Source organism: Streptomyces sp. CT34 (assembly GCF_000805335.1).
Classification (GTDB): Bacteria; Actinomycetota; Actinomycetes; order Streptomycetales; family Streptomycetaceae; genus Streptomyces.
Genome location: NZ_KN708638.1, coordinates 7,747,256 through 7,804,926 on the forward strand (window position 1 = coordinate 7,747,256; position 57,671 = coordinate 7,804,926).

29 protein-coding genes and 2 pseudogenes (1 of these 31 cut by a window edge) are annotated in these 57,671 nt (G+C 72.2%); 14 read left to right on the forward strand and 17 right to left on the reverse strand.

Going from position 1 to position 57,671, the window contains the following annotated elements; translation table 11 throughout:
• Positions 1–384 (forward strand): annotated as a pseudogene (locus RZ84_RS42155) (alpha/beta hydrolase); the annotation flags it as partial.
• Between the two features lie 263 nt (positions 385–647).
• On the opposite strand, the gene RZ84_RS33640 reads toward RZ84_RS42155, so the two are convergent.
• On the reverse strand, positions 648–1,223 hold the full coding sequence (locus RZ84_RS33640) for a CGNR zinc finger domain-containing protein (protein ID WP_043268347.1): 576 nt from the start codon (positions 1,221–1,223) through the stop codon (positions 648–650).
• Between the two features lie 82 nt (positions 1,224–1,305).
• Here RZ84_RS33640 and RZ84_RS33645 point away from each other — a divergent pair, with 82 nt between their 5' ends.
• Positions 1,306–2,478, forward strand: a complete 1,173-nt coding sequence (locus RZ84_RS33645; protein ID WP_043268349.1) for an epoxide hydrolase family protein — start codon at positions 1,306–1,308, stop codon at positions 2,476–2,478.
• A 559-nt stretch (positions 2,479–3,037) separates the two neighbouring features.
• On the opposite strand, the gene RZ84_RS33655 is transcribed toward RZ84_RS33645, so the two are convergent.
• The 4 genes and pseudogenes from RZ84_RS33655 to RZ84_RS42160 form a co-directional block, all read right to left on the reverse strand.
• On the reverse strand, positions 3,038–3,484 hold the full coding sequence (locus tag RZ84_RS33655) for an Lrp/AsnC family transcriptional regulator (protein WP_043268353.1): 447 nt from the start codon (positions 3,482–3,484) through the stop codon (positions 3,038–3,040).
• Between the two features lie 247 nt (positions 3,485–3,731).
• Positions 3,732–5,426, reverse strand: a complete 1,695-nt coding sequence (locus RZ84_RS33660; protein WP_198540098.1) for a DUF885 domain-containing protein — start codon at positions 5,424–5,426, stop codon at positions 3,732–3,734.
• A 175-nt stretch (positions 5,427–5,601) separates the two neighbouring features.
• Positions 5,602–6,996 carry a GNAT family N-acetyltransferase gene (locus RZ84_RS33665; protein WP_043268358.1) on the reverse strand — a complete coding sequence of 465 codons (1,395 nt, stop codon included), beginning with the start codon at positions 6,994–6,996 and terminating at the stop codon, positions 5,602–5,604.
• Between the two features lie 83 nt (positions 6,997–7,079).
• Positions 7,080–7,665: pseudogene (locus RZ84_RS42160) on the reverse strand (alkaline phosphatase D family protein); the annotation flags it as partial.
• A gap of 342 nt (positions 7,666–8,007) precedes the next feature.
• On the opposite strand from RZ84_RS42160, the gene RZ84_RS33670 reads away from it, so the two are divergent.
• Positions 8,008–8,421, forward strand: a complete 414-nt coding sequence (locus RZ84_RS33670; protein WP_043268360.1) for a VOC family protein — start codon at positions 8,008–8,010, stop codon at positions 8,419–8,421.
• Between the two features lie 108 nt (positions 8,422–8,529).
• Here the strand turns inward: RZ84_RS33670 and RZ84_RS33675 are convergent, their stop codons facing one another.
• Entirely contained in the window at positions 8,530–8,727 is a 198-nt protein-coding gene (locus RZ84_RS33675; protein WP_043268362.1) for a DUF397 domain-containing protein, read from the reverse strand.
• Positions 8,724–9,560: a helix-turn-helix domain-containing protein gene (locus tag RZ84_RS33680; protein WP_043268364.1), complete on the reverse strand. Its 837-nt coding sequence runs from the start codon at positions 9,558–9,560 to the stop codon at positions 8,724–8,726. Before RZ84_RS33680 ends, RZ84_RS33675 begins: the two co-directional genes overlap by 4 nt.
• 553 nt (positions 9,561–10,113) lie before the next feature.
• On the opposite strand from RZ84_RS33680, the gene RZ84_RS33685 reads away from it, so the two are divergent.
• Both RZ84_RS33685 and sigJ read left to right on the forward strand, forming a co-directional pair.
• Positions 10,114–10,419, forward strand: coding sequence for a hypothetical protein (locus tag RZ84_RS33685; protein ID WP_043268366.1), 306 nt, complete (start codon positions 10,114–10,116; stop codon positions 10,417–10,419).
• Positions 10,420–10,697: 278 nt separating this feature from the next.
• Positions 10,698–11,597, forward strand: a complete 900-nt coding sequence (sigJ, locus tag RZ84_RS33690) for an RNA polymerase sigma factor SigJ (protein ID WP_043268368.1) — start codon at positions 10,698–10,700, stop codon at positions 11,595–11,597.
• Positions 11,598–11,699: 102 nt separating this feature from the next.
• Here sigJ and RZ84_RS33695 read toward each other — a convergent pair whose 3' ends face one another.
• Together RZ84_RS33695 and RZ84_RS33700 are read right to left on the reverse strand one after the other, a co-directional pair.
• On the reverse strand, positions 11,700–12,239 hold the full coding sequence (locus RZ84_RS33695; RefSeq protein WP_157878981.1) for a DUF4142 domain-containing protein: 540 nt from the start codon (positions 12,237–12,239) through the stop codon (positions 11,700–11,702).
• Between the two features lie 318 nt (positions 12,240–12,557).
• On the reverse strand, positions 12,558–13,328 hold the full coding sequence (locus RZ84_RS33700) for an aspartate/glutamate racemase family protein (RefSeq protein WP_052230619.1): 771 nt from the start codon (positions 13,326–13,328) through the stop codon (positions 12,558–12,560).
• 187 nt (positions 13,329–13,515) lie between these two features.
• Between RZ84_RS33700 and RZ84_RS33705 the strand changes: the two genes are divergently transcribed.
• Positions 13,516–14,256 (forward strand): GntR family transcriptional regulator, encoded by a 741-nt coding sequence (locus RZ84_RS33705; protein ID WP_043268371.1) that lies wholly within the window; start codon positions 13,516–13,518, stop codon positions 14,254–14,256.
• 65 nt (positions 14,257–14,321) lie between these two features.
• Here the strand turns inward: RZ84_RS33705 and RZ84_RS33710 are convergent, their stop codons facing one another.
• A complete protein-coding gene (locus RZ84_RS33710) occupies positions 14,322–15,479 on the reverse strand; it encodes an ROK family protein (RefSeq protein WP_043268373.1) in 1,158 nt (385 codons plus the stop codon).
• Positions 15,480–15,639: 160 nt separating this feature from the next.
• Here RZ84_RS33710 and RZ84_RS33715 point away from each other — a divergent pair, with 160 nt between their 5' ends.
• Positions 15,640–16,164 (forward strand): hypothetical protein, encoded by a 525-nt coding sequence (locus RZ84_RS33715; protein ID WP_078894465.1) that lies wholly within the window; start codon positions 15,640–15,642, stop codon positions 16,162–16,164.
• A gap of 65 nt (positions 16,165–16,229) precedes the next feature.
• Here RZ84_RS33715 and RZ84_RS33720 read toward each other — a convergent pair whose 3' ends face one another.
• The 7 genes from RZ84_RS33720 to RZ84_RS33750 all read right to left on the reverse strand — a co-directional run bounded on the left by RZ84_RS33720 (position 16,230) and on the right by RZ84_RS33750 (position 24,884).
• Positions 16,230–16,748 (reverse strand): mismatch-specific DNA-glycosylase, encoded by a 519-nt coding sequence (locus tag RZ84_RS33720; protein WP_052230620.1) that lies wholly within the window; start codon positions 16,746–16,748, stop codon positions 16,230–16,232.
• Between the two features lie 658 nt (positions 16,749–17,406).
• Positions 17,407–18,915, reverse strand: coding sequence for an MFS transporter (locus RZ84_RS33725; RefSeq protein ID WP_052230355.1), 1,509 nt, complete (start codon positions 18,913–18,915; stop codon positions 17,407–17,409).
• Between the two features lies 1 nt (position 18,916).
• Positions 18,917–19,372, reverse strand: coding sequence for a MarR family winged helix-turn-helix transcriptional regulator (locus RZ84_RS35405; RefSeq protein WP_052230356.1), 456 nt, complete (start codon positions 19,370–19,372; stop codon positions 18,917–18,919).
• A gap of 69 nt (positions 19,373–19,441) precedes the next feature.
• Positions 19,442–20,170 (reverse strand): 4'-phosphopantetheinyl transferase family protein, encoded by a 729-nt coding sequence (locus RZ84_RS33735; protein ID WP_043271626.1) that lies wholly within the window; start codon positions 20,168–20,170, stop codon positions 19,442–19,444.
• Positions 20,167–22,959: a helix-turn-helix transcriptional regulator gene (locus RZ84_RS33740; protein WP_043268379.1), complete on the reverse strand. Its 2,793-nt coding sequence runs from the start codon at positions 22,957–22,959 to the stop codon at positions 20,167–20,169. The genes RZ84_RS33735 and RZ84_RS33740 overlap by 4 nt, the downstream gene beginning before the upstream one ends.
• Positions 22,960–23,301: 342 nt before the next feature.
• On the reverse strand, positions 23,302–24,690 hold the full coding sequence (locus RZ84_RS33745) for an amidase (RefSeq protein WP_052230357.1): 1,389 nt from the start codon (positions 24,688–24,690) through the stop codon (positions 23,302–23,304).
• Entirely contained in the window at positions 24,687–24,884 is a 198-nt protein-coding gene (locus tag RZ84_RS33750; RefSeq protein ID WP_043268381.1) for a hypothetical protein, read from the reverse strand. Before RZ84_RS33750 ends, RZ84_RS33745 begins: the two co-directional genes overlap by 4 nt.
• 284 nt (positions 24,885–25,168) lie before the next feature.
• Between RZ84_RS33750 and RZ84_RS33755 the strand changes: the two genes are divergently transcribed.
• The 7 genes from RZ84_RS33755 to RZ84_RS39395 form a co-directional block, all read left to right on the forward strand.
• Entirely contained in the window at positions 25,169–26,200 is a 1,032-nt protein-coding gene (locus RZ84_RS33755) for a methyltransferase (RefSeq protein ID WP_043268383.1), read from the forward strand.
• Positions 26,201–26,204: 4 nt separating this feature from the next.
• Positions 26,205–26,999 (forward strand): hypothetical protein, encoded by a 795-nt coding sequence (locus tag RZ84_RS33760; protein ID WP_043268385.1) that lies wholly within the window; start codon positions 26,205–26,207, stop codon positions 26,997–26,999.
• 94 nt (positions 27,000–27,093) lie between these two features.
• Positions 27,094–30,126: a condensation domain-containing protein gene (locus RZ84_RS33765; RefSeq protein WP_043268388.1), complete on the forward strand. Its 3,033-nt coding sequence runs from the start codon at positions 27,094–27,096 to the stop codon at positions 30,124–30,126.
• 62 nt (positions 30,127–30,188) lie between these two features.
• Positions 30,189–39,692 carry a type I polyketide synthase gene (locus tag RZ84_RS33770; protein ID WP_052230358.1) on the forward strand — a complete coding sequence of 3,168 codons (9,504 nt, stop codon included), beginning with the start codon at positions 30,189–30,191 and terminating at the stop codon, positions 39,690–39,692.
• Positions 39,693–39,711: 19 nt separating this feature from the next.
• Complete coding sequence (locus RZ84_RS33775; protein WP_198540099.1) at positions 39,712–50,136, forward strand: type I polyketide synthase; 10,425 nt, start codon at positions 39,712–39,714, stop codon at positions 50,134–50,136.
• The gene (locus RZ84_RS33780) at positions 50,133–55,736 is read left to right on the forward strand and encodes a type I polyketide synthase (RefSeq protein ID WP_052230361.1); all 5,604 of its coding nucleotides are present in this window, start codon (positions 50,133–50,135) and stop codon (positions 55,734–55,736) included. Before RZ84_RS33775 ends, RZ84_RS33780 begins: the two co-directional genes overlap by 4 nt.
• Positions 55,729–57,671, forward strand: partial view of a type I polyketide synthase gene (locus RZ84_RS39395; protein ID WP_043268390.1) — the 5' portion only. 2,806 nt of this gene lie beyond the right edge of the window; only the first 1,943 of its 4,749 coding nucleotides appear in the window; its start codon is at positions 55,729–55,731; the stop codon falls past the right edge of the window. Before RZ84_RS33780 ends, RZ84_RS39395 begins: the two co-directional genes overlap by 8 nt.

Consider the following 57,671-nt stretch of genomic DNA (forward strand, 5'->3'; position numbering starts at 1 on the left):
GAAAAGTCGGTCCCGGAATGGCAGGCCGCCCTGGACGCCCTCCTGTCGCTGCCCGAGATCGGCGGCCCGGTCGGGTACTCGGGGGGAGTGATCTCCATCGGCATCCGGTTGGCGGTGGTCGAGCCGCGCATTGTGGCCGCCGGCTTCTTCGCCGGGAGTCTCGTGCCCGCCGCCATGTTCGAGGAGGCCCGCCGGATCAGCATTCCGCTGCACGTCCTGCTGCAGTGGGACGACGAAGGGAACGACCGGCAGGCGTCCCTAGACCTGTTCGACGCCTTCGGCTCCAAGGAGAAGACGCTGCACGCCAATATGGGCGGGCACACGGGCGTCCCGCAGTTCGCAGGGGAGGACGCGGCCGGGTTCTTCGCCCGGCATTTGCGCTAGCCGCGGGGCGGCCCCGCCGGCAGGCCGGTAGACGGTAGGCGGTGCCGGCCAGCACGCCACTCATCAAGGACAGGCCCAGGCCCTCCTCGATGTATGGCAACACCAGCTGCACTGTGCCCGGCGCTCAGGTCGATCAACTCCACGATCGCGTCGCCGACTTGGAGCTCTTCCTGGCCCTCGAACGTGCGCATGGGAGGCACCACCACTACGTCGGAGGAGCAGGTCGCAGGAGTGGGGTTCACTTGGAGGTACCGAGGTAACGATCACTCCGCTGATCTGGGGTTTTTGCGCTGGTTGGCATTGAAGCGCGCTTTCTTCTGACGATTCCCGCAGGTGTTCATGTCGCACCATTTGCGGGTGCGACTCTGGCTGGTGTCGAAGAAGGCGGCTTGGCAGGTCGGTGATGCACACAGGGCCAATTTTCCGTCTCGTTCGCCCGCGATGACGCTGATCGCGTCGGCGGCGATCACACTGAGGGCATCTTCCACGCAGGAAGCCGAGCTGAGCCGCCATCGCCGCTTACCCTCGGGCGTCAGGATAGCCGCGGCCCGGCCCTGAGCGCTGCAGTCATTGATGACTTGGACGGCAGATGCAGGGAGAGCGTCCTGGATCGCGGCCGCTGTCGCGGCGGCGTGAATCGACTCCCTCAGTTCCCGAGCAAGTTCGAGCTGGGCAGTGGTGCAGGAGTCCACGGCGAGACCGTTCACTACCAGCCAGTCGATGAGTCGGTGCGGCGTGGGGATGCGCTCCACGGCGTCGCCATGACGCTCCGTCAGAGTCGCCGTGAAGCTGGTCGCTAGCACCTTACCGAGGCGGAAGTCAGGGAACCCGGCACGCATGGAACCACCTTAGCGGGTTGCAGCGCGGCTCGGAGAACTGCTAGAACCGCCTTAGCCGGTTCCGCGATGGCCAGGAGGTCTCATGCCCCGTCCAACCAGCGACGTGCAAGCATTTGAAGCCCACGCAACTGACGGTGACCTCGACGATCTGCGCGCGCGACTAGCCGCGGCGCGGCTACCGGAGGCCGAGACGGTCTATCGCGCCGCGCCCGACCCTCGCCGATGGGAACAGGGCGTTCCTCTCGCCGACCTCGTCGATGTCGTGAACTACTGGCGCACCGGGTACAACTGGCGGTCGTTCGAAGAGCGCCTCAACCGAATCGGCCAGTTCCGCACGACCATTGATGATCTGGGAATCCACTTCCTGCACCGCCGGTCCGCGCGCGCAGATGCCACTCCTCTGCTCTTGACGCACGGGTGGCCAGGCAGCATTGCGGAGTTCATCGATGTAGTAGACGAGCTGGCAGATCCGAAAGATGCGGACACGCCGGCGTTCCACGTCGTGGTTCCCTCGCTGCCAGGCTTTGGTTACAGCGACAAGCCGGCCACCACCGGGTGGGGAACCGAAAAGATCGCGGCCGCATGGGTGGAACTGATGGGAAGGCTCGGCTACAGCAAGTTCGCCGCCCACGGCGGCGACTGGGGAGGTAACATCACCACGGTTCTCGGCGGCAGGTTCCCGGCGCACGTTCTCGGCATCCACACAACGTTCGCGGAGGGACCGCCCGGGTTGGCAACGGACGGGCTGACGGCGGTCGAGCGCAAGTGGACCGAGGAAACCCGCGATTTCTGGCGCCACCGTGCGGCGTACGCGAAGCAGCAGGCGACCCGGCCGCAGACCATCGGTTACTCGCTCGTCGATTCACCGGTCGGGCTTCTTGCCTGGATCCTTGACAAGTTCGCCGAGTGGTCAGACACCGTAGACAGCCCGTTCGAGACGATTTCCCGAGACCGCGTTCTTGACGACGTCACCCTGTACTGGCTGACGCGGACCGGCGCATCGTCGGCCCGCATTTACTACGAAAGCCACAACTCGCTGGACCCCGAACTTCGGGTCGACGTCCCGTCAGCAATCACTGTGTATCCCCGCGACATCGAGAAGTATCCGCGCGCCTGGGCACAGGAGCGGTACCGACAGATCGTCCGATGGAGGTCGCCAGAAATCGGGGGACATTTCCCGTCGCTGGAGATTGCCGAGTATTTCGTCAAGGACCTGCAAGAGGGCCTCGCGGCAGTGCTGGCGGCTAATCGGTGAACGTGGCTGGGTGCCGGCATTCGATCACCGCATGATCCGGCTCAAGGCGTCGCCCGACGGCTTCCAGACCGAGTTCATCGAGACGGCAGAACGTGGTCAGACAGGGCGCGGCGCGGATAGCGTGGAGCATGTCGAGGTCTTTCGGATGGTAGACCTCGACGCCTCCCCGCCAACACCCCCGACCACACCCTCAACTGCGCAGAGCCCGCCAACCGGGAGGCAGCACAGCCGGCCACTATCGCATACGAAGCCGCCTACCACACCTGGAAACAGGCTCCCAGCCCCCGCCCCACAGAACTACGCCAAGCATGGCAGCAGGGCACGCCAAGCCTTGAAAACAGCCCGCGCAAAGCCCCCCAGCACATGGGCCCCGGCTCACAGAAGAAATACCGCGATTACCTCTCCGCCACATTTGGGGAGGCCGTCACCGAGAAGCTCATCACCCAGAACCGGGCCAAACCTGTCGCCCTCGCCAAGTACCAGAGGCCCGCGTCCCTCGTGACGAACGTGTGGCCCGCTGCCCCGCTGACCCGGGCCGGTGCCCGGGGGAGGGGCCGGATCAGCGGCTGACGGGACGCCGGGCGAGCGGCGAGGAGTAGACCACGCTCGTCGTCACCGCGCCCAGCGCACCGATGCGTCCGGACACCTCCTCCAGATGCCGCATCGACCGGGCGGCGACCTTGATCACATAGCGGTCGTCGCCCGTGACGTGATGCGCCTCCAGAATCTCCGGTGTGCTCTCCAGCAGATCGTGGAACGGCTCGCAGTGCCCGCTCGGGTACCGCAGCCGGACGAACGCCAGCACCGGCAGCCCGATCCGCTCCCGGTCGACCACCGCCGCGTACCCCGAGATCACCCCGGCCTCCTCCATCCGCCGGACCCGTTCGGTGACCGCGCTCGCGGACATGTTCACCGCGCGCGCCAGCTCGGCGTGGCCCGCGCGGCCGTGCTGCTGGAGGACGTCGAGGATGCGCCAGTCGGTGGCGTCGGGGGAATAGCCGGTCATCCCCGCTGTCTAGCAGTGGATTCCCCGGCGCAGCAAGGCTCTTGCCCTCTTGCGCTGATCAACCCTTCGGGAGGGGCGTGGGAGAAGAGCGGGGGCGCCGGACAAGAAGTCAGGGGCGGCGGAGAAGCGGAAGAGCGGCCGGTCCGCCGCGGGGTCAACTGCCGTGGCAGCGGACCCCACGGGCGGCTGCGGACGGCCGCAGCCGCCGGGGCGGACGGGCGGCGCGCCGTGCCGGGCGACGGTCCGGTCAGAGCGCGGACAGCTCGCTCAGCAGGTCGTCCAGGCCCAGCGACCCCTGCGACAGCGCCGCCATGTGCCAGGACTTGAGGTCGAAGTCCGCACCGTGGCGGGCGCGGGCGGCCTCACGGCCCTGGAGCCAGACGCGTTCCCCGAGCTTGTAGCCGATCGCCTGGCCCGCCATACCCTGGTAGCGGACGATCTCGCTCTCGACGAAGTCCGCGGGGCGGCTGCAGTGGCCGGCCAGGAACGTGTGCGCCAGCTCTGGGGTCCAGCGCTCGCCCGGGTGGAAGGGTGAGTCGGCCGGGATCTCCAGCTCCAGGTGCATGCCGATGTCGATGATGACGCGGATCGCCCGCATCATCTGCGCGTCCAGATAGCCAAGGCGCCGCTCGGCGTTGGTCAGGAAGCCCAGTTCGTCCATCAGGCGCTCGGCGTACAGCGCCCAGCCCTCCGCGTTGGCGCTGACGATGCCGACGGTCGTCTGGTAGCGCGAGAGCTTGTCCGCCACGTGCACCCACTGCGCCAGCTGGAGGTGATGGCCGGGCACGCCCTCGTGGTACCAGGTGGAGACCAGGTCGTACGCCGGGAAGCGGGTCTCGCCCATCGTCGGGAGCCAGGTGCGGCCGGGGCGGGAGAAGTCCAGCGACGGCTGGGTGTAGTACGGGGCGGCGGCGCTGCCCGGCGGGGCGATCCGCGACTCCACCCGGCGGACCCGCTCGGCGAGTTCGAAGTGGGTGCCGTCCAGCGCGTCGATGGCCTCGTCCATCAGCGACTGGAGCCACTGCCGGGTCTCCTCGACGCCCTCGATCGCCTCGCCGTGCTCATCGAGCCAGGACAGCGCCTCCCAGGGCGTCTTGGCGCCGGGCAGGACCTTTTCGGCCTCGGCCTCCATCTCGGCCAGCAGCCGGTGGAACTCCGACCAGCCGTACGCGTACGCCTCCTCCGGGTCGAGGTCGGCCCCGTTGTAGTAACGGGCGAGCCGGGCGTACCGTTCCCGGCCCACCACGTCCGGGGCGCCCTCGATGGCCGGGGCGTAGCTGTCCCGGAACCAGTCGCGCAGCTCCACCAGGGCGCCGGTGGCCACCTCCGCCGCCGCGGCCAGCTCGGCGCTCAGCGATTCCGGCCCGGGGGCGGTGAACTCGGCGAACCAGCTGCGGTCGGTGCCGATCCACTCGCCCAACTGGCCGATGACGGTGGTGACCTGGAGCGGTCCGGCGGGGAGGTCCCGCCGGAGGCCGGCTTCGAGGGAGGCCCGGTAGCCTGCCAGCGCGGCCGGAACGGCGCGCAGTCGCCGGGCGATCGCCGCCCAGTCTTCGTCGGTCTCGGTGGGGGTGACCGTGAAGACCTCGCGCATGTGGTGCAGCGGCGAGCTGAGGTTGCTGACCGTGCGCAGCCCCTCGCCCGCGTCGTGGACCGCGAGCTCCGCGGTCAGCCGCTCGCGCAGCAGCCGGGCGCAGATCTTCTCGGCGGGGGTGTCCGCGTCCGGCCGGGCCTCGGCCTCGGTGAGCCGCTCCAGCGTCGTACGGGCGAGCTGTGCCACCGCTTCCTGGCCCGCGGGGGAGAAGTCGGGGAGCTTGTCGGAGCTCTCGGCGACGCCGAGGAAGGTGCCGATGATCGGGTCCAGGTCGACGAGGGCGTCGACATAGGCGTCGGCGACCTGGCGGGGCAGCGGACCGCCCGCGGGAGTAGTGGTGTTGGACATGCGGGCCATCCTCGTACGGATGGGGCCGCCGCGTCACCATCATTCCGGTGGACGTTCCTGTCGCGTCCGCTGCCGCGGTCCGCCCGATCCGGCCGGACGTACGGGACCGCCGGGGCGCTGGGGGCACCTCCCAGCGGTAGGCGGGGGCGCCCCGGCGGCCGGTCGGTCGCGCGGATCAGCCGTGCCGGGAGCCGTTCCGGACGCGGAGCGCCTCGCGGGCCTCCCGGTGCGCGGGGACGCCCGCCGGACGGGCGGTGATCACCAGGGTGCCCTCCTCTATCTGGTAGTCGAGGGGCAGGCCCAGCCCGCGCATCGCCGTCACCATGCCGGTGTTGGACGCCTGGGTGATGGCGTAGACGCTCTCGCAGCCGGTCTCGGCGGCCATCGCGACCAGCCGGCGCAGCAGTTCGGCGCCGATGCCGCGCTGCTGCCAGGCGTCCTCGACCAGCAGCGCCACCTCGGTCTCGTCGCCGTCCCACAGGAGGTGGCCCAGCGCCACCAGCCGGCCGGACGCGGTCTCCACGGCCAGGGTGCGGCCGAAGCGCGGGCTGAGCAGATGCTCCAGATAACGGTCGGCGTCGCCGACCGGGCCGTGGTAGCGCAGTGCGAGGGTCTGCGCCGAGCAGCGGTCGTGCATCTCCCGGGCGGCGGCCAGATCGGCGGTGCCGGCGCGGCGGACCGTGATCGCGTTGCCCTCGGGCAGCGTCAGTACCTCGCGCCGCGGCGGCACCCGCTGGCCGAGCCGGGCATCGAGCGCTACCAGCGCGCGTACCCGGGCGAACTCGGTGGGTGTGAACGGCAACTGCGGCCTCTCGATGGTGAGCGAACCCCCGGAGGGATCCCGGAACTTCATGGTGTGGTCCTCCAGCACGCCCTCGGCGGGCACCTCCTCGGCGAGCCGCTGACCGGTCAGCGACCGGGCGGGCATCGAGCGGATCGTGCAGCGGCCGAGCAACTGACGTAGGGCAAGCGGGAGTTCGGCGGAATCGAGGGCCGTGCGGGTGGCCAGGCTGAGCATCCGGGTCGGCGCGTCGACCAGGTCGTGGGCGTCGGCCCGCTCCAGCCAGCTGTGCGCACCGCCGGCGCCGGCCACCGTACGGGTCAGATCCGCGGGCGCCAGAGCGGCCGGCGCCCGCAGCAGGAACTCGTCCACCGTCCCCTCGGACAGCGGATGGGTCTGGAGGCTGAGGATGTCCACCCGTCTCTCGGCCAGCGCGGTGCACAGCGCGGCGAGGCTGCCCGGCTCGTCCCGGACCGTGGTCCGCATCCGCCACAGCGTCGTCTCCTGGCCGCCGGCCTCCGGTGCCGGTGCGGGGGACGGCGCGGTGGCGCCGGTATCGGCCGGTGGTGGCGCGTGCTCGCGGCGGCGTGACCACCAGATGTGGAAGCCGGCCGTGGCGAGCAGGGCGACGGCCGCGGTGCACAGCAGCACCGAGCCGGACGGGCCGTGCGCGACCGTGTTGGCCACGGCATCGGCCACCGTCACGGCCGTGAACAGGGCGGCCAGCTCGACGGCGTCTTGGCGCCAGTGGTGGCGCCGGGCGGAACGGGCGGAGGTTGCTTCAGTCATGCAGACAGCCTTGCCGACAGGTGTTGCCTGGTCGCCAACACATTGTGTCGCATGGGTAAAAGACGCAATCGGCGCATTCATGACTACTGCCCTACCTGTCCTGGTTGCAGCGTTTTCGTGAACAGCACCTCTCCGCCCTCCTGACGCCCGCCCTCCCGGCGCAGCCGCACCGTCAACTCCCCGTTTCCTCCGCCGATACCGATCTCGCCGAAGTGCCGAAGTACTGCGGGCTCTCCACGGGAGAGGTGTTCGCACGCTCCGGCGCTTTGATGAACGCCTGCTCGGCCCCGAACGTTCCATCCCATTCCCCTGCCGGGAACCCGCCCGTGTGCAGCGCCACGGGGGGCGAACTCCCGGAACGGCTCGAAGTCCCCGAACGCCGCCCGCGAAAGTAGTTGCCCCGGGTACCGATTGTTGTGGACATCGCGGTCGTCCCCCTGCGTGATCGTCGGCACCTGTGCGTTGAACCGGTACGCATTCGCATCCACCGGCTGGGAGTTGTAGCCGAACGCGCCGCGGAATTCCGCCGGCGTCTCGGTGACCTTCGACTTCTCCTCGGCGGTGGCATTTCCGCCGGATACGCCCGCCCGGCAGCGTCACCCGCTCCGGCATCGGGTTGTCCGCGTAAATGCTGTCGCCGCTGCACAGGAAGAAGTCCCGATCGCGGCGGAGCTGCGCGGGCGCGGCAGCGGCGGGCGCCGCCCCGGCGACCGCGGGCGGCGCGGGCACCGCGGAACCGGCCGCCGCGCCCTGAAGGAGCGCCCGCCGCCCGAGTCCGCCGCCGGACCGGTCCGCCATCTTCCCGCCTCCATGGTGTCGTTCGCGCTCGGTACGCCCCCGTTCGTATCGCCATCCGGTGCCGGGCGGCCGAACTCCCGGTGAACAACCGCCCCCTGGCCCCGGACCGGGACCAGGGTCGCAAGACCGGCGACCGATCGCCAGGAGGTCGCCGGAGCGCCTACGGTCCTCTTACGCGCCGCCGCACGGCGGCCCCACGGAAGGTGACACCGTATGCCGGCCAACGGTTCCGCCCATATCCGGATCGCCCGCCCGTCCCGCGACCTGACGGCCGCCGACCGCTTCTGGCGCACCGGCCTGGGCCTGACCGAGCTGTTCCGCCACACCTCCGGGGCGGGCGAGCACTCCCTCCTGATGCTCGGCTGGCCGGACGCCTGCTGGCACCTGGAGCTGACCCTCGACCCCTCCGGCATGCTCGAACCGGCCCCCACGCCCGACGACTTGCTGGTCGTCTACCTCGGCGAACCGGTGCCGGACGACCTGGTCGCCCGCCTCGAACACTGCGGCGGCAAGCGGGTGCCCGCGCACAACTCCTACTGGGACGAGTGGGGCACGACCGTCCAGGACCCGGACGGCTACCGGCTGGTGCTCTGCGAGCGGGACTGGAGCAACTCCGCCGACCGGTGACCCGACGGGCGCCGCCGGTCCCCTCAGGACCTCCGGCGCAGCTGCGCAGGCGGATGCGCAGAGCCCCGGCCCGCCGGCAGCAGGTCGGGGCTCTGGCTGAAACGATGGTCAGTCCTGGGATTTGGCGAAGTCGACAAGGCCGGCAAACGCCTGGGGGGTCAAGCTCAGTTGCGGACCGTCAGGGTTCTTGCTGTCACGGACTGGGACCACGCCGCGCGTGATGACGAGGTGGGTGGCGACCTCTATGCAGTCGCCGCCGTTGTTGCTGTAGGAAGATTTGAACCAGCGGGGGGATTCGGTCGTCACGGGGTGCCCTTTCGTACCTGCTCGATCATGGCCACGGATGCCGCCTGGGACATAGCTTCGGCCTGTAGCTGATGGTAAGCCGTCAGCACGGGCACCACGGAGGTGCTGTCTCGGTCCAGGTTTCCCTGCGCCTGGGATTCGGCGTAGCAGATCACGGACCGGTCGGGCAGTGTCAGCAAGTTGACCGGCAAGTCAAAGGTGCGACGCTCGCCCATCTCGTACGGTGCCACCTGTAACAGCGTGTTCGGCAACCCGGCGAACTGGATCAGGTGCGCCAGCTGGGCGTCCATCACCTTGGCCCCGCCAACGGGCCGACGGATACAGCTTTCATCCATGGTCACAAACACCATGGGTGGGCGGGGTCGGACCAGCGCCGCCTGCCGCTCTGCCAGGAACGCGACACGTTCATCCGCCTGTTCGGGTGTGATGGCGCCCCGTCGCACGGCGCTGTCAGCCAGTACGCGTGCGTACTCCGGTGTCTGCAACAAGCCGGGGATGATCCCGATGTTGTAAAGCCGGATCTCCACTGCCCGGCCTTCGTACTTGACGTACTCCGGGAACCCTTCCAGCAACCCACCGTGCTTGATCTCGCGGTACTCGCGCTCGAACGCGTCTGCCGTGCCCACAAGGCCGAGCGCCACGTCTGTGCTACGCGAGAACCGAAGAGTCGGAGGCTTCCGGCCGGTTTCAACCGCCGAAATATGCACGCTGGAATATTCCGTGCGGTCGGCAAGGTCGTCCTGGGTCCAGCCGCGTGCTTCCCGTAGGCCGCGCAGGCGCGCCCCGTAAGCCGCTTGAGGTGAGGCGTCCGGGTTCAACTCCTTTCGATTCAAGGGGTGTTCACCGACCTTTCGTTCGCTTCCAACAAGTTGAATGCTTCCCAGGTGCGGTCCACGCTGAACCTCCCCAGTAGTGGAAGCGCTACAGAGAGGAGCAGACGACCGTGACGTGTGAGCGCACTCCCCCCGAAGCGCCTGCGGATCGACCGGCGCCGGAAGAGGTGGCCGACCGGCAGCACCTGGTCCAAAAGGAGAACCGGCGCTGGGGGTGGGGTCGGTGAGCTGCGACAGGTGCTCCGAGCTGCGCCGGGAACTTGCGCAAGCTGAACGCAGCGGCGACGCAACAAAGGCCATCGACTGTCGGGTACTACTGCGGCGGCACCCCCAGCACGACGACGTGCCAGTGGAGACGGAGGACAAGTGACGGACTCTCCGGCCGTAGTGAACCCCTTCGCGGGCACCCCGTACGAGAGCAGCCCCGAAGGATGGTGGACACCCTACGGGGGAGCGCTGGACGTGAAGTCAGGCGTTGTCCACCTCCCAGGCGGGTTCGAGCGCCCACCGTGCGTCCTCCCCGATTGCATGTGTTGCGAGGAAGGCGGGTCCCGTGCCCCGGGAACTTGACCACGTAGACGAATCCTTTTTCAGCGACGAGCCTCGCGAACAGGCGACAGCAACGGGTGTGGCGCTGGTCAACGCACTACGTCGGCTCGGTGTTGACCTCCCGGACATCGAGCTTTTGGCGCCGTGCGAAAACTGTGATCACGAGTACTCGTTCCGACTTGGGCAGGTGGGCGTGGAAGATGCGCAGGCAATGGCGCACGCCATTGACCACCGACTCGATGTGCTGGAAGCCATTAGCCAGCAGTGGAACCGCGCCACCCCACAGGTTGCCGAGGTGGACGACCTGTAGACCCCTGGCGCTGTCAGTCGCCGGGCGGCTGGATCGGGCGACCGCGCGTGAACTCCCGCTACTCGTCGTGTCAGAGGACACTGACCAGCACGGCTCTCGCGGGACGGAGCTGCCCGGTGGCGTGCGGGCGGGGCTCGGCTGTGCTCTGGCTCGACCACGCCGACCCGCCAGCAGCGGTTCCGGAACAGGCGATTCCGGAACGGCCGGCCGGCCCCGGCAGCGGCGGGCGATCACGGTTCCGGCTGGACAATACGGTGGCGGCCCGCTGATATGGGTGGGTGCTGACCGATCCCGCGACCGACGCCACCGAAGTCTTCGAAGCCCACCGCCCGTTGCTGTACGGAGTGGCCTACCGCATGCTCGGCCGGGTCGCCGACGCCGAGGACGTGGTGCAGGACGCCTGGCTGCGCTGGTCGGGCGCCGACCGGTCCGCGGTGCGCGAACCGCGCGCCTATCTCGTACGGATCACCACCCGCCTGGCCGTCGACCGCCTCCGGCAGGTCAGCTCCCGCCGCGAGTCCTACGTGGGCCCCTGGCTTCCCGAACCGCTCGCCACCGACGTCCTGGTGTCCGGCGGCACCGCGCCCGACACCGCCGAGCGCGCCGTCTTCGCCGAGTCCGTCACGTTCGCCGTCCTCGTCGTCATGGAGTCGCTCTCCCCCCTGGAGCGCGCCGTCTTCGTCCTCCGGGAGGCGTTCGGCTACCCGTACGCGGAGATCGCCACCACCCTGGAGCGCAGCGAGGCGGCGGTGCGCCAACTGGCCGGCCGGGCCCGGCGGCACGTGGCGGACGGCACCCCGCGGTTCGAGGTCGACCCGGACCGGCAGCGCGAGCTGACCGAGCGCTTCCTGGCCGCCGCGGCCGGGGACGACCTGGACGGGCTGCTGAGCCTGCTCGCGGCGGACGCGCGACTGGTCGGCGACAGCGGTGGCAAGGCCAAGGCCCCGCTGCGGATCATCGAGTCCCCCGACAAGGTCGCGCGGTTCCTGCTCGGAGTCGCCGGCGGCCTGCCGCCCGGCCCGGGGCTCGCCTTCCGCGAACTCAACGGCGGCCTGGCGCTGTTGATCCACTACGGCGGCACCGTCGACACCCTTCTCCAACTCGGCGTCCAGGACGGCAAGATCCAGACCATCTACATCATCCGCAACCCGGACAAGCTGGCGTTGCTGACGGTCTGACCCACCGGGCAGGCCCCGGTCCCCGCCGGCCTGGCCGCAGAGCGGCGGCAGGGGCTGCTGCCGCCGCCCTCCGGCTGACGTCTCCGGTGTCGGCGGTCGGGCTCAGGTGCCCTCTCCCTTGACGGTGTGGCAGGTTCCGCCGGTGACCGCCTGGAGGTGCTTTGCCACGGTGGGCCGGGCGGTCCGGGCGAGCGCGCGGACCTTGGTGTCCTTGCCGGAGGAGGTTTCCTTGTCGATCAGTGCGAGGGCCTGCCGGTGGCTGGTGTCCTGGTCCCGCAGCCACACCCGGTTGTAGTCCCGCTTACCGTGCAGGGACTTCAGCGAGGTGAGCTGTTTCTGCTGGGCTGCCGCCGCCTTGGCGGGCAGGGTGACGCCCTTGCTGCGGGCCAGCTTCACGACCTGCGCATCGAACTTGGTGTGGTCGCGCACGAACATGTCCGCCGCCTTTTTCACACAGCTGCTGCTGGAGTGCTTCTGGGCGTCCTTGGCGGCGGCGATCTCGGCGAGATTGCCCTGGTGGATGGTCTTGAGGAAGGTGGCGTCGGATCCGGTGACCGGGGCTGCCGTGGCCGGAACGGTGAGTCCGGCCAGGGCGAGCGCCATGGTCGCGACGGCTGTGCCGCACGGGCGGTTCATTCGCATGGTGTCCTCCACGTGTCCGTGGAACCGGATGAAGAGCCGGCCGGTGGGCCGGGCGCCCCGTGCAGCGGACGCCGGACCCGCCGTCTCCGGGGCAATGCTGACTGCCTTCGCCCCCCGCTCGCCTTCCGAGCCACCCGACGGACGTGCCACGACCTCCGGGGAATCCGGGCCTGGCCTGAGCAACGTGACCGTGCGCGCCTGCCCGACCGGATACGCCCGAACGGGTGAAGGGTGGGGCGCCGCCACCATCAGCCCGCGGCCCCGCCCTGCCCCGGCCGGCGCCGCCCGCCCCGCCCCGTGCCCTCCGGCGAGTACGGCTCAGGACAAGCCCACTCCCGATCCGGTGGCTCGCCTCGCCCCACACGGCCCGGAACGATCCGCGGCCCAGGTCGTCACCGACCCGTCGGACGCGCCTTGGACGTACGCGGCGCCACCGGTGAGTCGGGCGGCGGCCCGCAGACCGTGCCGCGGGCTCGACAGCACCACGGGCCCGCCGCCGTCCGCCGCGTCCGCCGCCAGCCGGTCCGCCACGGCCGCGATCGACACCTGTGCCAGGACGATCGCGTCGGTGTCTCCGGCGTCCCGCACCCGGCGCGCCGCGGCGGCGACCGCCGCCACACAGCCCTCCGTGTCCCCTGCCTCGTACCGGTCCCAGGCGCCCGGTACGAGCTCCGCCCGTACCCGCACCGTGCGCCCGGCCCGGTCGGCCTCGGCAGCGAGCAGCTCCGCCGTGGGCGCGAGTGTGCTCTCCACGGTGGCCAGGACCGTGATGCGGGTGCCGGCGGCGACGGCCGCCGCGGCCATTGGCCGGTCCACCCGCAGGACCGGCAGGTCCAGCGCGGCTCCGGCCGCCTCGGCGACCGCACCGATCGTCGAGCAGGTGCACAGCACCGCCGCCGCCCCGTCGCCCGCCGCCCCGGCAAGCGCCCCGGCGACCTCCTCCGCCACCGCGTCGGGCCCCGACTCCCGTGCCATCGCGAGGAGTTCGGGCCGTACGAGATGTCGCAGCGGAAGGCCGGCGGCGTCCTGGTCGCGCAGCCCGTCGAAAACCGGGACGTGGACGGGCGAGGTGTGCAGGAGCGTGAGCATGCCGCTGACCATACGGCCCGCGCTGTTCCCGCGGCGGTGCGGGGGGAAGGCCGGGTGGCCGCGCGGAAACGGATGGTGGATTGGTCTTGACCAAGGGTAAGGGCGGTCATATCGTCGGGATACTGCAACAACCTTTAATAAAGAAGCGCTCGAAATCCGGCCCGCACGCGGGCCCGCGTCCATGGGGGTGGGGACCACGCAGCTCGAAACGGCTCCGGAGCCCAAGTACTGGCATCTCAAGACCGTGCTCAGCGAGGCGCTGGACTCGGAGTTCTCGGTCGGCGAGATCCTTCCCAACGAGCGGGACCTGGCCGCGCGGTTCGGCGTCGCACGGGCCACCCTCCGCCAGGCGCTCGAACAGCTGGAGCTGGAAGGCAGACTGCAGCGCCGCCGCGGAGTGGGTACCACCGTCGCGCCCCCGCGCGTCGGCGTGGCCGTCGACCCCGCCCGCCACACCTGGCCCGGCGCCGCCGGTGACGACTGGCAGCCGGTCGACGCCGTCGAGACCGACACGGTGCCCGCCGCGGTGGCCCGCCTCCTGGAGACGGCCCCCGGCGCCCCGGTCCACGTGGTCCGCCGCAACCGTGTCTCGGTCGGCCGGCCGGTCGCCGCCGAGCTGCTCTACGTGCCGTCCGAAGTGCTCCCCGGCTTCGCCGAGTTGACCACCGGCCCGGCGCGCGCCGGTGCGGTGCTGGCGGAGCTTCAGACACTGGAGCTGGACGGGCACGACCGCACCGTCGAGCTCGGCTCGGCCCGTGCGGAGGATGCCCGGCTGCTGGACCGGCTGCCGGGCGCGCCGGTCCTCGTCGTCACCACCCGCTATGTCTCCGCCGGCCGTACGGCCGCCGTCGCGGTCTCCACGTACCGGGCCGACACCTGCCGGCTGACCTTCGGGGAGAGCGAGACGGAGCCGCTGCTCGCGGGCTGACCGCACCGCGCGAGCCCGCACCGTACGAACCTCCGGCGCGGGCCCGCGCCGCGCGCGCCCGCGCCTCACCGGCGGCCCGTCACCGTTCCCTCCACCGCGAAGAGTTCGCCCTCGACGTGGTCCAGCGCCAGCCGCAGCGCCCCGGTGGCGATGGCCGCCTCACCCAGCCGGGACAGCACGACCTCCGGCGGACGCAGGCAGTAGCGCGCCAACTCCCGGCGCAGCGGCGTAAGGACGCCCGCCAGCCCGGCCGCCCAGCCGCCGATCACCACCAGCTCCGGATCGAGTGCCAGCACCAGCGCGGCCACGTCGTGCACCAGCCGCCGGATGAACCGATCCACCGCCTCCCGCGCCTGCGCGTCGCCGTCCCGGGCCGCCGCGAACACCGCCGCCACCTGCGCCTCGTCCAGCGGGTGCAGCGGCTCCCCGGTCGTCGACAGCAGCTTCTCCGGCGTCGCCTCGCGGCCCAGCAGGTGCAGCGCGCCGATCTCCCCGGCCGCCCCGCCGAAGCCGCGGTGCAGCCGCCCGCCGATCAGCGAACCGGCCCCCGGGCTCAGCCCCGCCAGCACGAAGACGACGTCGTCCGAACCGGTCGCCGCGCCCTGCCAGTGCTCGGCCACCGCCGCCGCGTTGGCGTCGTTCTCCACCAGCACCGGGCAGCGGAACGACCGCCGCAGCCGCTCGCCCAGCGGGAGCCCCGTCCAGCCGGGCAGCGCGGTGCCCAGCCGGACCGTGCCGTCCGCCTCCACGATCCCCGGTCCGGCCACCCCGACCGCCCGCAGCGAACGGCGCGCCACGCCCGTCCGGCGGAGCAGATCGGCCACCACGGCACGCACCCGCTCCAGCCGCTCGTCCGCCGGCGCGGTCTCCGCCACCGGGCGCTGCGCGGAGTCCAGCACCTGTCCGCTCAGATCGGACAGCAGCGCGGCGACCCGATGGGGGCCGATCTCGATGCCCAGCAGATGCCCGGCCTCGGTACGGAAGCGGAACCGGCGGGCCGGCCGCCCCTGGCGCCGGGTCTCGCCCTCCTCGGCCGCCGCCTCGGCCACCAGCCCGGTCTCGATGAGCCCCTCGATCACGCCCTCGACCGTCGGCCGGGACAGGCCGGTCACCTGGACGAGGTCGGTGAGCGTGGGGGAGTCCGCGGCCCGCAGCACGTGCAGTACCACCGCGGAGTTGATCCGTCGCAGCAGGGACGGGTCCCCACCGGTGAGCCGACCCAACGTCCCTCTCCTCGCCTCGCCTGTTCTGGCGGATCGTAGCCGGTCAGCGGGTGTGCGGCGAGTCGCGTGCGGCTCCCGCGGCGGCCCGGGGAGCGGTCCGCCGCGGTGATGCGGACCGCGCGGGCGGCCAATTGTCGGACCCCCGCGCTTTACTGACGTCATGACACCCGACAAGCCGGTCACGCCCCGGACCACCCGACCCGACGCTCCCGACGCCCGCCGGCCCCCCGAAGTGCCGCGCCCCGCGCTGCGCGTGCTCGACGCATTACGGTCCCGGGCGTTCCCGGAGCGGCGGGAGCGGACCGCGGCCGGCGAGAGCGGACCGGGATTCCATGTGGCGCGGTTGTGGGAGAGCGGGCCGTTGTGGGACGTGGATCCGGCGGAGGCCGAGGAACTGCGCGAGGAGTGCGCGGCCGAACTGGCGGCGCTGGTCACGGTGCTGTCCTTACGGTGGGGTGAGCCAGCCGTGGCGGACCTGGCGGAGACGCTGGAGCGGGCGGCGATGGGCCTGCCGGTACGGCCGCCGCTGGAGCTGCTCGCCGGACTGGTGCCGCGGATCCACACCTGGCAGGACGGGGACCGCTGGACCGCGGTCGGCGCGGGGCAGTGCGGACCGGAGCAGCCGTGCCAGGTGCTGGCGGCGATAGGGGAGGGGACGGCACCGCCGGGGACCCGCATACCGTAGCCGCACGCGGGCCGCCCGCCTGGATGCCGGCCGCATTCCCTGAGGGAGCCCCGGTGGCCGTCCGGTCAGGGCTCGCCGAAGGCCGCGGCGCGCAGCCGCCCGTGTTCCTCCGCCATGGTGGTCGCCGCCCAATGGGCGTTCAGGCCACAGGGGTTGGGCAGCGCCCGGAGGCGGGTGGCGCCCAGGGTGCGTTCCTGGGGGCCGACCCGGGCGTGCTTGTCGTCGAAGGCGACGCGGTAGGCCGTGACGCCGGCGACGGCGAGCCACCGCGGACGCAGCCGCGCCAACTTCTCGGCCAGCAGTCGCCCGCCCTCGCGGTACTCCTCCGCACTGAGCTCATCGGCCCTGGCGGTCGCCCGCGGCACCACATTGGTGATGCCGCAGCCGTGGTCGAGCAGTTCCTGCTGCTCGGCGGGGTGCAGCAGCCGGGGGGTGAAGTCGGCGGCGGGCAGGACGGGCCAGCAGCGGTTGCCGGGCCGGGCGAAGTGGTGGTCGGTGGCCGCCGTCATCAGACCGGGGTTGATGCCGCAAGACCGGGGTTGATTCCGCAGGAGAAGCCGCTGAACTGGGATGCGGCAGGTCAGAGGGGTGGCCATCGCCTGCCCTGCAACGCAGCATGCGCGTTCGGATAGTTCCCTGCCTCTTCGCGCAGTGTGTCGCAGAGGTTTGCATGATCGATTTCCCATGGGTTTCCCGGTTTCCCTCCTGATCGGGTCGGGGAGCGGGAAACCCGTGCGAGGTCGTCGCGGGGGCCGGAGATCAGCGTTGGCCTTCGGCTCCCCGACCATGGTGGCGCTGAATTGGTCTGGACGTCCCGCGAGCCATGGACACGAATGGACACGAACCTGTGAACGCTTTGCCGCCTGATGTGGTCCGCCTTCGTACCTTGGAGACGTGGCTGCAGCTCACCCTCGATCGGGTCCGGCGGCAGATCGTCATTGCCGAGCAGGTGGCCGCGCAGCAGCAGGCCATCCCTCCCGCGCCGCCGGACCGGGTTGTGGAGCTTGGCATCGGCGCCGGGGGCCAGCCGCTCGCGGTGCACGTTGGAAGCTGTCGCAGGGCCGGCATCAGCCGGCCAGGCCGGCGGTTCGGCGACGCGACGGTTCGTCCAGAAGAGGAAGGTCCTGCACTCCCGGCCCGGGAGTGCAGGACCTTGTGCTGTCCGGCCGGGGGGATTACCGGACAGCGGCTCGGATCCGGCGGCGGTGGCGACAGGGCGGTGCCCGTCGGCTGCCGCCGGTGTCACAGGTCGGAGGTCACCGTGGTCGGCTGCTCGACCGGGACCTCGCCCGAGCGCTGCGGGCGTACGTTGATCAGCAGCCCCGCCACGACCGCCGTCGCGAGGAGGACGAGGCCCAGCCCCAGGGCGGCGTGGTTGGCGCCGTTGACGTAGGCGTCCCGGGCGAGTTGCGCGGCCGGGACGTCACCGCGGTGGCCAGCGATGTAGTCGGTCATCGCGTTGGCCGCGATGCTGGAGCCGAGCGCGATGCCGAGTGAACCGCCGATCTGCTGCGACGTGGTGCGGAACGCCGACACGATGCCCGTGTCCTGCGTAGCGACGTCGGTCACGGAGATGTTGGTCGTGGGAGACATGATCAGCCCGATACCGAAGCCCATCAGGATGGAGGCCGGCAGCAGGTTCGTCGCGTACGGGCTGTCGGGTCGGAGTTGGGTGAGGAGCAGCACGCCGGCCGACGTGGAGAGCAGCCCGCCGACCACCAGTCGGCCGGTGGGCACCTTGATCATCAGCCGGGCGGATATCTGGGTGGCCGAGACCAGCGTCGCCGCCACCAGCGGCAGGAACGCGACGCCCGACTTGAGGGGCGAGTAGCCCATCACTGTCTGGAACTGGTAGCTGATGAAGATCGACATGCCCAGCAGTGCGAACTGCGTCATACCCGTGGCGATGAACGCGCCGACCCGGTTGCGGTTGGCCAGCACCCGCAGTGGCAGAAGGGGGTGACGGGACTTCGACTCGACGAGCACGAAGGCGGCGAGCAGGACGGCGGCCAGGCCCAGCAAGGCAAGTACCCGTTGCGATCCCCAGCCATGGTCCGCCACCTCGTTCAGCCCGTAGACCAGGGCGACCAGGCCGGCCGACTCCAGCAGCGCGCCGAGCAGGTCGAGGCCGCCCTCCCGGTGTCCGGGCATCCCGGGCAGCGCCACGAAGGAGCCGAGCAGAGCCACGACCGCCATGGGGATGTTGATCGCCAGGCACCAGCGCCAGTCCAGGAAGTCGGTGAGGACGCCGCCGACCAGCATGCCGAGACCGGTGCCCGCTCCCATCACTCCGCTGAACAGGCCAAAGGCTTTGGCGCGTTCGGCCGGCTTGGTGAACATCGTGGTGAGGATGGACAGGGTGGACGGCGCCAGCACCGCCGCGAACAGGCCCTGCACCACCCGCGCCGCCAGGATCTCCGTGGTGTTCTGCGCCAGGGCGCCGCCGAGCGAGGCGAGCGCGAAGCCCGCCAGGCCGACCTTGAAGGTGCGCGTGCGGCCCAGACGGTCGGCGAAGCGTCCGCCGAGCAGGAGGGCGCCGCCGAACGCCAGGGTGTAGCCGGTGATGACCCAGTGTCTGTTGGTGTCGGAGATGCCCAAGTCGCCCTGGAGGGAGGGCAGGGCGATGTTGATGATGGTGGTGTCCAGCATCACCATCAACTGGGCCAGGGCCACGACCGCGAGGCCCCACCACTTGCGGTCCCTCGCGCGGACACCGCCGGCTGCTGCTTGCTCCGTCTGCTCGGATGTCACATCAGGCCTCTTTCTTGTACGAGTCCTGCGCGGTGGCGTCCGCCACCTTGCGCATCAACTGGAGAAGTGTGCGGATCTCGTCCCGGTCGAGCTGCCCGAAGGCGCGCTCGCCCCGGCAGTACACGCTCTCTTCCACCCGGGCGAGGAATGCCTGGCCTTCATCGGTCAGGTCGATCAGTACGGCCCGGCGGTCGCGGGAGTCGGGGGAGCGCTGGACGAGCTCGCGCTGCTCCAGCCCGTCGATGAGCGGTGTGATCGCCCGGGAGGAGATGCCGTAGCTGTGGGCCAGCTCGGAGACCCGCCGCGGGGCGCCGATCTCGAAGAGATGGAGCAGGAGGCCGGCCTGCGCGTACGGGATGCGCGCCTGCGAGAACAGGCTGCTGGTGTCGCTCACGAACGGTCGGGCGACCTTCATGAAGGCGTCGAGCAACGCGTTGAGCTCCTTGGCCCGCTGCATCTCCGGTCCCTCTCTTTGGTTACCTATCCTTGGTTATTACCTTAGACAATAGACCAGGCTAGGTAAATATCAAGGGTCCGTAAGTAAATTCCTCGGGGTCACATCAACGCTCCGAGGCGGGGCGGGGGCCGACGGTCCACGGACGGTTATGGCGGTGACGACCAGTTCCGCGCCGACCGCCCAGCGCCCCGAGAAGCCGCTCAGGCGCCGCCCGTCGACCACAGGGCCGGACACGAGGAAACGGGCGGCGAAGGTGGCCGAGACCGGGTCGGCGTAGAGCTCCGCCTCCGTGAAGTCCAGCTCCCGTCCGGTCAGCGGATACCAGGTCTTGAAGACGCTTTCTTTGGCGCTGAACAGCAGCCTGTCCCAGCAGACTTCGGGCCGATGTGCCGAAAGGGCGCGTATCCAGACACGCTCCCGCGGTAGCGAGACGATGTCCAGCACGCCGTCCGGCAGCGGTCCGTTCGGCTCGGCGTCGATACCGATCGAGGCCACCTCGTTCGAGCGGGCCGCAACGGCTGCGCGGTAGCCGTCACAGTGGGTCATGCTGCCCACCGTCCCGTGCGGCCACTGCGGCGCCCCCCGTCGGTCCGGCAACAGCGGTGCGGGCGCGATTCCCAGCCGGCCCAGAGCACGGCGCGCACACAGGCGTACGGTCGCGAACTCGCGCTGCCGCTTCGGCACCGCCCGTGCCACCAACGGCACTTCCTCGGGGAAGAGCACACTCGCCGGATCGTGCGACGCATCACCGAAGGACTCCTCCGCGACGACGCCGGCCGGCAGGACCCGCTCGATCACGCACACTCGCGCGAGGACTCCTCCAGATCCGCGAGATACCGCGGAAGCTCCGAACGCTGCTTCACGTTCAACTTGCGGTACACGCGGGTCAGATGCTGCTCGACGGTGCTGACGGTGATGAACAGCCGGCTCGCGATCTTGCGGTTGGGGCATCCGGCCGCGGCCAGCGCCGCGACCCGCCGCTCGGCGTCGCTCAAGGATTCCATCCCCTCAGCCGCAGCGGTGTGCGGGCTGTCGAGGCGGCCGAGGGTCAGGTGCGCCAGCCGGCACGCTCGCTCGGCCCCGCACTCCTGGGCGATGCGCACGGCCTCCAGGCTCAGCGTCCTGGCTGTGCAGTGCGAGCCCAGCTCTTGATGGGTGCGGCCGAACTCGGCCAGCGCGCAGGCGAGTTCCACCTGTTCGCCGCACGACCTGAGCAGGTCGACCGCCTCGTTCAGCAGCGCCGGGCGGTCCTCGAGGTCCTCGGTGGCAGCCAGTACCCGCAGTGACATCCCGCGAATGCGAGGGCCGTTTCCGCCCGGCAGGGCGAGCTGTTCGAGGATCATGGCCCGTGCCTCGTCCCTGCGGTCGAGATGGAGGTGGGCCTGGGCCACGTCGCTGCGCCACGGAACGAACTCCGGAACGTCGAGCGACCACTTCCGCATGAGCTCACCGCACCGGTGGAAGCCCTCGTAGGCATCCTGCGGATTGTTGATCGCCAGATGGTGGTGCCCGCGCGCGTGCAGGTACCGCAGTCCGGAGGGGCACTCGAACATGCCCGTCGGCACGGCCTGGCGGAGCAACCGTTCCCCTTCGTCGTGCCGGCCGAGGCCGGTCAGTGCCAGCAGTTGAATGGAGAAGGGGCAGCCGATCTGCACTCCCCAACTGCGGGGCGACAGCAGGCGGAGCGCCTGCCGGGCCAGGTCCACCGCGTCCTGCAGGGCCCCTCGACGCAGGGCTATCTCGGCCTTTGTGGCGGTGAAAAGCCCTTCCCAGGTGGTCGCGCGACGAGCGCGTGCCTCGTGGAGGAACTCCTCACAGTGGACCTCGGCCCGGTGTGGTCGGCCCACGTGGATGAGCATGGAGAGTGCGAACTGTGCATCACCGAGGGTCGTGTCGGAGAGCCGGAGGGCGGCCAGCGCCTGCTCGGCCCATGCGGCCGCCTGGTCGTGCCGGCCGTCGCGCAGGTCCGCATTCAGGTGGGCGAGTGCGGTGACCGAGCCGGGTGCGGTGGCGCTGGCACCGTCTATCGTGCTGGCCGCGGTCAGGCCCCAACTCGGCACTTGTATGCCCAGGTGCAACCACTGCTGGAGGTGTTCCAGCAGCGTGTGGTGCGCCGTCTCGTCCGAAACGGGCGCACCGGAGGAGGACTGGAGTCGCGCCAGGACTTCGTGGGCCTCCTCCGACCGGTTGTGCCAGAAGAGGTAGAGAGCCACGGTGAGTGCGTCCTGCGGCCGCAGGAACCCGTCGAGCACCGCCTTCTTGAGGGGCGTGAGGTGGCGTGCGGCGGCCGAGGGGTCCCGGTACCACGTCTCGCGTGCCAGCGAGAGAGTGAGTGTCGCGCGTAGCTGTTCATCCTGGCATTCGCGTCGTGCCAGTTCGAGGCACCGGAGGGCGAACTCCACCCGGTCATCGGCGCATGCCTGGGTGCCGGCGCTGTGCAGGACGGAGACGGCCCACTGTCCGGGGAGCCTGTCGGCGACGACCAGGTGCTGGGAGACCTCGATCGCGTCCGCGCCGTTGTCGTGCAGCAACTGGGCCGCGTGCAGGTGCATGCCCAGCCGCTCCTCCAGGGGCTGGGTCTCCAGTACGGCGGCTCTTATGGCGGGGTGCCGCAGTTGGCCGTTGCACACCAGCTGTGACCGGACGAGGTTGCGCACGATCCGTTCGACCCGTGCCGCCTTGATGTCCACGAGTTCCCCCACCAGCGCCGGATCGGCCCGCGCTCCGAGGACGGCGAGTGCCTGGGTCACGGTGAGGGTCCGGTGTCCCCAGCGATACAGGAAGGTGAACACGGCCTGACGGAACGCCTCTTCGGAGCACGGAGTGGGTGGCAGCGCCTGGTCGCCGCCGACGGCATGGAGCAGACCATCCGCGACGAGTGCCCTCAGCAGGAGTGGGTTGCCGCCGCAGACTTCGTGGTAGGCGGGCGCGATCCGGGCGGCGGTGGGCTCGTCCACATGCTCGGTGAGGACCTCGGCCACCTCGGCCACGGAGAGCGGCTGGACGAGGATGCGGTGGCAGTTGGGCTGGCGCAGCAGCTCCGCTCGGAAGGTGGGGTGCGCGGGCGACGTCGCGATCCACTCGCTGACCAGCACGAGCAGCTTCTCGTGCCGCAGTCTGCGCAGCATGTAGAGCAGGATCTGGAGCGAGGGGGCGTCGGCATGGTGCACGTCGTCGATGACGATGACGATGGTCCGGCCGGCGGCGAGTACCTCGAGTGCGGAGCACAGTGAGTCGGCGATGCGCGCCGCGGTGTGACGTATCGGGACGGGCTCCTGGCCCGCTGTGTCCTGGCTGAGCAGCGCGGTCACCTGACTGTCCGCCCATGCCCGCAGTTCCCTGTCGTGGACCTCGTGGCACAACTGACTGAGCACCCCGAAGGGGTGTGCCCGCTCGGCACGGGAGCCGATGGCGGTGAGGATCAGCGCTCCGGAGGAGCTGATCTCTTCGGTGAAGCAGTGCAGCAGGGCCGTCTTGCCGCTTGCCACTGCCCCTTCGACGATCACGATTTGCGTCTTCTGTTGCTCAGCCTGTGAATAGGAATCGGTCAGCAGTCCCGCTTCGACCTTCCGTCGGGCAAAGCGCATTCGCCACCTCCCTGTCACGCAGGAAGCGCCGGCGCCATACTTTTGATTCTGTGGTGCTGGTGGCGCTCCGTATGTTCTTTGTCGGAAACCTACCTCATTGACCTGGGAGGCGATCAACCGAGTATTGTTAATTTCTTTTGAAGTCCCGAGGGTTTCTTGCGGTAGCTGACCGTGCGCGGTTCTTCTTATGGCATAGCGGAGTGGTTTGCCGAAGAGGTGCCGGTGAAGGTGAATCTCGCCCTTACGCAAAATGAATTCTCGGTGTCTCGTCGGGCTCGTCCAGGTGTGAGGCCGGCCCTCGGCGGGGGATCCGAGGGCCGGCCGGCTTGTGGGGACGTACGGTCAGTCGGCGGCGGTTCCAGCGCCGGTCGGCAGCGCGTCCGAGGTGGCCTGCGGCCAGGGGCCACCTGCCAGTGTCTCGATCTCGTGCGCCACGGCGACGAGGGTCCGCTCGTCGTGCGGACGGCCGAGCAGCTGGAGGCCGAACGGCACGCCGTCCCGACTGGTGCCGAAGGGCAGGCTGACGGCCGGCAGTCCGGTGAGGCTCGCGAGGTGCGTGAAGCGTGTGTAGGCGAAGGGGGTGAGGTCGGTCCGGCCGTCCTCCATCGTCAGCCAGAACTCCCCCCGGGGCACCGCGGCCACGGCCGTCGTCGGCATCAGCACCGCGTCGACGTCCTGCCACGCCTCGCGCCACGCGTGGCGCACCGTGGAGCGGAACCGCTGCGCGTCGATGTAGTCCCGGGCGGGCACCAGCGAGCCCTCCTCCAGACGCTGCTGGACCGTCGGGCCGTAGGTTTCCAACTGCTCGGCCATGTACGGACGGTGGAAGGAGCTCGCCTCGGACATCATGATGATGCGGACCGCGTGGCTGACCAGTTCGGCGAACGGCAGCTCGATCGGCACCACCTCGACGCCCTCCTTCGTCAGGAGCTGCCGGGCCCGCTCGGTGTTCTCGGCCACCTCGCCGGAGACGTGGTTGAACAGTGGCCCGGTGGCCAGGCCCACGCGTCGGCCCCCGGGAGCCGTGCGCGCGGTGTCGGGTGTCGTGGTGCCGGCCAGCGCGTCGATGACCGTCGCGCAGTCGCGCACCGACCGGCCGAGCGCTCCGACATGGTCGAGGGACCAGGACAGCGGCACCATCCCGGTGGTGCTGATCGTCCCGTAGGTGGGTTTGAAGCCGACCGCGCCGCAGTGCGCGGCCGGGATGCGCACCGAGCCGCCGGTGTCGCTGCCGAGGGCGACGGGGCTGACCCCCGAGACCACCGCCGCGGCGGCCCCACCGCTGGAACCGCCCGTGTCGCGTTCCGGCGCCCTCGGGTTGGTCGTCGCCGGACAGCTGACACCCAGCCCGAACTCGTCCATGCGGGTGGTGGCGAAGATGACCGCGCCGGCCTCGCGGAGGGCGGCGACGGCGTCGGCGTTCTGCCTGGCCACGGGGCCCGTCTGCACCGCGGAACCGGCGGATGTGGGCAGGCCGGCGATGTCGTAGAGGGACTTGACGGTGAGCGGAACGCCGTCGAGCGGGCCTCGGCGCTCACCGCGGGCGATGCGCTTCTCGGCCTGCTCCGCGGCCAGGAAGGCGGCGTTGTCGAACCGCTCGGCCAGGAGCCCGAGCTTCGGGTCGACCTCGTCGGCCCGGTCCAGGACCGCGCGCAGCAACTCGGTCGGGCTCAGTTCGCCCCTCGTGAGGGCCTCGTCGGTCTGCGCCAGGCTCAGTTCGCACAGGCTCATGCGCGGTCACCCCACGAGGGGCTGAAGGATCCGGCCACGGGGGTGCGTCCGAGGTTCACCTGGGCGAGCTCGGTGGCCGACCACAGGAGCCCGGCCCGCCGCATGTCCAGTGCCTCCCAGCGCTCTCGGGGAATGTCGAGTCTGGCGTTCGCCAGCAGTATCGCCAGGCCCTCTTGCGCATCGTCATCGCTCACCGTTTACTCCTAGGCTCTGCCCTCAGAGAAGGCGCGTCGTCCCCCTCTCGACGCTACGTCCGGCGACCGCGTCGACCAAGGGCCGCCATCCCCTATTCCTTCCGCAGCCCCGACTAGGGGGCGGTAGGGGTTGAGACCGACCCACTCGCTTTCCTTATCGTTCCAGGCACGGTATCCCCGTCGGGAGCCAGCCGACTTCAGCGAATTCTCATCCGGACCTTCGCGCTCGGAGTAGCACGCTGAATCACGGCAAAACCCGAGAACTCCGAAAGGATTCGTGCTCGATGAACCTGGACCTGATGCAGCTTTCCGGGATGGGTTGGTTCGCCAAGACCCTTGAGGCGGCAGCCAGGTTGCAGGTCGCCGACGAACTGGGCGACAGCACGATGACGTATCAGGAAATCGCGGAGCGGGCCGGTGCCGACGCCGACGCCCTGCACGCGGTGTTGCGTTCGCTGTCCGCGCTCGGCGTCTTCGCCCACCTCGGCGACGGAAAGTTCGCCAACAGCCCTCTCTCGCACCGGCTGCGCGACGACCACCCGCAGTCGATGCGCCACTACGTCATCCTCGCGGCCGGCCTGTATACCGACGTCTTCGGCAACGTCCTGCACACCGCGCGCACCGGCGGGTCGGCCTTCCGCGCCCTGCACGGCACGAACATCTACGGCTACCTCGAAAAGCATCCGGAGGACGCCGACCTCTACGACAACGCGATGGAGGACCTCACCCGGCCGGTCTCCGCCGAACTGGCGCGGACCTACGACTTCTCCGCGGTGCGGTCGGTGATCGACCTCGGTGGCGGCCGGGGGGCCCTGATCAAGGGCGTCCTGCTGGCGCATCCCCATCTGACCGGGGCCGTGGGGGAACGGGCCGACACCTGCACGCGCGCCGCGGCCGACCTGCGGCGGACCGGCGACACGGACCTGCTGGAGCGGCTCTCCTACGTTGAGACCGACATCCTGAGCAGGGTCCCGAGAGGCCACGACCTCTACACGCTCAAGAACGTCCTGCACAACTGGAACCCCGAGTCCTCCGTGCGGATCCTGCGCAACATCCGGGCCGCTCTGACCGAGACGGCCGAGCGGCGAGCAGGCCCGGTCCCCCGCCTGCTGGTCATCGAGCCTCTCATCGAGCGGGAGGTCGACTGGATGCGCGCCCTGTTCCAGATGACCGTCTCCCAGGACGGCACCGAGGGACGCACCGAGGAGGGCCAGATCGCCCAACTCGAAGAGGCCGGGCTGACGGTGGAGCGGGTCGTCCGCCTCGCCACCGGCCATGCCGTGTTCGAGAGCCTTCCCACCGCGAACGGGAGTTGATCCGATGACAGAGAACGGCACGTCGGCCTGGCGCCCGCTGCGTTCGGCTGACGGCACCGACACCCTGGTGCTGGCCGTGGACTACGCGCTCACCGGACGTCCGGAGGCCACGTTCAGCGACCTCACGTCCGTCCTGCCCGCGTCCTGGGCGGTGTGGGAGACCCGCCAGCCCGACACCGGCCGACCGGACGCCGAAGGCTACCTCGGCTACTGGCTGTCCGACCCGGCGCTCTCCGGTACCCGAGTGGACGCGGTGCTCGGGTACTGCACAGGCGGTGTCTTCGCGGCCGAACTCGCGGAGCGGCTGTCCGCGGCCACCGGCGATCCCGTGCCGGTCCTGCTGTTCGACCCCGAACCACCTCTCGTCGACGGCCTGGCGACGGATGCCCGGTCGGCGCTCTCCGGCCTCGGGTCGATGCTCACCGCGGAGCAACTGCGCAACGCTCTCGACCGGCTCGACAAGTCCGTGGCCGAAGCCGCCGACGTTCCCGGCCTGGCGGGAGAGCTCCGGGACATCTACGCGGCGGCGGCCCGAACGGCCTGCCGTTCCGCGGGACTCGGCGAGGACATCGCGGACCAGCTGACCTCGGCCTTCGTCAGGTATCTGCAGTATTCGAGCGCGGCCAGCCGCCTCTTCGCCGAACCGGCCTGGCGCCGGGCGACCGTGGTCAGCTCCGCCGAGCCGACCCGGTGGGCCGACCGCGGCGCCGACCGCGTCGACTGTCCCGTACCGCACGCACGGCTGCTGGCCAGCGCCTGCGCCGCCGACGCGGTGGCCGGTGCCGTCGAGCTCTACTGAGTGCCCCCGAGACACCCTCCGCGCCGGTCCAGCGCGCGTCCCGCCCGTGCGGCCGACCGCCGACCGTCACCCACCCACCACGCGAGGAGCTTTCATGCCGACCGCTGAGCAGAACAGCAGGCGTGCGTACGACGCGGCCCGTGCGCTCGGCCTGACCCACAGGCGCCGCCTGGACTCCGCGAGCAAGAAGGAGTCCGCGCTGTGGCTTCTCGACCAACTCGTGCCCGACGGCGGCGTGAACAACGTACCGACCGCCGTCGCGATCGACGGAGACCTGGACCCCGGGCTGCTGCAGGCGGCCGTCGACGCCGTGCTCGCCCGGCATCCGGCGCTGCGCACCGTCTTCCACCACAAGCACATCGGCCTGGTCAAAGAAGTCCTCGAACCGGGCGACCACAAGGTCGTCGTCCAGGACCTCCCGGGCGACGACGAGGCGCTGAGGGCGTTCATGGCGGCGCCGTTCGCACTCGACGGCGGCACCCTGGTGCGGGTCGGCCACCGGCGGGCCACCGGCAGACGGCAGGCGGTGCTCTGCGTCGTCGTCCACCACCTGGTCCACGACGCCACCTCGGCGCAGATCATGTTCCGCGAGCTGATGGACGCCTACGACGCCGGTCACCGAGGCGAGACCCCGGTGACCACGGAAGTGCCCGCCTTCACGGAGCCCGCCCCGACCGAGGAGGGCACCCGGTACTGGCTGGAGCGGCTGGCCGGATTCGACGCCACCCGGCTGGGTCTGCTCATCGGCGCCCCCGACCCCGGCCGGCCCAGCCTGCACGGCGGACAGGTCTGGCGGGAGTTCCCCGAGGCCACCGCGCTCGCCGTACGGGACCTGGCCGCCCGGCTGCGGGTCCCGGAATCGGCGGTCCTGCTCGCCGCCTACTTCACGCTGCTGGCCCTGCACGGCGCGGGCCCGGACATCGTCGTCGGCTCCCCGCTCAACATGCGCGACCGGGCGCACGCCGGCGCCATCGGCTACCACGTCAACACCGTCCCGGTGCGTGCCAAGGTGCGCTTCGCCGAGCCGTTCTCCGCGCTCGCCACCCGGGTGGCACAGGCCCACCTCGGCGCCCTCGAACACGGGGCCACCTCCATCGACGACGTCTCCGCCCGGCTGGCCGGCGCCACCTCCAGCTGGCGCAACGGCATCTTCCGGCACATGTTCAACCTGGTGCCGTACGAGCTGGCCGACGAGGCCGCCATCGGAGGTCTGCGGGCGCGCCCGCTCACCGCCGAGAACGGCTACAGCAAGTTCGACCTGGAGTTCTTCCTCTCGTACGCGCCCGGCCGACTTCGGCTGCGCGCGCTGCACTTCACCGACGTCCTGTCCACCGAGGACGTCGAGTTCCTCGCCGACCGCTACCTCGCCGTTCTCGACGCCGTCACGGCCCACCCGGAGGTCAAGGCCGGGGAGATCCGCCAGTGGGCGCAACGCGACGAGGAGATCGTCCCGGCCGGTCGTGCGGGCGAGCTCCGGCTTCCCGGCAGCCATCCGCTGGGCCGCTTCGCCGCGGCCTGCCTCCGCCACCCGGCCCGCCCGGCCGTCGTGGACGCCCACGGCAGCGTGACGTACGAGGAGCTGCGGGCCGCGGCCGGACAGACCGCGACGGTGCTGCGCCGGGCCGGGGCGGAGCCCGGGAGCACCGTCGTGCTGGCCGCCCGGCGCGGCCCGCGCGCCGCGGCCGGCCTGCTCGGCGCGTGGCTGGCCGGAACCCAGGTGCAGTTGGCCGCCCCCGGAACGCCCGACGCCCCCGAAGCGACGCTCCTGCTCACCGACGACGAGACCGTCACCGGCCCCCGCGTGCTGCACATCCGGCAAGTGGGTCCCGGCCACGACACCGAGGGCGACGCCGCCGCGCCCGCTCCGGACGCCGTCGCCCTGCGCACCCCGGACACCGCCGCGGCCGGCGGCGCGCACGCCTCCGTGCTGACCTGGGCCCAGCTCACGGCCGGCCTCGCGGAGGCGGAGCGGCTCCTGGGCGACGTCGGGAGCGAGCGGGTGCTGTGGTCGGGGGAGCCGACCCTGGCGACCTCCGTCGTCGAACTCCTGCTGGCCGTGTGCGGTGGCGGCACCGCCTGGGCCGCGGACGCCACGACCGCGGCCGACCCGCGGACCCTGGCCGATGTCGTCCTCGGCCATGACCTGACCGTCCTGCAGCTTCCCGCACTGCGCGCCCGCACCCTGGCCGAGCGGCTCGGCGAGCGGATCGCCGGCCGGCGGCTCCTGGTGACCGGGGACGCTCCCGCGCCGTCGCTCGCCGAAGCGGTGACCCGCGCCGGAGGCACCCTCGCCCAGACCCTCGCGCCGGGCGGCCCGGTCGTGTACGCCGCCTCCGCGGAGGACGGCCGGTTCGTCGCCGCCGAGGGCGCCGCCGTGACGGTGGCTTCCAAGGGGGGCCGCGAGTATCCCGCGCTGGTGCTCGGCGAGCTGTGCGTCGCCGGCACCGCGGGCGGCGAGGGTACCCGGGCCCATCCCGTCCGGCATCCACGGCACGGGGCGATGCACAGGACCGCCGTGCACGGGCGCCGCCTGGCCGACGGCAGCCTGGAACCGGCCGGCCGCACCGCCCCCAAGACCGTCCTCCGGGGTGTGCAGCTCCGCCTCGACCTGGTCGAGGAAGCCCTGTGCGCGATCGGCGCCGTCACGGCCGCGGCGGCCGACGTGGCCGGCGTCGGCGCCGAGGCCCGGCTGTTCGCCCTGCTCGCGGCCACCGACGGCGACGCGAGCGCGGCGGAGGCGACCGCAGTCCTGCGCCGCCTCGTCCCCGTGCCGCTGGACGCGCTGTGCGTCCGGACCCGCCCCGCGATCCCCGCCACCCCGTACGGCACCGTCGACCGGGCCGCCGTCGCCGAACTGGCCCGTGCGGCCGTGCGGCAGGACGAGCAGCCGTCCGCCGCCGAGGCCACCGACCCCACGGTGCGCACGCTCGTGGCGCTCTTCGAGGAGACGACCGGCACCAGTGGGCTGAACCCCGCCTCCAACTTCTTCGACAGCGGAGGGCACTCGCTGCTGGGCGCCCGGCTGCTGCAGCGGATCGAGCAGGAACTGGGTGTGACGCTGAAGCTGGCCGACCTGTTCGGCGCCCCCACCCCGGCCGCCCTGGTGCTGGAGATCGACCCGCCGTGAAGCCCGCGCACGGAAAGCGGACCACAGAGCGATCAGTCCCAGGTGGAAGGAAACGACAGGTCATGACGCGCACCCCCGCAGCGACGAACCGGCACGACGGAGGCACCGACCCGCGTCACCAGGTCGCCGTCATCGGCATGGCCTGCCGCGTCCCGGGCGCCGAATCGGCCGCGGAGCTCTGGGAGTTGCTGGCGGGTGGTGTCGACGCGGTCGGCGAGGTCCCCGCGGAACGCTGGCCCCCGGACGCGGCCGGCGCCGGGTCCGCGCCGGGAGCGCGCTTCGGCGGATATCTCGCCGACGTCGCCGGCTTCGACGCCGACTTCTTCCGCATCGCCCCGCGCGAGGCCGCCGGCATGGACCCGCAGCAGCGCCTGGCACTCGAAGCGAGCTGGCACGCCGTGGAGGACGCCGGCATCGACCCCGCCACCCTGCGCGACACCCGGACCGGAGTCTTCCTCGGCTGCACCTCCGCCGACTACGCCGTGCTGCTCGGCGGGGGCGCCGACACCCACGCGATGAGCGGCCTGAACCGGGGCATCATCGCCAACCGGATCTCGTACTTCATCGGCCTGCGCGGCCCCAGCATGGTCCTCGACACGGCCCAGTCGTCGTCCCTCGTGGCCGTGGACACCGCGGTGAGCGGGCTGCTCGCGGGGCAGATCGACCTCGCGCTCGCCGGCGGTGTGCAGCTGAACCTCACCCCGGCGGGCGCCGTCAACGCCGCGCGGATCGGCGCCCTGTCGCCGTCCGGGAAGAGCCGGGCCTTCGACGCGGCGGCCGACGGATTCGCCCGCGGCGAGGGCGTCGGGATCGTCCTGCTCAAGCGCCTGGACCTGGCGCTGCGCGACGGTGACCCGGTGTACGCGGCGATCCTCGGGTCCGCCGCAAACAACGACGGCGGCGGGCACGGCCTGACCGCCCCCGACGCCGACGCCCAGATCCGGCTGCTGCGCGCCGCCCACCGCGCCGCCGGAGTCACCGGCGCCGAGGTGCAGTACGTCGAGGCACACGGCACCGGCACCCGGCTCGGCGACCCGGTCGAGGCGGAGGCGCTCGCCACCGTCCTCGGTCGCCACCCCGGGCGCACCGGCCGCCTCGCCATCGGCTCGGTCAAGACCAACATCGGCCACCTGGAGGCGGCCTCGGGAATCCTCGGCCTGATCAAGACCGCCCTCTCGATCAGCCACCGCAGGCTCGTGCCCAGCCTGCACTTCGCGCAGCCCAACCCCGCCATCGACCTCGGGGCGTCCGGACTGTCGGTAACGGTCGCCGAGGGCCCGTGGCCGCGGCCCGAGGAGCGCTTGGTGGCCGGTGTCACCTCCATCGGCCTGGGCGGCACCAACTGCCACGTCCTTCTCGCCGAGAGCCCCGCCCCGGCCCGGCCGGCGGACGCGGACCCGGCCCCCGGCCGCCCCACGGAGGGCAGCAGGGAAAGCACAAGCGTGGGCACCAGGGAGGGCGCAAGGGAAGCCCTGCCCGTGCCGCTGGTCCTCACCGCCCACAGCCGGCCGTCCCTGCTCGGCCAGGCCGACCGGCTGCTGACCCACCTGCGCACCGCGCAGGACACCGACCTCGGCCCGACGGCCGCCGAACTCCTCGCCGGCCGCGCGGAGTTCGACCACCGGGCGACGGTCTTCGGCGACACGGCGGACGAGGTCCGTGCCGGGCTCCAGGCGCTGCGCGACGGGCTGCCGTCCGCCCACGTGGTGACCGGACGGGCCGGCGAGGAGCCCGGCGCCGTCGCGTTCCTCTTCAGCGGCCAGGGCAGCCAGCGGGCCGGCATGGGACGCGAACTCGCCGCCCGCCACCCCGCGTTCGCCGCCCACCTGACCGAGGTCTGCGCGGTCATGGACCGCTACACGGCCCGCTACGGCGATCTGTCGATGACCGAGCTGTTCCTGGGCCCGGGCGCCGGCAGCGAGCTCATCGACCGTACCGACCGCACCCAGGCGGCCCTCTTCGTCGTCGAGGTCGCCCTGTTCCGCACCCTGGCCGACTGGGGCATCACCCCCGACCGGGTCGCGGGCCACTCCATCGGCGAACTGGCCGCCGCCTGCTGCGCCGGCATGCTCCGCCTGAACGACGCCTGCCGCCTGGTCGCGGCCCGCGGTGCGCTGATGCAGCAGGCCGGGGCGGCCGGCTCGATGGCATCCGTACAGGCCGACGAGGACGAGGTCCGGACGGCGCTCGCCGAGTACGCCGGGACCGTCGACGTGGCCGCGGTCAACGGCCCCGCCTCCGTCGTCGTCTCCGGCCTCGACGCGCCCGTCCGCGAACTGGTCGCGCGCTGGACCCGCGAGGGCCGCAAGGCCCGCCTGCTCAACGTCGGCGTCGCCGCGCACTCGCCGCTCCTGGACGCCATGCTCGACGACTTCGCCGCGATCGCGCGCACCGTCGAGAACCTGCCCGCCCGCATCCCGTTCCTGTCCCACCTCACCGGCGAGACGGTCACCGGCGATGCCGTGCTCGACACCGGGCACTGGACCCGGCACGTGCGCGAGGCGGTGCGCTTCGCCGACGGCGTGCACACCCTCCTCCGGCGGGACAACGTGCGCACGCTCGTCGAGGTGGGCCCGGACGCCGTCCTGACCTCCATGACGGCCGAGGCGGCGAAGGACGCCGGCGCCGCCGTCATCCCCCTGCTCCGCAAGGGAACGGAGGAGTCCCGTACCTTCATGAGCGCCCTCGCGGCCCTGTACGCCCGCGGTCTGCCGGTGGACTGGCGCCGAGTGGTGCCCGCCCGCGCCGCCGACCGGCCCCGGCTGCCCGGCTACGCCTTCACCCACACGCCGTACTGGGCGCCCGATGCGCGCGTGCCCGGGGCCGCCCCACAGCAGGACGCCGGGCCCGCGCCACTGCCCGCGCCACAGCCCGCGCCGCTCTCCGGGGCCGACGCCTCGGCTGCTTCGGCGCTCCAGGAGCGGCTCACCACCCTTGTGCGGGCCACCGCTGCCGCCGTCCTCGGGCACAGCGGTCCCGACGCCATCGATGAGCACAAGAACTTCAAAGAGCTCGGCTTCGACTCGGTGAGCGCCGTCGAACTGGCCGGTCGGCTCAGCGAAGAGACCGGCGCCGCCGTCCCGGCGAACGCCGTCTTCGACCACCCCCGACCCGCTCTCCTTGTCGACTTCCTCCGCAGCGAACTCACCGGCGAGCCCGCCGACACCGCGCGCACGACCGCCCGCACGACCACGCACACCCATGCCACCGCAGCCGGGGGTGAGGTTGCGGTGGTGGGTGTGGGGTGCCGGTTCGCGGGGGGTGTGGCGGGTCTTGAGGACTTGTGGAATGTGGTGGTTTCGGGGCGTGAGGCGGTGTCGGGGGTGCCGTTGGATCGTGGGTGGGATGCGGGGGTGTTCGGTGGGGACGTGGTGTCCGCCGGGTCGTTTGTGGCGGATGCTGGTGGGTTTGATGCGGGGTTCTTCGGGATTTCGCGGCGCGAGGCGCTGGGGATGGATCCGCAGCAGCGGTTGTTGCTGGAGTGCTCGTGGGAGGCCCTGGAGAACGCCGGGATCGTGCCGGAGACGCTCTTCGGCGAACAAGTCGGCGTGTTCATAGGGGAGTTTCCCGGCGAATACGGCCCCGGACTGTCCCACGGATCCGCGGGCGTCTCGGGTTACCTCATGACGGGGTCGACGCCGAGTGTGGCGTCGGGGCGGTTGTCGTATGTGTTGGGTTTGGGTGGGCCGTCGGTGACGGTGGATACGGCGTGCTCGTCGTCGTTGGTGGCGGTGCATTTGGCGGTGGCGTCGTTGCGGCGGGGGGAGTCGTCGTTGGCGTTGGCGGGGGCGGCGACGGTGATGGGTTCGCCGGGGTTGTTTGTGGAGTTTTCGCGGCAGGGGGCGTTGTCGCCGGATGGGCGGTGCCGGGCGTTTTCGGCGGATGCGGCGGGGTTCGGTTTGGCCGAGGGTGCTGGGGTGTTGGTGTTGGAGCGGTTGGAGGATGCGTTGGCGGCGGGGCATCCGGTGTTGGGTGTGGTGCGGGGGAGTGCGGTGAATTCGGATGGGGCGAGTAATGGGTTGACGGCGCCGAATGGTCCGGCGCAGCAGCGGGTGGTGCGGGCTGCGTTGGCGGATGCGGGGTTGGTTGCGGGTGATGTGGATGTGGTGGAGGCGCATGGGACGGGGACGCGGTTGGGGGATCCGATTGAGGCGCAGGCGTTGCAGGGGGTGTATGGCGCGGGGCGTGAGCGGCCGTTGTGGTTGGGGTCGGTGAAGTCGAATGTCGGTCATGCGCAGGCGGCGGCGGGGATGGCGGGGATCATCAAGGTGTTGGGGGCGTTCCGGCACGGGTATCTGCCGCGGACTTTGCACGCGCAGTCTCCCAGTTCGCATATTGAGTGGGAGGGCTCGTGCCTGCGGTTGCTGACTGAGGGCAGGCAGTGGCGGGGTGATGCGGAGCGGATACGTCGTGCCGCGGTGTCCTCGTTCGGTATCAGCGGGACCAATGCCCATCTTGTCCTCGAAGAGCCTCCTGCCGTTACCTCGCCCGGGGCCGGGGTGGAGGAGTCCGGGGTGGGGGAGCCCGGGTCTGTGGCGTGGGTGGTTTCGGCGCGTGGTGGTGAGGCGTTGGGGGAGTATGCGGGGCGTTTGGCCGGTCGGTTGGGGGAGTTGGCCGGTTCGGGTGTGTCGGTGGGGGATGTGGCGCACTCGCTGGGGGTGGAGCGGTCGGTGTTCGAGCACCGGGCGGTGGTGGTGGGCCGTGGTTGGGGTGAGTTGGTGTCTGGGGTGGAGGCGCTGGCGCAGGGGCGTGCGCAGGAGGGAGTGGTGCGGGCGCGGGCCACTCGTCGGTCGGGGACGGTGTTCGTGTTTCCCGGGCAGGGCGGCCAGTGGGCGGGTATGGCGCGAGAACTGCTGGAGATTCCGGGCGAGTTCGCCGAGCAGATGGAGCGGTGCCGGGAGATTTTGCGGGGTCTGGCTGGTTGGGATCTGTTTGGGGTGTTGGGGGATGCGGGGGCGTTGGCGCGTACGGAGGTGGTGCAGCCGGCGTTGTGCGCGGTGAATGTGTCGTTGGCGGCGTGGTGGCGGGCGCAGGGTGTGGTGCCCGATGCGGTGGTCGGCCACTCCCAGGGGGAGATTGCGGCGGCGTATGTGGCCGGGGCGTTGGGGCTGGAGGATGTGCTGGCGTTGTCGGTGGCACGGGCCCGGGCGATCGGGCGGCTGCCGGCCGGGTCGGGCATGGTGACGGTGAACGCTGATGCGCAGCGAATATCGCCGTGGTTGACCGGCGATCTGGTTATCGCCGCGTTCAACTCGCCCTCCAGCACGGTGGTTTCTGGGCCAGATGAGGAACTGGAGGCGCTGTTGGCCCGGGCCGAGGCGGAGGGTGTCTGGGCACGGCGGATCAAGGTGGCCTATGCCTCCCACCACCCCTCGATCGACGCGATCGCCGACGAGTTGCTGGCCTGGGAGCCGAAGGCCGCGCCTCGTGCGGTCGATGTGTCCTTCCACTCCACGGTCACCGGTGACCTCCTGGATACTACGCAGCTCACTGCGGAGTACTGGCTGGAGAACCTGCGCAGCCCGGTCCGGTTCGCCGACACGATCGCCGAACTCGCCGCGACCTGCGACACGTTCATCGAGATCAGCCCGCACCCGACCCTGACCACCAACCTGGAACAGATTGTCGAGACCGCCGGCCGGGGCGAGGACGCGCTGATCCTGCCCAGTCTGATTCGGGACGCCGACCAGGAACACACCCTGCTCCTGCACCGGGCCACCGCCTGGGCCCACGGGCATGTCGCACCTCTGCCCGCACCCCGGCACGGCCGCCACGTCGAGCTGCCCCCACACCCCTTCACCCACACCACCTACTGGCTCACCCCCACGACCGCCACAACCACCCACACCCACCCCGTACTTGGCCCGCTCGTCTCCCTCGCCGGGACGGACGAGTTCGTGGCGAACGGCGTCGTCGGCCCGCGCACCCATCCGTGGCTCACCGACCACGCGGTCGAGGGTGTACCCCTCGTACCGGGGACTCTGCTGCTCGAACTGGCCCAGGCAGCCGCCGAGGGGTTGGGGGCGTACGGAGTCTCCGAACTGACGCTGCACGCACCCCTGTTGCTGACCGGCGAGCACAGCGTTCAGGTGGCGGTGGGCCCGCTGGAGGAAGGGGCCCGCAGGGTCCGTGTGCACGCCCGGCCTGCCGAGCAGAAAGGGCAGGAAGGCCGGGAAGCGCAGGGAGAGCAGGAAGGTGCCGCGCCGGCGGACTGGACGCTGCACGCCTCGGGTGTTCTGGCGCCCCTCGGAGTGCTGCCCGCCACCACGGACCCGCACCCGGTTCCCGGCGCGGGCGCCCTCCAGGCGTCGGTGCTCTACGGCAGCCTGCGGGAGCGGGGCTACACGTACGGCGAGGCGTTCGCCCTGGTGAGCCGCGCCTGGCCGGACGGGCAGCGGGCCGCGATCGCCGAGATCACCGTGCCGGAGGGGTCCTCGCGCTGGTCCGGGCTGCCGCCGGCCGTGCTGGACGCGGCCCTGCACCCCGCGGTGCTCGGCATGGTCCCCGGCGTGGGCGGCGACGCCTCCGGGACCGGTGCGGTGCTGCTGCCGTTCAGCTTCGCCGACGCACGGTTCGCCCCCACCGCGCACCGCGTGACGGAGGGCGGCGTGCTGCGGGTGCGGCTGGCGGCCGGCTACGCCCCCCAGTCGGTCTCCGTGACCGTCACCGACCAGGACGGCGCCGTGCTCGCCGCGATCGGATCCCTGGCACTGCGCCCGGTCGCCCACTCCGCGCTGACCGCGCCCGGCGGAACACCGCCCCTGTACGAGATCCACTGGGACACCCACGAGCCGCCCGCCGTCCCCGCGACATCCGTCACCCCGGTCACCCCGCTCGGGCCGGTGACCACGCCGGCCGTGCGTGACCTGGCGGCGCGGGACGGCGGCGTGCGGCGCGAGGTGATCGACGCGGCCGCGTTCGTGGATCCGGCAGCAGCGGACGCCGCGGCCCTGGCGACGGGCGTGGTCACCGCAGTTCTGACGGAGCTTCAGAACTGGCTGGCGGCCCGCGCCGAAGGGAACGCCGAGGACAACGGGGAGCGGCTGACCGTGCTGACCCGTGGGGCGCGGGCCCCGCGCACGCCGGCGGAGCTGGCCGCCGCGACCGTCGTGGGCATGGTCCGCAGCGTGCAGGCGGAGCACCCCGGCCGCATCCAGCTCGTCGATCTGACGCCGGAGGCCGAGCCGACCGGGGAGGACCTCGCGGCACTGCTTGCCGATGACGAGGCCGAGCTGGCCTGGGACGGCACCGCGACGGTCCCGCGGTTGCGGGAGCTGACCCGGCCGCCTTCGGGCACCGGGGCCTGGCACCTGACCGCCGGCGGTGCTTCCCTCGACCAGCTGACCACCGTCGCCACGGACGCCGACACCCGGCCGCTGGCACCCGGCCAGATCCGGATCGCGGTCCGCTGCGCCGGCGTCAACTTCCGCGATGTGCTGATCGCCCTCGGCATGTACCCCGACCCCGGTGTCATGGGCATCGAGGCCGCGGGCGTGGTGCTGGAGGCGGGCGCGGACGCGCCGTTCGAACCCGGCACCCGGGTCCTGGCCTTCGTCCCGGACGGCGGTGCCTTCGGCCCCGTTCTGACCGTCGACGCGCGACTGGCGGCGGCCTTCCCGGACGGGTGGTCCTTCGAACAGGCGGCGACGGTGCCGGTGGTGTTCGGCACGGCGTACCACGCCCTGGCCGAACTCGCCGGGCTGCGTGGCGGCGAGCGCGTCCTGATCCATGCGGCGACCGGCGGTGTCGGCATGGCCGCCGTGCAACTGGCCCGGCACCTCGGCGCCGAGGTGTACGCCACCGCCGCCCCCGCCAAGCACGACACCCTGCGCGCCATGGGACTCGACGACGACCACATCGCCTCGTCCCGCGATCTCGGCTTCGCCACGACGTTCCGCACTGCTACCGGCGGACGCGGGGTCGACGTCGTCCTCAACGCGCTGGCCGGCGAGTTCACCGACGCCTCGCTCGACCTCCTCTCCGAGGGCGGGCGGTTCATCGAGATGGGCAAGACGGACCCGCGCGATCCGATCGCCCTCGCCACCGCGCACCCGACCCTTCGGTACGAGGCGTTCGACCTGACCCGTCTCGCGCCCGATCACGTACGGCGGATGCTGGACGGCCTGCTGGAGCTGTTCCGCACCGGCGCGCTCCAGCCGCTTCCGGTGGTCGCCGAGCCCGTGCACCGGGCCGAGGATGTCTTCCGCACCCTGAGCATGGCGCAGCACACGGGCAAGCGGGCCCTGACCCTGCCCCGCCGGCTCAACCCGACCGGAACCGTGCTGATCACCGGCGGCACCGGGGCCGTCGCCGACGCGGTCGTACGGCACCTGGCGGGCCTGCACGGCATCCGGCGCTTCGCCCTGATGAGCCGGAGCGGTGTTGTGGGCGACGACCTGCGCGCCGCGCTCGACGCGGCGGGAGCGCTGGTCACCGTGTGCCGCGGCGACGCCACCCGCGTCGCGGACGTCGAGGCCGCCGTCGAGGCCGCGAGCGCCGACCCCGCGCACCCGCTCACCGCCGTGATCCACGCCGCGGGCACCGTCGGCGACGCCCTCGTCGAATCCGTCGCCCCCCACCAACTCGCCGCCGTACTCGCCCCCAAGGCAGCGGGCGTCATCGCCCTCGACGCCGCGACCCGCGGACTCGACCTGGACGCGTTCCTGCTGTTCTCCTCGGCCACCGCCGCCTTCGGCAATCCGGGCCAGTCGCCCTACACCGCCGCCAACGGCTTCCTGGACGGCTACGCGCACTTCCGCGGCACACGGGGCGAGCCGACGGTGTCGATCGGATGGAGCCGGTGGGAGCTGGACAGCGACCTGACCCGGCACATGAGCGCAGCCGACGCGCAGCGGATGGCGCGGCGCGGGATGGGCGCGCTGGAGCCGGACACCGCGACGGCCCTGTTCGACGCCGCGCTGACCCGTACCGAACCGCACGTCCTGGCAACCGTCGTCGACCGGGCCGCGGTCCGCCGCGCCACCGAGTTGCCGGCCGTGCTCACCGGCATGCGGGCGGCTACGGCCGCACCCCGGGCGGAGCGGCTCGGGCTCGCCGACAGGCTGGCCGGGCAGGACGCCGAGCAGCAGCACAAGACGGTCCTGGCGCTCATCTACGACACCGCCGCGTCCGTCATCGACTGCCCGCTGTCCGAGGTCCGGCAGCCGACGCTGTCCTTCCGCGGCCAGGGCTTCGACTCGCTCACCGCCATCGAGTTCCGCAACCGCATCGCCACCGCCACCGGACTGCGGCTGCCCGCCACCCTGGTCTTCGATTACCCGACACCGCAGGCGGTCACCGAGTTCCTGCTGGAGCGGCTCGCCCCGCAGCCAACGGAGACCGACGCCGCGGCGGACGGCGGAGACGAGGAGATCCGGCGCCTCCTGGCCGCCCTATCGGTGCAACGGCTACGTGAGGCGGGGCTGTTGGACCCGCTGCTGGCCCTGGCCGAACCCGCGGGCACGGCCTCCTCGGACCCGGTGCGCCCCGAGGCGTCCGACGAGGACATCGCCGCCATGGATCCCGACGCGCTCATCGCCCTCGCCCTCGACCAGGACCTCAGCTGACGTCCGCGAAGGAGACATCGTGACCACGCAGGAACCCACCCACGAATCCACCAAGTTGGTCGAAGCGCTGCGCGCCGCGCTGCGGGACAACGCCCGCCTGCGCCAGGAGAACCGCGACCTCGTCGCGGGTGAGGTTGCGGTGGTGGGTGTGGGGTGCCGGTTCGCGGGGGGTGTGGCGGGTCTTGAGGACTTGTGGGATGTGGTGGTTTCGGGGCGTGAGGCGGTGTCGGGGGTGCCGTTGGATCGTGGGTGGGATGCGGGGGTGTTCGGTGGGGGTGTGGTGTCCGCTGGGTCGTTTGTGGCGGATGCTGGTGGGTTTGATGCGGGGTTCTTCGGGATTTCGCGGCGTGAGGCGTTGGGGATGGATCCGCAGCAGCGGCTCTTGCTGGAGTGCTCGTGGGAGGCCCTGGAGAACGCCGGAATCGTCCCCGAGAGCCTGGCGGGACGCGACGTGGGCGTGTTCGTCGGCGAAATCGCCGGCGAGTACGGTCCCGCCCTCTCGGACGGACCGGCCGGCGTGTCCGGCTACTTGCTGACGGGGTCGACGCCGAGTGTGGCGTCGGGGCGGTTGTCGTATGTGTTGGGTTTGGGTGGGCCGTCGGTGACGGTGGATACGGCGTGCTCGTCGTCGTTGGTGGCGGTGCATTTGGCGGTGGCGTCGTTGCGGCGGGGGGAGTCGTCGTTGGCGTTGGCGGGGGCGGCGACGGTGATGGGTTCGCCGGGGTTGTTTGTGGAGTTTTCGCGGCAGGGGGCGTTGTCGCCGGATGGGCGGTGCCGGGCGTTTTCGGCGGATGCGGCGGGGTTCGGTTTGGCTGAGGGTGCTGGGGTGTTGGTGTTGGAGCGGTTGGAGGATGCGTTGGCGGCGGGGCATCCGGTGTTGGGTGTGGTGCGGGGGAGTGCGGTGAATTCGGATGGGGCGAGTAATGGGTTGACGGCGCCGAATGGTCCGGCGCAGCAGCGGGTGGTGCGGGCTGCGTTGGCGGATGCGGGGTTGGTTGCGGGTGATGTGGATGTGGTGGAGGCGCATGGGACGGGGACGCGGTTGGGGGATCCGATTGAGGCGCAGGCGTTGCAGGGGGTGTATGGCGCGGGGCGTGAGCGGCCGTTGTGGTTGGGGTCGGTGAAGTCGAATGTCGGTCATGCGCAGGCGGCGGCGGGGATGGCGGGGATCATCAAGGTGTTGGGGGCGTTCCGGCACGGGTATCTGCCGCGGACTTTGCACGCGCAGTCTCCCAGTTCGCATATTGAGTGGGAGGGCTCGTGCCTGCGGTTGCTGACTGAGGGCAGGCAGTGGCGGGGTGATGCGGAGCGGATACGTCGTGCCGCGGTGTCCTCGTTCGGTATCAGCGGGACCAATGCCCATCTTGTCCTCGAAGAGCCTCCTGCCGTTACCTCGCCCGGGGCCGGGGTGGAGGAGTCCGGGGTGGGGGAGCCCGGGTCTGTGGCGTGGGTGGTTTCGGCGCGTGGTGGTGAGGCGTTGGGGGAGTATGCGGGGCGTTTGGCCGGTCGGTTGGGGGAGTTGGCCGGTTCGGGTGTGTCGGTGGGGGATGTGGCGCACTCGCTGGGGGTGGAGCGGTCGGTGTTCGAGCACCGGGCGGTGGTGGTGGGCCGTGGTTGGGGTGAGTTGGTGTCTGGGGTGGAGGCGCTGGCGCAGGGGCGTGCGCAGGAGGGAGTGGTGCGGGCGCGGGCCACTCGTCGGTCGGGTACGGTGTTCGTCTTTCCCGGGCAGGGCGGTCAGTGGGCGGGCATGGCAACGGAGTTGCTGAAGACGCCCGGGATCTTCGCGGAGCAGATGGGGCGGTGCCGGGAGATTTTGCGGGGTCTGGCTGGTTGGGATCTGTTTGAGGTGTTGGGGGATGCGGGGGCGTTGGCGCGTACGGAGGTGGTGCAGCCGGCGTTGTGCGCGGTGAATGTGTCGTTGGCGGCGTGGTGGCGGGCGCAGGGTGTGGTGCCCGATGCGGTGGTCGGCCACTCCCAGGGGGAGATTGCGGCGGCGTATGTGGCCGGGGCGTTGGGGCTGGAGGATGTGCTGGCGTTGTCGGTGGCGCGGGCCCGGGCGATCGGGCGGCTGCCGGCCGGGTCGGGCATGGTCACGGTGAACGCGGACGCTGAGCGCCTGGCGCCCTGGTTGACTGGGGGGCTGGTGGTTGCGGCGTTCAACTCGCCCTTCAGCACGGTGGTTTCGGGGCCGGATGGGGAGTTGGAGGTGCTGTTGGCCCGGGCCGAGGCGGAGGGTGTCTGGGCGCGGCGGATCAAGGTGGCCTATGCCTCCCACCACCCCTCGATCGACGCGATCGCCGACGAGTTGCTGGCCTGGGAGCCGAAGACCGCGCCTCGTGCGGCCGATGTGTCCTTCCACTCCACGGTCACCGGTGACCTCCTGGACACTACGCAGCTCACTGCGGAGTACTGGCTGGAGAACCTGCGCAGCCCGGTCCGGTTCGCCGACACGATCGCCGAACTGGCCGCGACCTGCGACACGTTCATCGAGATCAGCCCGCACCCGGCCCTGACCACCAACCTGGAACAGATTGTCGAGACCGCCGGCCGGGGTGAGGACGCGCTGATCCTGCCCAGTCTGATCCGGGACGCCGACCAGGAACACACCCTGCTCCTGCACCGGGCCACCGCCTGGGCCCATGGTCATGTCGCACCTCTGCCCGCACCCCGGCACGGCCGCCACGTCGAGCTGCCCCCACACCCCTTCACCCACACCACCTACTGGCTCACCCCCACGACCGCCACAACCACCCACACCCACCCCGTACTTGACGACGGGACCCTGATCGCGTCTGCCGACGCGGAGACTCCGGCCACGCTGTTCACGGGTACGGTTGACGATCAGCGTCTGCCATGGGTGGCCGACCACAGCATCGGTGGCACGCCCGTGCTGCCCGCAGTGGCGTTCTTGGACTTCGCCTGGCACGCCGGTGCGCAGCTCGGCGCCCCGTCCGTCTCCGAGCTGGTCCTGCACGCTCCGCTCGCCCTGAGCGGCCCCGCCACGGTGCAGGTTCTGGTGCGTCCGGCCGACGCGGAGGGCCACTGGAACTTCGAGATCCACTCGGTGCGCGCCGCCGATTCCGCGGGCCCGCCATTCCTGCGACACGCCAGCGGAGTCCTGACTCCGAGCACCGACAGCGCCGGGTACGACACCTGGGACACCGAGGGCGCGCAGCCGCTTGACGTCGATGTGGCCTACCGGCGGGCGAGGGAACGCGGCTACGAGTACGGACCGGCGTTCAGCGCAGTGCGTGCCCTGTGGCGGGCCGAGGACCAGATTCTGGCCGAACTGGCGCTCCCGGCCGAGCTGCACGCGGAGTTCGGAGCCGGCCAGGGCCCCACGGTGGGCATGCTGGACGCCGCGCTGCAGCCGATCGCCTTCGGGCTGTTCGGCGACGAGTCCGGGCCCGGCGACGCGTCCGGACTCCGTCTGCCCTTCACCTTCACCGATGTGGAACTCCTCGCCCCCGGAGCCGAAGGAGCGCTGCGGACCCGGGTGCGCGCCGTGGGCCCCGATACCTACACAGTGCTCGTCAGCGACACCCGGGGCCGTCTCGTCGCCCGGATCGGTGAGGTGCGGGTCCGCGAGACCGAGGCGGCGGAGCTGCGGGCGGCCGCCGACCGGCCGCTGCCGCTGCACGCCGTGCGGTGGCTCCCGGTGACGCCGCCCGCGGGCGAGGCCGCCGGCGAGAGTCTCCCGCGCATACTGGACCTGACCGGCGGCGACACCACGAGCGACCCGGTGGAGCGGACCCGCGCGCTGCTCGCCGAGGCACTCGCCGCGGTCCAGGAAGCCGACGGCGAACGGCTGTTGATCGTCACGCACCGTGCCGTCGCCGCCGGGACCCACCACGACGACACCTCGGCCCGGGCCATCGACCCCGCAGGCTCGGCCGTGTGGGGTCTGGTCCGGTCCGCGCAGTCCGAGCTGCCGGACCAGCTGATCCTGGCCGACAGCGAGGACGGCACCGTACCTCCGCCCGAGCAGGCGCTCGCTCTCGCCCGCGCCGGCTTCGGCCAGCTCGCGCACCGTGCGGGCCGCTGGTTGCGCCCGGTGGTCACAGAGCTCGCGGCCACACCGGCAATCGCACCTTCCCGGGACGCGGGTACGGCCCTGATCACCGGCGGCACCGGTACCGTCGGCGGGCACATTGCACGGCACCTGGTCGCCGAGCACGGCGTACGGCACCTGTTGCTGGTCAGCCGCAGCGGGCCGGACGCCGAGGGGGCTGCCGGGCTGGCCGCCGAGCTCGCCGCTCTGGGCGCCGAGGTGCGCATCGAGCGCGCGGACGTCGCCGACCGTGCGCGCCTCGCCGAGCTCATCGACTCGGTGGACGAGGAACATCCCCTCACCACCGTGGTGCACGCCGCGGGCGTCCTCGACGACACCACCGTGCAGAACCTCGACGCCGCCCGGATCGACACGGTGCTGGCCCCCAAGGCGGTCGCCGCCCAGCACCTGCACGAGCTGACCGAGCACCTGCCGCTCACCTCGTTCGTGCTGCTGTCCTCGGTCGCCGGTCTGCTCGGCACCTCCGGTCAGGCGGGATACGCGGCAGCCAACTCCTACGTGGACGCCCTCGCGCACAACCGCCACGCTGCGGGGCTGCCCGCCGTCAGTGTCGCGCTCGGACTCTGGGGCGAGACCAGCACGTTGACCGCGCAGCTGGACGAGGCGGGCCGGCGCAGGCTCACGGAACTCGGGCTGCGGCCGATGCGGAACGAGGCCGCGCTGGGCCTGTTCGACCGCGCGCTCGTCCTCGGCGCCGCCGCCACCGTGGTCGCCGCCGACCTCGACCTGAAGGTTCTCTCCCGCAGTGGCCACCCGCTGGCGGAGCGGCCGCAACGCCGCGTCGAGGCCGGGCGGCAGAACCTGCGCGCCGAACTGCTGGCTCTGGAGCCGCGTCAACAGCTGACCGCACTGACCGAGAGGGTCACCGCGCTGGCCGCCCGGGTGCTGCGCAGCGCGCCCGACGAGGTCATCGAACCGGACGCCTCGTTCAAGGAACTGGGCTTCGACTCGCTCACCGCTGTGGAGTTCCGCAATGCGATGGGCACCGAACTGGGATTCCGGCTGCCGCCGACCGTCGTCTTCGACCACCCCACGCCACGGTCGATGGCCGAAGCCCTGCGGCAACGGCTGGCGGAGGACGCCGACGACGACCGGGCACGGACCAGACCGAGTGCACCCACGCCGGCCGAGGCCCGGTACGCCCGGTCCGACGAACCCCTCGCGATCGTCGGCATGGCCTGCCGCTACCCCGGCGGCGTGGGGAGCCCGGAAGCCCTGTGGCAACTGGTGCTCGACGGCACCGACGCCATCGGCGAGTTCCCCCGCGACCGGGGCTGGTGCCTGACGACGCTCTTCAGCGATGACCCGGACCGGCCGGGCACGAGCACCACCCGGCACGGTGGATTCCTCTACGACGCCGCCCGGTTCGATGCCGAATTCTTCGGCATCGCCCCCACCGAGGCCCTCGCCATGGACCCCCAGCAGCGCCTGCTCCTGGAGCTCGCCTGGGAGTCGTTCGAGCACGCGGGCATCGACCCGCAGCAACTGCGCGGCACCGACTGCGGGGTCTACGTCGGACTGATGGCGCAGGACTACGGGGGCAACCTCTCCGGCTCCCGGCACGGGCTGGACGGCTACCTGCTCAGCGGCAACACCCCGAGCGTGGCCTCCGGGCGTCTCGCGTACACCTTCGGCTTCTCGGGACCGGCGGTCACCGTCGACACGGCGTGCTCCTCATCGCTCGTCGCCCTGCACACGGCCGCCGGGGCGCTGCGGGCGGGGGAGTGCCGTATCGCCGTCGTCGGGGCCGCCACCGTGATGTCCAGCCCGCAGACGTTCACCGAGTTCTCCCGACAGCGCGGCCTGGCCGCCGACGGCCGGTGCAAGGCCTACAGCGCGGCCGCCGACGGCACCGGGTGGTCCGAGGGCGCCGGCGTGGTGCTCGTACAGCGGCTCTCCGACGCGCTGGCCGACGGCAACCCCGTCCTCGCGCTGGTCCGTGGCACGGCCGTGAACCAGGACGGCCAGAGCAACGGGCTGACCGCGCCCAACGGTTCCGCGCAGCGCCGCGTCATCGAACGTGCCCTGACGGCCGCCGGGCTCGGCCCCGACGAGGTCGATGTGCTGGAGGGCCACGGGACCGGCACCCGGCTGGGCGATCCGATCGAGGCCGGCGCCATCATCGAGGCGTACGGCGCACAGCGGCAACGGCCGCTGCTGCTCGGCTCGTTGAAGTCCAACATCGGCCACACACAGGCCGCTGCCGGACTCGGCGGTGTCATCAAGATGGTGATGGCGATGCGGGCGGGCATCGCGCCGAAGAGCCTGCACATCGACGCACCGTCCCCCCACGTCGCCTGGGACGGGAACACCGTGCGCCTGCTCACCGAGCACCAGCCGTGGCCCCAGGACGAACGGCGACGCAGGGCGGCCGTGTCCTCGTTCGGGGCCAGCGGCACCAACGCCCACGTCATCCTGGAGCAGGCCCCGGAGCAGGTCCCCGAGTCGGCCGGCACGCCGCAGGCCCAGGGCACGCCGGGCATCGAGGACCGGGAGACCGACCGGCCTGCCGATGCGACCGGGGCGGAGGAACCGACCACCGTGCTGCCGCTCTCCGCGCGCAGCGACAGCAGCCTGCGGGAACAGGCGGCACGGCTGATCCGCTTCCTGGAGGACCACCCGGACACCCCGCTCGGCGACATCACCTGGACGTTGACCCGGCACCGGGCCCAGCACCGCCTGCGGGCCGTGGTGACCGGGCACGGTCTGCCCGAACTGCGCTCCGGTCTTGCCGCTGTCGCGGCCGGGCAGGACGTACCGGGCGTGTTCACCGGCACCGCGGCCGAGGGCCGGCTCGCCTTCCTGTTCACCGGCCAGGGATCCCAGCGCGCGCGGATGGGCGCCGACCTCATGGCCGCCTCTCCGGTCTTCGCCCGGGCGCTGCGCGAGTCGTGCGAGGCGTTCGACGGACTGCTCGACACGCCCCTGTTGGACGTGATCAGGCAACCGGACGATCCCCGGCTGCACCGCACGCTCTTCGCCCAGCCCGCCCTGTTCGCCCTGGAGCGCGCCCTGTTCGTCCTCGCCTCGGCCGCCGGCCTGGTCCCGGACGCGGTCGCCGGGCACTCCCTGGGCGAGCTGACCGCGGCCCATGTCGCGGGCGTCTTCGACCTCACCGACGCCGCCCGCCTCATCGCGGCCCGTGCCGCGGCCATGGACGGCGCCGCCGCCCGGGGAGGCATGGCGAGTGTGCGGGAGTCCGAGGCGGAGGTCGCCGAGCGGATACGCGACTACGACGGCCGTCTGTCGATCGCGGCGGTCAACGGCCCGGCCTCGGTCGTGGTCTCCGGAGACCTGGACGCCGTGGAGGACCTGCTGCGGACCCTCGCCGACGAGGGCGTACGGGCCAAGCGGCTCAAGGTGTCGCACGCCTTCCACTCGGCCCACATGGACGCCGTACTGGACGAGTTCCGGAAGACCGCGCGGTCGATCACCTACCACCAGCCGGGGATCCCGCTGGTTTCGAACGCCTCCGGGGCCTTCGCCGACGCCGCCGGCCTCACCGACCCGGAGTACTGGGTGCGGCACGTGCGCGGCACCGTCCGCTTCGGCGACGCGATCGACACGCTGGCCGCCTCCGGCCACCGTCACCTGCTGGAGCTGGGCCCCGACGGTGCGCTGACCGGCATGGTGGAGGAGCGGGGCGAGTCCGTCACCGCGGTCGCCGCACTGTCGGCCAAGCACCCCGAACTCACGTCCCTCACGGACGCGTTGGCTACCTTGCACGTGGCCGGGCGGACCGTCGACTGGACCGCGTTGACCGGTACCGGAAACCGGATCGACCTGCCGACGTACGGGTTCACGGGGCGGCACTACTGGGCGAGCGCCGAACCGGACACTCCCTCGGCGGGGCCGCTCCTCGACCAGATCGTCGAAGTGGCCGCCACCGACACGGTGGTCGGCCAGGTCACGGTGGACGCGCAGCGGCAGCCGTGGCTGAACGATCACCTGATTCACGGCAGTTGCGTGCTTCCGGGTACGTATGTGGCTGCCCTGGTGGCGGCAGTCGGCCAGGAGGCGGGCTGCCCCGTCGTGGCGGAACTCACCCTCCACACGCCCGCCGTCTGCGTCGACCGGCTCGACGTGCAGGTCGCCGTGGTCGGCGGGCAGGGGCAGGACGCGGGACGGCGGAAGTTCACGGTGAGCGTCCGGGACCGCGCAGGCGGGCCGTGGTCTCCGAGTGCCGAGGGCACCGTCCTCCCGGACACCATGAGCGGCGCGCGGGAAGCGGCGGCTCCCGCCCTCGGCGCGGCCGCGGCCGCCGTGCCCGCGGAGGCGATCGGGGACGGCTATGCACGCCTCGCCGGGCGCGGCTACCACTACGGTCCCGCGTTCCGCGCACTGCGGACGGTCCGCACGGCCGAGGGCCTGACCGAGGCCGAACTCGTGGTTCCCGACGGCACGGTGAGCTGGCCGGTTCTGGCGCCCGCGCTCCTGGACGCCGCACTGCACCCGCTCATCCTCGGCCTGCTGCCCGGCCTGCCGGCCGATGACGACACGCTGTGGGCGCCGTTCACCTGGGAGAACGTCCACCTCACCGGGGCGACCCCGGCCCCCGGCAGCATCCTGCGCGCCCGGCTCGACACCGATGCCCGTCCCGGCGAAGTCCCCGCCGTCTCCGCCGTGATCACCACGGAGACGGGCGAACTCCTCGCCACCGTGGGCCGGGTCACCCTGCGTGCTCTGCGTCCCGACCAGCTCGCCGCCTCCCACGGGGCGGCCCGGTGGGAGATCCGCACCGCAGGAGTCGACACGCCCCCGCCGGCCGGTTCCGCCGCAGTGCACGCCGTCGGATTCGATTCCCCCCTTTCCGGCCTCGCCGGTGGCAACGGCGAGGAGATCACCCTCGTCGACGTCCGGGCCGCCGCCCGCGGCGACGACCCGGTACGCGCCACGCACGAGGCGGTCGGCACCGCGTCGGCCGCCCTGCGCGAGGCGCTGCGGGCACCGCGGCCGATCGTGGTGCTGGTGCCCGACCCGGAGGCCGACGGCGCGCTCGCCGGTTCGGCCGTGGCCGGTCTGGCCAGGGCCGCTCAGGCCGAGCACCCCGGCCGGATCGTGCTGCTCGCGGTCGACGACGACGCGGCCACTCTCGCGCAGCTGCCGGCCGCCCTCACCGTGCGGGGCGGGCGCGAATGGCTGCTCCGCCGTGGCCGCTGGTACCGCCCCGTCCTGCACAGGTCCGCCCCGCCCACCGCTGTCGGACCGGTGTGGCCCGACCCGCAGGAGCTGCTGCTGATCACCGGCGCCGGCGGCGGCATCGGACGGCAGGTGGCCCGGCGGGCGGTGGCCGAATGGGGCGCCCGCAACCTGCTGCTGTTGTCCCGACGGGGCGAGAGCGACCCGGTCCTGAGCGCATTGGCCGAGGAACTGCGTACGGGCGGCGCGACCGTCGAGGTGGTCGCCTGCGACCTGGCCGAACAGCAGGCGGTGCGGGACGTGTTCGCGGCGCACCCGGTGCGGGGAGTGCTGCACACGGCGGGCGTGCTGGCCGACGCGACGCTCGACACGATGACCGACGACCAGCTGCATCGGGTCCTCGCCGCCAAGGCCGACGCGGCGTGGCATCTGCACCGCGCCGCCGGCCCCGACCTGCGCGCCTTCGTGCTGTTCTCCTCCCTCGCCGGCCCCTTCGGCTCGGCAGGGCAGGCCAACTACAGCGCCGCCAACGCCTTCCTGGACGCCCTGGCCCGGCACCGCGCCGAGCGAGGGCTGCCGGCCACCGGCATCGCATGGGGACTGTGGGGCGGCTCCGACGGCATGGCCGGCGCGCTGTCGCAACGGGAGGTGGCGAGCCTGGCCGAGGACGGCATCCTCCCCATGGAACCGCACCACGCACTGGCCGCCCTCGACACCGTCCTCGCCGACGCACCGGCCCCCACCGTGGTCGTCGCCGCGCTCAACCCGTCGGCCGCCGGCGATCCGCGCACGGCACCCGCCCCCCTCGCGGCGCTGCTGCGGACCGCGGCCGATGATCCGGGCAGTTCGCCGCAACTCGACCTGGCGGCCTATCTGCCCGCCGAGCGGCCGGGTGTGGTGCTCGACCTGGTCCGGCGCACCGCGGCGAAGGTGCTCGGGCACACCAGCGTCTCCGCCGTCCCCGCCGACCGCGGATTCCTCGACCTCGGCTTCGACTCCCTGGCCGCGGTCAGGCTGCGCAATCAGCTCGCGCAGAGCTGCGCCGTGGCGCTGCCCGACACGGTGGTCTTCGACTGCCCGACGCCGGCCGAGCTCGCCACCTATGTGATGGCCGAACTCGACCTACCGGAGCAGCCCGGCCAGGACGCCGGGAGCGACCGCACCCCCGGCCTCACCGAGGCCACTGACGAAGAACTGTTCGCCATCGTCGACGGAGGGCCGACCCGGTCATGAGCACTACCGAAGAAACACTCCGCGGCTACCTGCGCAAGGCGGCCGAGGAACTCCAGCAGACCCGCGAGGAACTGGCCCGGGAGCGCGAGCGGCAGCACGAGCCGATCGCCGTCATCGGCATGGCCTGCCGATACCCGGGCGGAGTGCGCACGCCCGCCGAGCTGTTCCGGCTGGCAGAGGGCGGCGTCGACGCGATGGGCGGGTTCCCGCAGGACCGCGGCTGGCCACTGGACCGGCTCCACGACCCGGACCCCGACCACCCCGGCACCACGTACACGACCCAGGGCGGCTTCCTGTACGAAGCCCACCACTTCGACGCCGAGTTCTTCGGCATCAGCCCGCGCGAGGCGCTGGCCATGGACCCCCAGCAGCGGCTGCTGCTGGAGATCACCTGGGAGGCGCTGGAACGCGCCGGGCTCGAACCCGGCGCGCTGCGCGGCAGCGACACGGGCGTGTTCACCGGGGTCATGTACAACGACTACGCCTCACGACTGAACCCAGTGCCCACCGGATACGAAGGGTTCGTCGGCAACGGGAGCGCGGCGAGCATCGCCTCCGGGCGGGTGGCGCACACCTTCGGCTGGCACGGCCCGGTGGCCTCGGTGGACACCGCCTGCTCGTCGTCGCTGGTGACCGCTCACCTGGCCGTGCAGGCGCTGCGGCGCGGCGAGTGCGGCCTTGCGGTGGCCGGCGGGGTCACGGTGATGTCCACGCCCACCTCGTTCACCGAGCTCGCCCGGCAGCGCGGCCTGTCCCCCTCCGGCCGCTGCCGCGCCTTCGCCGAGGACGCCGACGGCACCGCGTGGGGCGAGGGAGCCGGTGTGGTGCTCCTGGAACGCCTCGGCGACGCCCGCGCGCACGGGCACCCGGTCCTCGCGGTGATCGCCGGCAGCGCCGTCAACTCCGACGGAGCCAGCTCCACGGTCACCGCGCCCAACGGCCGCGCCCAACAGCGGCTGATCCGCGCCGCCCTGGCCGACGCGGGCCTGGACAGCGCGGACATCGACGCCGTCGAGACCCACGGCACCGGCACACCGCTCGGCGACCCCATCGAGGCCCAGGCGCTCCTGGCCACCTACGGCGCCGAACGGGACAGCGGCCGACCGCTGTGGATCGCGTCGTTGAAGTCGAACATCGGCCACACCCAGGCAGCGGCGGGCGTCGCCGGGCTGATCAAGACGGTCGAGTCCATGCGTGCGGGCGTGCTGCCGCCCACCCTGCACGCGGACCGGCCCAGCACCCGGATCGACTGGAGCGCCGAGACGGTGCGTCTGGTCCACTCCGCCCGTTCCTGGCCGGCCCAGGACGGCGTGCGGCGCGCCGCGGTATCGGCCTTCGGCATCGGCGGCACCAACGCCCACGTGGTCCTGGAACAACGTGACGAGCCCCCCGTAGGGCTGGCAGAAGCCCGGCCCGGGACAGCGCCCTTGGTAGCGGAGCAGACCGCCGATACCTCGCTCGTCCTGCCCCTGTCGGCCCGGAGCGCCGAGCAGTTGGGCAGGTACGCGGAACACGTCGGTGCCGCGCTCGCCGCTCCCGGCGCCGACCCGGCGGCGCTCGCCGCCGTCTACCGCGCGCGCAGCCGCTTCGCCCACCGCGCCGTGCTCCTCGGCCCCGCCGCCGACCTGACCGACGCCTGCACCGCGCTGGCCACGGGCCGCCGCGCCGACAACGTCCTCACCGGCGTCGTCGACGAGACGCCCAGGACGGTCTTCGTCTTTCCCGGCCAGGGCTCCCAGTGGCGCGGCATGGCCGGCGAACTGCTGCGCAGCAGCCCCGCCTTCGCCGCCGCCTTCGCCGAGTGCGAGGAGGCCCTGCAGCCGCACCTTGACTGGGACCTGCGCGAGGTGCTGACCACCCCCGGGCCCGCTGAGGTCTTCGAGCGGGCCGAAGTCGTCCAGCCGGCCCTGTTCGCCATGCTGGTCTCGCTCGCCCGCCTGTGGCAGGCCCATGGCGTGCACCCCGACGCGGTCATCGGCCACTCACAGGGCGAGGTCGCCGCCGCCTGTGTGGCCGGCGCGCTGAGCTTGCCCGACGCCGCCCTGGTGGTGTGCCGGCGAAGCGCCGCCGTGCGCGGCCTGACCGGTGCCATGTCCTTGGTTGCCCTGGGCGAGACGGAGGTCGCCGAGCGTCTGCCGGACACCGTGAACGTGGCGGCCGTCAACGGGCCCCGCTCGGTGATCGTTTCCGGCCCCGACCAGGACGTCCGCGCCTTCACCGCGAGCCTGCAGGACGACGACGTGTGGGTGAAGTCCCTCCCCGCCGTCTACGCCTCCCACGGCCCGGCGGTGGCGGGGATTCGCGACCGGCTGTGCGCGGACCTGGCCGGGATCACCCCGCTCACGCCGCGGATCCCGATGTACTCCACTCTCGACCTGCGCTGGATCCGCGACGCCGAACTGGGCCCCGAGTACTGGTACCGGAACCTGCGCCACACCGTGCGGTTCGCGCAGGGCGTGCAGCAGGTGGCCGGGGAACGCGGCTCCCTCTTCGTCGAGTGCAGCCCGCACCCCGTGCTCACCATGGCCACCGAGGACAACATCGCCGACAGCGGCGCGGCGGCCCATGTGATCGGCACGCTCCAGCGCGGCGACGGCGGCCCGGACCGCTTCGCCCGCGCCCTCGCCGCCGCGTTCGTGCACGGCGCCGACGTCGACTGGACACCCGCCGGCGAACCCGGCGCGGCCGGCGTCCCCGGCGCGGCCGCCGTGACCGCCCCGACCTATCCCTTCGACCGCAAGCCCTACTGGCTGCACGCCACACCCACGGCGGGCGCCGCCGGGCCGCTGCCCGACCCGGGCCATCCGCTGCTGCGGGCCGCGGTACGCCGCCCCGACGGCAGCGGCACCGACTTCTACGCCCGGCTCGACACCGCCACCGTGCCCTGGCTCGCCGACCACCGCATCATGGACGCGGCCGTGCTGCCCGGCGTCGCCGTCCTCGACGCGCTCGGCCACGCCGGCCGCCACACGGGATGCGGCGCCCCCGCCGAGACCGTGCTGCATCGCCCGGTCGTGATCGACCGTCCGCTGCTGCTGCGCGTCGCCGTGGACGTGCCCGGGGGACAGGCCACGGTCCACGTCACCCCCGCCGACGCCGAACTCCGCGACGGCGCCGAGGAGATCCACGTCGCCACCGCGACCCTCGCCGCCGCCCCGTCCGCCCGGCTGCCCGCCATCGTCGCGGTCCCGTCCGCCGACGAGTCCCTGGACGACGCGGCCGCCTGGTACGAGCAGATGCGCGCCGCGGGCTTCGACTACGGCCCGGCGTTCTCCCGGCTGACCGGATTCCGGCGGGAGACCGCCGACGGGGACGATGTCGTCTACGCCCGGGTGTCCATCGACACCGCCGTCGGAGACCTCCCCCCGGCCCTGGACGCCGTCCTGCACGGTGCGTGCGCGTCCGGGCTGATCGACCTGGTCGGCGCGGACGGCACCACCGCCCATCTCCCGCACCGCTGGGAGGACGCCGACCTGCCGGCCTCGCTGCCCGCCGCCTTCTGGGCCGTGCTGCGCCCGGTCGCGGATCCGGACGGACCCGCGGTGGAGGTGCTGCTCGCCGCCGACGACGGCACCGTCCTCGGCGGCATCGGGGCCGTACGGTCCCGCCCGGTGCCGACCGCCGCGCTGCGCGGCCGCACCCGCTGCCACGCGGTCGCCTGGGAAGCGGCGCCCGCCACGCCGTCGGCCGAGCGCGTGGTCGTCGTCGGCGACGCCCGTCTGGCTGCCTCCCTTGAGGAGCACGGTGTCACGGCCGACCTGGTCGCCGACTGGGACCAACTGGACGCCGACCCCGGCCTGGTGGCGGACGGCACCCCGGTGCTGGTGCCGCTGGCCGCACCGGAGGCCGCCGACCCGGCCGCCGCCGTGCTCGCCGCCACCGAGAACGGCCTGGAGATCGTCCGGCGCTGGCTCTCGGGCCCCCACCCCGGACGGCTGACCCTGCTGACCACCGAGGCGCTCGCCGCCGGCGACCCGGCCGGCGCCCGACTCGCCCATGCCGGGATCACCGGCCTGCTGCGCAGCGCCCGCGCCGAGGAACCAGGCCGCTTCCAGCACATCGACGTGCCCGGCTCCGGTGCCGACCCCGGGCTGATCGCCGCCGCCCTCGGTAGCGCCGAGCCCGAACTGGCCCTGCGTGCGGGTGAGTTGCTGATGCCCAGGCTCCGCCCGCTCACTGCCCTGGCCACGCCCGCCGAGTGGGACCCCGACGGGACAGTCCTGATCACCGGGGGCACCGGCAGCCTCGGCTCACTGGTCGCCGAGCACCTCGTCAGCACCGGCCGGACCCGCCACCTGCTGCTGCTCAGCCGCTCCGGCGAGCGCGCGGCGAACGCCGGCGACCTGGCCGAGCGGCTGCACGCGGCGGGGGCCCGGGTGCGGATCGTGGCCTGCGACGCCGCCGACCGGGACCAACTGGCCGCCGCCCTCGACGGGATCGACGCCGCGCACCCGCTCACCGCCGTCGTGCACGCCGCGGGGGTCCTCGACGACGCGCTGCTCGGCGACCTCGACGCCGCCCGGCTGCGCACGGTATTCGCCCCGAAGGTGCCGGCCGCGTTCCACCTGCACGACCTCACCGCGCACCTGCCGCTGCGCGCGTTCGTCGTTTTCTCCTCCGCGGCCGGCACCCTCGGCGGCTCCGGACAGGCCAACTACGCGGCCGCCAACACCGCCCTGGACCGCCTGGTGGCCGAGCGGGCCGCACAAGGACTGCCCGCGGCGTCCGCCGCGTTCGGGCTGTGGGAGCGGGTGAGTGGCATGACGGGCGCCATGGATGACGCCGAGCGGCTGCGGGTGCGGCGCGGCGGCCTGGTCTCGCTCACCGACGGCGCCGGGCTGGACGCCTTCGACCAGGTTGTCGACGGGTCCGAACCCCTCGTCCTGGCAACGGAGTTCGACCTCGCGGCGCTGCGTGCCCAGGCAGCCGCCGGTCAACTCCCGCCCATGGCACAGACCCTGCTCCCCGCGTCGTCGGCGACGACCCGCGCCGCCGAGGACGACGCCGCCCGGCTGAGGGCCCGGCTCGCCGAGGCCGATCCCGCCGAGGCGGGCCGCATCGTCACCTCGTTCGTGCTGGGCCACCTCGCGGAGGTCCTCGGGCACGCCGACAGTTCGGCGATCCCGTCGACCGGCTCGTTCAAGGAACTGGGCCTGACCTCCATCAACGCCGTCGAGCTGCGCAACCGCCTGGCGGCCGGAACCGGCCTGACCCTGCCCGCCGGCCTGGTCTTCGACCACCCCAACCCCAAGGCGCTGGCCGCGCATCTGGCGGAGCGGATGGCCGGGGCCGGGCAGCGCGGCCGCAGCGATCCGCTGGCACCGGCCCTGGAGGCGGTGCGGGCCCTGGGCGAGCGGCTCGCCCGGCTCGCCCCGCATGCGGCGGACTCCGCCGACGGCGGCCGGGCCGTCCAGGAGGCGCTGGGGACGCTGGCCGGACAGTGGCGCGACAGTACGGGCCGCACAACGGGGACGGCGCCGGTGGACAGCCTCGACGGTGCCACCGACGACGAGATCTTCGGCCTTATCGACAACGAACTCGGAATGGTTACGGACCAGGAATCACCGGTCCCTGGTGCGCGGGAGGCAGCAGATGAGTAATGAAGAGCGTCTGAGGCAGTACTTGAAGAAGGTCACCACCGAGCTGCAGCACACCCGTCGACGTGTCGGGGAACTCGAGAGCGCCCGCTCCGAGCCCGTCGCCGTCGTCGGCATGGCCTGCCGGTTCCCCGGCGGCATAGCGACCCCCGAGGACTACTGGTCGGCGCTGCGCCGCGGCGCCGACCTCGTCTCCGGCCTGCCCGAGGACCGCGACTGGGATCTGGCCGGACTGCACGACCCGGACCCGGACGCGCTGGGCAAGTCGCTCACCGACCAGGGCGGATTCCTGACCGACGCGACCTGCTTCGACCCCGAGCCGTTCGGCATCAGCCCGCGGGAGGCGCTGGCCATGGACCCCCAGCAGCGGCTGATCCTGCAGACCTGCTGGGAGGCCGCCGAACGCGCCGGGATCGACCCCACCGCGCTGCGGGATTCGCCGACGGGCGTCTACATGGGCGTGATGGGCCAGGACTACCTGCCCCGCGCCGACCGTGCCACCGAGGCGGTCGCCGGATACGCCGTCACGGGCGCGGCCTGCAGCGTGGCCTCCGGACGGGTCTCCTACGTCCTCGGCCTTCAGGGGCCGGCCGTGACGGTGGACACCGCGTGCTCCTCCTCGCTGGTCTGCCTGCACCTGGCCATGGCCGCCCTGCGCACCGGCGAATGCGACCTCGCCCTGGCCGGCGGCGCCACCGTGATGTCGTCGCCCGCCACGCTGGTCGAGTTCAGCCGGGTCCGCGGCGTCGCCCCCGACGGACGCTCCAAGGCCTTCTCGGCCCTCGCCGACGGGGCCGGTTTCGGCGAGGGTGCCGCCGTCCTGGCGCTCCAGCGGCTCTCCGACGCGCAGCGAGACGGGCGGCCGGTGCTCGCGGTGCTGCGTGGCGGTGCCGTCAACTCCGACGGCGCGAGCAACGGCCTGACCGCACCGAACGGCCCCTCCCAGGCCCGCGTCATCACCGCGGCGCTCGCCGCCGCCGGGGTTCGCGCCGCCGACGTCGACGTGGTGGAGGCGCACGGTACCGGCACTCCCCTGGGCGACCCGATCGAGGCCCGCGCCCTGATCGACGTTTACGGGTCCTCCCGGCCCGCGGGGAACGGCCTGCTGATCGGCTCGGTGAAGTCCAATATCGGCCACACCCAGGCCGCCTCGGGTGCTGCCGGCCTGATGAAGCTCATCCTCGCCCTGCGGCACGAGGAGCTGCCCCGGACCCTGCACGCCGACGAGCCCACCCCGGAGATCGACTGGAAGGACTCCGGGATCCGCCTGGCAACCGCCAACACCCCCTGGCCCCGCGGCGAACGGGTCCGCCGAGCGGCGGTGTCCTCCTTCGGCGTCAGCGGTACCAACGCCCACCTGATCGTCGAGGAGGCCCCCGAGCCTCTTGAGCCCCCGGCGGCCGAGTCCTCGGCTCCCGTCGCCGACCAACTGCCCGGCGCGGCCGAGCCGGTGACCGCGCTGGTGCTGTCCGCCGCGAGCACGGACGCGGTGCGACGCGTGGCCGCCGACGTGACCCGGCTCGCCTCCGACACCGCCGTCGACCCGACGGCCCTCGGCGCGGCCCTCGCCACGGCCCGGACCGGACTGCCGGAGCGCGCCGTCGTCATCGGCCGGGGCCGCGACGAACTCCTCGCGGGCCTCGCCGCCGTCACCGACGGACTGCCCTCGCACTCCGTACGGCACAACCGCACGCTCGACACCCGGCAGCCCGTCTTCGTCTTCCCCGGACAGGGCGCCCAGTGGTCCGGCATGGCGGCCGGCATGCTGGAGCAGAGCGCCGCGTTCCGCGCCGAGTTCACCGCGTGCTCCGAGGCCCTGGAGCCGTTCACCGGCTGGTCGCTGCTGCGGCTGCTGGCCGACGACGACCCCTCGGCACTGACCCGCGTCGACGTCGTACAGCCCGCGCTGTGGGCGACCTATGTCGCGCTGGCCGCCGT

Excerpts from the sequence above, each read along its gene's own strand:
- RZ84_RS33660 (WP_198540098.1), bottom strand. The coding sequence starts at position 5,426 with ATGTCCAACACCACTACTCCCGCGGGCGGTCCGCTGCCCCGCCAGGTC.
- RZ84_RS33670 (WP_043268360.1), top strand. The coding sequence starts at position 8,008 with ATGCCGGCCAACGGTTCCGCCCATATCCGGATCGCCCGCCCGTCCCGC.
- RZ84_RS33715 (WP_078894465.1), top strand. The coding sequence starts at position 15,640 with ATGACACCCGACAAGCCGGTCACGCCCCGGACCACCCGACCCGACGCT.
- RZ84_RS33640 (WP_043268347.1), bottom strand. The coding sequence starts at position 1,223 with ATGCGTGCCGGGTTCCCTGACTTCCGCCTCGGTAAGGTGCTAGCGACC.
- RZ84_RS33740 (WP_043268379.1), bottom strand. The coding sequence starts at position 22,959 with ATGCGCTTTGCCCGACGGAAGGTCGAAGCGGGACTGCTGACCGATTCC.
- RZ84_RS33645 (WP_043268349.1), top strand. The coding sequence starts at position 1,306 with ATGCCCCGTCCAACCAGCGACGTGCAAGCATTTGAAGCCCACGCAACT.
- RZ84_RS33760 (WP_043268385.1), top strand. The coding sequence starts at position 26,205 with ATGACAGAGAACGGCACGTCGGCCTGGCGCCCGCTGCGTTCGGCTGAC.
- RZ84_RS33780 (WP_052230361.1), top strand. The coding sequence starts at position 50,133 with ATGAGCACTACCGAAGAAACACTCCGCGGCTACCTGCGCAAGGCGGCC.
- RZ84_RS33655 (WP_043268353.1), bottom strand. The coding sequence starts at position 3,484 with ATGACCGGCTATTCCCCCGACGCCACCGACTGGCGCATCCTCGACGTC.
- RZ84_RS33700 (WP_052230619.1), bottom strand. The coding sequence starts at position 13,328 with ATGCTCACGCTCCTGCACACCTCGCCCGTCCACGTCCCGGTTTTCGAC.
- RZ84_RS33770 (WP_052230358.1), top strand. The coding sequence starts at position 30,189 with ATGACGCGCACCCCCGCAGCGACGAACCGGCACGACGGAGGCACCGAC.
- RZ84_RS35405 (WP_052230356.1), bottom strand. The coding sequence starts at position 19,372 with ATGCAGCGGGCCAAGGAGCTCAACGCGTTGCTCGACGCCTTCATGAAG.
- RZ84_RS33745 (WP_052230357.1), bottom strand. The coding sequence starts at position 24,690 with ATGAGCCTGTGCGAACTGAGCCTGGCGCAGACCGACGAGGCCCTCACG.
- RZ84_RS33765 (WP_043268388.1), top strand. The coding sequence starts at position 27,094 with ATGCCGACCGCTGAGCAGAACAGCAGGCGTGCGTACGACGCGGCCCGT.
- RZ84_RS33665 (WP_043268358.1), bottom strand. The coding sequence starts at position 6,996 with ATGACTGAAGCAACCTCCGCCCGTTCCGCCCGGCGCCACCACTGGCGC.
- RZ84_RS33755 (WP_043268383.1), top strand. The coding sequence starts at position 25,169 with ATGAACCTGGACCTGATGCAGCTTTCCGGGATGGGTTGGTTCGCCAAG.
- RZ84_RS33695 (WP_157878981.1), bottom strand. The coding sequence starts at position 12,239 with ATGCGAATGAACCGCCCGTGCGGCACAGCCGTCGCGACCATGGCGCTC.